Annotated in this window: 47 protein-coding genes (2 of these 47 running past the window's edge); 24 read left to right on the plus strand and 23 right to left on the minus strand. The window is 41.4% G+C overall.

All coding sequences use genetic code 11. From position 1 onward, the window contains the following. The 4 genes from J3P37_RS09230 to pepT all read right to left on the minus strand — a co-directional run. Positions 1 to 2,365, minus strand: partial view of an outer membrane beta-barrel protein gene (locus tag J3P37_RS09230; RefSeq protein ID WP_256010819.1) — the 5' portion only. Its footprint begins 479 nt before the window's first position; only the first 2,365 of its 2,844 coding nucleotides appear in the window; its start codon is at positions 2,363 to 2,365; its stop codon lies beyond the left edge, outside the window. A gap of 129 nt (positions 2,366 to 2,494) precedes the next feature. Beyond that, positions 2,495 to 3,205, minus strand: a complete 711-nt coding sequence (locus J3P37_RS09235; RefSeq protein WP_256010820.1) for a LytR/AlgR family response regulator transcription factor — start codon at positions 3,203 to 3,205, stop codon at positions 2,495 to 2,497. After that, positions 3,202 to 4,299, minus strand: a complete 1,098-nt coding sequence (locus J3P37_RS09240) for a sensor histidine kinase (protein WP_256010821.1) — start codon at positions 4,297 to 4,299, stop codon at positions 3,202 to 3,204. Before J3P37_RS09240 ends, J3P37_RS09235 begins: the two co-directional genes overlap by 4 nt. A 143-nt stretch (positions 4,300 to 4,442) precedes the next feature. After that, on the minus strand, positions 4,443 to 5,696 hold the full coding sequence (pepT, locus tag J3P37_RS09245) for a peptidase T (protein ID WP_256010822.1): 1,254 nt from the start codon (positions 5,694 to 5,696) through the stop codon (positions 4,443 to 4,445). Positions 5,697 to 5,789: 93 nt separating this feature from the next. Here pepT and J3P37_RS09250 point away from each other — a divergent pair, with 93 nt between their 5' ends. Both J3P37_RS09250 and J3P37_RS09255 read left to right on the plus strand, forming a co-directional pair. After that, on the plus strand, positions 5,790 to 6,476 hold the full coding sequence (locus tag J3P37_RS09250) for a hypothetical protein (protein ID WP_256010823.1): 687 nt from the start codon (positions 5,790 to 5,792) through the stop codon (positions 6,474 to 6,476). Positions 6,477 to 6,593: 117 nt separating this feature from the next. Continuing rightward, entirely contained in the window at positions 6,594 to 7,202 is a 609-nt protein-coding gene (locus J3P37_RS09255; RefSeq protein WP_256010824.1) for a rhomboid family intramembrane serine protease, read from the plus strand. A 325-nt stretch (positions 7,203 to 7,527) separates the two neighbouring features. Here the strand turns inward: J3P37_RS09255 and J3P37_RS09260 are convergent, their stop codons facing one another. Then, complete coding sequence (locus tag J3P37_RS09260; RefSeq protein ID WP_256010825.1) at positions 7,528 to 8,544, minus strand: LacI family DNA-binding transcriptional regulator; 1,017 nt, start codon at positions 8,542 to 8,544, stop codon at positions 7,528 to 7,530. 322 nt (positions 8,545 to 8,866) lie between these two features. Between J3P37_RS09260 and J3P37_RS09265 the strand changes: the two genes are divergently transcribed. Continuing rightward, a complete protein-coding gene (locus J3P37_RS09265) occupies positions 8,867 to 10,003 on the plus strand; it encodes a hypothetical protein (RefSeq protein ID WP_256010826.1) in 1,137 nt (378 codons plus the stop codon). Between the two features lie 48 nt (positions 10,004 to 10,051). On the opposite strand, the gene radA is transcribed toward J3P37_RS09265, so the two are convergent. Continuing rightward, positions 10,052 to 11,434 carry a DNA repair protein RadA gene (gene radA / locus J3P37_RS09270; RefSeq protein ID WP_256010827.1) on the minus strand — a complete coding sequence of 461 codons (1,383 nt, stop codon included), beginning with the start codon at positions 11,432 to 11,434 and terminating at the stop codon, positions 10,052 to 10,054. Between the two features lie 40 nt (positions 11,435 to 11,474). Next, a complete protein-coding gene (locus tag J3P37_RS09275) occupies positions 11,475 to 12,443 on the minus strand; it encodes a hypothetical protein (RefSeq protein WP_256010828.1) in 969 nt (322 codons plus the stop codon). Between the two features lie 96 nt (positions 12,444 to 12,539). Here J3P37_RS09275 and J3P37_RS09280 point away from each other — a divergent pair, with 96 nt between their 5' ends. Continuing rightward, positions 12,540 to 13,559: a dipeptide epimerase gene (locus J3P37_RS09280; protein ID WP_256010829.1), complete on the plus strand. Its 1,020-nt coding sequence runs from the start codon at positions 12,540 to 12,542 to the stop codon at positions 13,557 to 13,559. Positions 13,560 to 13,577: 18 nt separating this feature from the next. Then, positions 13,578 to 16,847: a UvrD-helicase domain-containing protein gene (locus J3P37_RS09285; protein ID WP_256010830.1), complete on the plus strand. Its 3,270-nt coding sequence runs from the start codon at positions 13,578 to 13,580 to the stop codon at positions 16,845 to 16,847. 33 nt (positions 16,848 to 16,880) lie between these two features. Here J3P37_RS09285 and J3P37_RS09290 read toward each other — a convergent pair whose 3' ends face one another. The 12 genes from J3P37_RS09290 to J3P37_RS09345 form a co-directional block, all read right to left on the minus strand. Continuing rightward, positions 16,881 to 18,095: a lytic transglycosylase domain-containing protein gene (locus tag J3P37_RS09290; protein ID WP_256010831.1), complete on the minus strand. Its 1,215-nt coding sequence runs from the start codon at positions 18,093 to 18,095 to the stop codon at positions 16,881 to 16,883. Positions 18,096 to 18,155: 60 nt separating this feature from the next. Then, positions 18,156 to 19,589: an Asp-tRNA(Asn)/Glu-tRNA(Gln) amidotransferase subunit GatA gene (gene gatA, locus J3P37_RS09295; RefSeq protein ID WP_256010832.1), complete on the minus strand. Its 1,434-nt coding sequence runs from the start codon at positions 19,587 to 19,589 to the stop codon at positions 18,156 to 18,158. Between the two features lie 176 nt (positions 19,590 to 19,765). Then, positions 19,766 to 19,954 (minus strand): Sec-independent protein translocase subunit TatA/TatB, encoded by a 189-nt coding sequence (locus tag J3P37_RS09300; protein ID WP_256010833.1) that lies wholly within the window; start codon positions 19,952 to 19,954, stop codon positions 19,766 to 19,768. Between the two features lie 2 nt (positions 19,955 to 19,956). Next, positions 19,957 to 20,226, minus strand: coding sequence for a twin-arginine translocase TatA/TatE family subunit (gene tatA, locus J3P37_RS09305; RefSeq protein WP_256010834.1), 270 nt, complete (start codon positions 20,224 to 20,226; stop codon positions 19,957 to 19,959). A 48-nt stretch (positions 20,227 to 20,274) separates the two neighbouring features. Then, complete coding sequence (locus tag J3P37_RS09310) at positions 20,275 to 21,546, minus strand: murein hydrolase activator EnvC family protein (RefSeq protein WP_256010835.1); 1,272 nt, start codon at positions 21,544 to 21,546, stop codon at positions 20,275 to 20,277. 17 nt (positions 21,547 to 21,563) lie between these two features. Then, a complete protein-coding gene (gene lolB1 / locus J3P37_RS09315) occupies positions 21,564 to 22,361 on the minus strand; it encodes a lipoprotein insertase outer membrane protein LolB1 (RefSeq protein WP_256010836.1) in 798 nt (265 codons plus the stop codon). Beyond that, a complete protein-coding gene (locus tag J3P37_RS09320) occupies positions 22,339 to 24,057 on the minus strand; it encodes a tetratricopeptide repeat protein (protein WP_256010837.1) in 1,719 nt (572 codons plus the stop codon). The genes lolB1 and J3P37_RS09320 overlap by 23 nt, the downstream gene beginning before the upstream one ends. Before the next feature lie 2 nt (positions 24,058 to 24,059). After that, the gene (dut, locus tag J3P37_RS09325) at positions 24,060 to 24,494 is read right to left on the minus strand and encodes a dUTP diphosphatase (protein WP_256010838.1); all 435 of its coding nucleotides are present in this window, start codon (positions 24,492 to 24,494) and stop codon (positions 24,060 to 24,062) included. Beyond that, positions 24,491 to 25,981 carry an oligosaccharide flippase family protein gene (locus tag J3P37_RS09330; RefSeq protein WP_256010839.1) on the minus strand — a complete coding sequence of 497 codons (1,491 nt, stop codon included), beginning with the start codon at positions 25,979 to 25,981 and terminating at the stop codon, positions 24,491 to 24,493. The genes dut and J3P37_RS09330 overlap by 4 nt, the downstream gene beginning before the upstream one ends. Positions 25,982 to 26,007: 26 nt before the next feature. Next, a complete protein-coding gene (locus J3P37_RS09335) occupies positions 26,008 to 26,289 on the minus strand; it encodes an acylphosphatase (protein WP_256010840.1) in 282 nt (93 codons plus the stop codon). Between the two features lie 26 nt (positions 26,290 to 26,315). Further along, the gene (locus J3P37_RS09340) at positions 26,316 to 27,260 is read right to left on the minus strand and encodes an NAD(P)H-dependent flavin oxidoreductase (RefSeq protein WP_256010841.1); all 945 of its coding nucleotides are present in this window, start codon (positions 27,258 to 27,260) and stop codon (positions 26,316 to 26,318) included. Positions 27,261 to 27,298: 38 nt separating this feature from the next. Next, entirely contained in the window at positions 27,299 to 28,474 is a 1,176-nt protein-coding gene (locus J3P37_RS09345) for an amidohydrolase family protein (RefSeq protein WP_256010842.1), read from the minus strand. Positions 28,475 to 28,602: 128 nt separating this feature from the next. Here J3P37_RS09345 and rlmN point away from each other — a divergent pair, with 128 nt between their 5' ends. From rlmN to trpC, 11 genes are all read left to right on the plus strand, one after another. Continuing rightward, positions 28,603 to 29,652, plus strand: a complete 1,050-nt coding sequence (gene rlmN, locus J3P37_RS09350; protein WP_256010843.1) for a dual-specificity RNA methyltransferase RlmN — start codon at positions 28,603 to 28,605, stop codon at positions 29,650 to 29,652. 35 nt (positions 29,653 to 29,687) lie between these two features. Then, the gene (locus tag J3P37_RS09355; RefSeq protein ID WP_256010844.1) at positions 29,688 to 30,386 is read left to right on the plus strand and encodes a ComF family protein; all 699 of its coding nucleotides are present in this window, start codon (positions 29,688 to 29,690) and stop codon (positions 30,384 to 30,386) included. Between the two features lie 3 nt (positions 30,387 to 30,389). Continuing rightward, complete coding sequence (locus J3P37_RS09360) at positions 30,390 to 31,763, plus strand: hypothetical protein (protein WP_256010845.1); 1,374 nt, start codon at positions 30,390 to 30,392, stop codon at positions 31,761 to 31,763. Positions 31,764 to 32,868: 1,105 nt separating this feature from the next. Continuing rightward, positions 32,869 to 38,568 carry a HAMP domain-containing protein gene (locus J3P37_RS09365; protein ID WP_256010846.1) on the plus strand — a complete coding sequence of 1,900 codons (5,700 nt, stop codon included), beginning with the start codon at positions 32,869 to 32,871 and terminating at the stop codon, positions 38,566 to 38,568. A gap of 78 nt (positions 38,569 to 38,646) precedes the next feature. Next, complete coding sequence (locus J3P37_RS09370) at positions 38,647 to 39,861, plus strand: response regulator (RefSeq protein WP_256010847.1); 1,215 nt, start codon at positions 38,647 to 38,649, stop codon at positions 39,859 to 39,861. A 23-nt stretch (positions 39,862 to 39,884) separates the two neighbouring features. Continuing rightward, the gene (locus tag J3P37_RS09375) at positions 39,885 to 41,348 is read left to right on the plus strand and encodes a sensor histidine kinase (protein WP_256010848.1); all 1,464 of its coding nucleotides are present in this window, start codon (positions 39,885 to 39,887) and stop codon (positions 41,346 to 41,348) included. 12 nt (positions 41,349 to 41,360) lie between these two features. Continuing rightward, the gene (locus J3P37_RS09380; RefSeq protein ID WP_256010849.1) at positions 41,361 to 41,789 is read left to right on the plus strand and encodes a response regulator; all 429 of its coding nucleotides are present in this window, start codon (positions 41,361 to 41,363) and stop codon (positions 41,787 to 41,789) included. A gap of 48 nt (positions 41,790 to 41,837) precedes the next feature. After that, the gene (locus J3P37_RS09385) at positions 41,838 to 42,284 is read left to right on the plus strand and encodes a cytochrome B (protein WP_256010850.1); all 447 of its coding nucleotides are present in this window, start codon (positions 41,838 to 41,840) and stop codon (positions 42,282 to 42,284) included. 197 nt (positions 42,285 to 42,481) lie between these two features. After that, the gene (locus J3P37_RS09390; RefSeq protein ID WP_256010851.1) at positions 42,482 to 43,906 is read left to right on the plus strand and encodes an anthranilate synthase component I family protein; all 1,425 of its coding nucleotides are present in this window, start codon (positions 42,482 to 42,484) and stop codon (positions 43,904 to 43,906) included. Position 43,907: 1 nt separating this feature from the next. Next, complete coding sequence (locus J3P37_RS09395) at positions 43,908 to 44,492, plus strand: anthranilate synthase component II (protein ID WP_256010852.1); 585 nt, start codon at positions 43,908 to 43,910, stop codon at positions 44,490 to 44,492. 9 nt (positions 44,493 to 44,501) lie between these two features. Then, positions 44,502 to 45,323: an indole-3-glycerol phosphate synthase TrpC gene (gene trpC / locus J3P37_RS09400; protein ID WP_256010853.1), complete on the plus strand. Its 822-nt coding sequence runs from the start codon at positions 44,502 to 44,504 to the stop codon at positions 45,321 to 45,323. Between the two features lie 56 nt (positions 45,324 to 45,379). On the opposite strand, the gene J3P37_RS09405 is transcribed toward trpC, so the two are convergent. The 3 genes from J3P37_RS09405 to upp form a co-directional block, all read right to left on the minus strand. Next, positions 45,380 to 45,922: a DinB family protein gene (locus J3P37_RS09405; protein WP_256010854.1), complete on the minus strand. Its 543-nt coding sequence runs from the start codon at positions 45,920 to 45,922 to the stop codon at positions 45,380 to 45,382. Then, positions 45,919 to 46,611, minus strand: coding sequence for a YjjG family noncanonical pyrimidine nucleotidase (locus tag J3P37_RS09410; RefSeq protein WP_256011276.1), 693 nt, complete (start codon positions 46,609 to 46,611; stop codon positions 45,919 to 45,921). Before J3P37_RS09410 ends, J3P37_RS09405 begins: the two co-directional genes overlap by 4 nt. Positions 46,612 to 46,681: 70 nt before the next feature. Continuing rightward, on the minus strand, positions 46,682 to 47,338 hold the full coding sequence (gene upp, locus J3P37_RS09415) for a uracil phosphoribosyltransferase (RefSeq protein ID WP_256010855.1): 657 nt from the start codon (positions 47,336 to 47,338) through the stop codon (positions 46,682 to 46,684). Positions 47,339 to 47,500: 162 nt separating this feature from the next. On the opposite strand from upp, the gene uvrB reads away from it, so the two are divergent. The 8 genes from uvrB to aat all read left to right on the plus strand — a co-directional run bounded on the left by uvrB (position 47,501) and on the right by aat (position 55,858). Then, on the plus strand, positions 47,501 to 49,543 hold the full coding sequence (uvrB, locus tag J3P37_RS09420; protein ID WP_256010856.1) for an excinuclease ABC subunit UvrB: 2,043 nt from the start codon (positions 47,501 to 47,503) through the stop codon (positions 49,541 to 49,543). A gap of 13 nt (positions 49,544 to 49,556) precedes the next feature. Next, entirely contained in the window at positions 49,557 to 49,757 is a 201-nt protein-coding gene (locus J3P37_RS09425; RefSeq protein WP_256010857.1) for a YwbE family protein, read from the plus strand. 96 nt (positions 49,758 to 49,853) lie between these two features. After that, positions 49,854 to 50,117: a DUF4834 family protein gene (locus tag J3P37_RS09430; RefSeq protein ID WP_256010858.1), complete on the plus strand. Its 264-nt coding sequence runs from the start codon at positions 49,854 to 49,856 to the stop codon at positions 50,115 to 50,117. Positions 50,118 to 50,250: 133 nt separating this feature from the next. Beyond that, positions 50,251 to 52,725 carry a YfhO family protein gene (locus J3P37_RS09435; RefSeq protein ID WP_256010859.1) on the plus strand — a complete coding sequence of 825 codons (2,475 nt, stop codon included), beginning with the start codon at positions 50,251 to 50,253 and terminating at the stop codon, positions 52,723 to 52,725. Between the two features lie 113 nt (positions 52,726 to 52,838). Then, positions 52,839 to 54,047, plus strand: a complete 1,209-nt coding sequence (gene hflX / locus J3P37_RS09440; protein ID WP_256010860.1) for a GTPase HflX — start codon at positions 52,839 to 52,841, stop codon at positions 54,045 to 54,047. A gap of 27 nt (positions 54,048 to 54,074) precedes the next feature. After that, a complete protein-coding gene (gene rbfA, locus J3P37_RS09445; protein WP_256010861.1) occupies positions 54,075 to 54,452 on the plus strand; it encodes a 30S ribosome-binding factor RbfA in 378 nt (125 codons plus the stop codon). Between the two features lie 38 nt (positions 54,453 to 54,490). After that, positions 54,491 to 55,165, plus strand: coding sequence for an energy transducer TonB family protein (locus J3P37_RS09450; protein ID WP_256010862.1), 675 nt, complete (start codon positions 54,491 to 54,493; stop codon positions 55,163 to 55,165). 42 nt (positions 55,166 to 55,207) lie between these two features. Beyond that, positions 55,208 to 55,858 (plus strand): leucyl/phenylalanyl-tRNA--protein transferase, encoded by a 651-nt coding sequence (gene aat, locus J3P37_RS09455; protein WP_256010863.1) that lies wholly within the window; start codon positions 55,208 to 55,210, stop codon positions 55,856 to 55,858. Positions 55,859 to 55,869: 11 nt separating this feature from the next. On the opposite strand, the gene J3P37_RS09460 is transcribed toward aat, so the two are convergent. Next, on the minus strand, positions 55,870 to 57,671 hold the 3' portion of the coding sequence (locus tag J3P37_RS09460; protein WP_256010864.1) for a DEAD/DEAH box helicase. 1,099 nt of this gene lie beyond the right edge of the window; only the last 1,802 of its 2,901 coding nucleotides appear in the window; its start codon lies beyond the right edge, outside the window — the gene reads right to left on this strand; the stop codon is at positions 55,870 to 55,872.

Raw genomic sequence — 57,671 nt, forward strand, 5'->3', positions numbered from 1 at the left:
CAATATTTTGATTCGGATTTATCGTCCACCTCAGGCTTTGCGATAGAGACCAGTTTTTACCGGTATTCTTTTCCCCATCTACGAAAGAAACATCGTTTGTATTGCTTACACCCCCACCTAAACGAAGCGTATATTTACGATCAGCAAAAGGTTTAGACCATGAATAGTAAGCATTAGTGTTGTTGTAGCCATCCGCATTTAGATAACCTGTCTCCTGAATAGTATTATATCTTTCGGGATCACCGGGATTTTCCGGTTCTATCCTAACCTGGTAAGTCCTGATGTTCCTGACTATCTGGTCGGAAGTAATAGTACTGAAAAGACCTGCGTTAAAATAAGTTCCGCTCTGAGAATTCGAATTGTTATAGCTAACGTTAATAGATTGGTTAAAAGCCGACTTTAAGCCGGGATTCCCTACAATTGGCCTTTGCGGATCTGTTTCATCCCTAACAGGCTGGATCTGCGAAAAAGAAGGCTCAGCGCTCCGTCCATTGTAATTAATGGTCAGCGACTTAGACCTTGCGAAGTTATAAGAAAACCTTGCGGTTGGAAATAGATTAAATCCGGATTTATTTGTTTCAGGAGCTCCGCTTGTTTGCGACCGACCTTTTAACAGCGTGGGTTGTGCAGTCAACCCAATGTTGAAATTATACAATTTCTGCTTGTCAAAACGATAATTCAGATTGAAACGGTTGGTAGCAAACGAATAATCATATATATTACTTAGTCTGTCATTTTGCACTGGCGTTTCACCTTCATACAACTTAGTGATACGGCTATTATCATAAGAAGAAAGAGAATATGTATACCCAATATCCACACGGCCCAATTTTCCTACGGGCTCTGAATACGTAATATTGGCATTAGTGTAATGACTTTCGTTATTAGTATTGATTAAACGATGCGAGGTCGAATCGGTTGGACTTGCTGAACCGTCAGCGTAAAATAGAAAGTCGTCATTCCGGTCCTGCTCGTTTTCGTTATCCGACTGATTATATGAAGCAGCCACAGACAAATTTCTCCCTGGCCGATTGAAACGGTGATTAAAGATAATATTTCCACCGATATCTGGTGACGTTGATTCCGCATATGAATTTGCGATCTGGCTGTTAAGTGATTGATCTGTTCTCTGAAGCGAATTTGAAAATACCTGTGCTTCGCTACCTGCATAACTAAAGGAGGGAGATATTCTCAAATAATTCAAGGTGTCAATTTTATACTCCAGATTAAAGTTGAAACGATGATTGGAGTTGTCTGTTTCTGAATCGGTGTTTGAAGTGGTTTCCAGGTTACCGAGATCCTCGACATTAGTATTAGCAAGACTATAATTATTGCTAAGCAGATCTGTATTTCTAACACGCATGCTGTAGCTTCCAAATATGCTTATTTTCTTACTTAAATCGTCCCGGTAGTTCAATCCAATACTGGATGCGTTTGTGATGCCATTATTATTGTTTCCACCAAAATTTCCTCCGCCTCCTCCCGGAGTAAAGCCGCCGCGGCCTCCGCCGAAGCCTCTCCGGCCGCCACCGTCAAAATTAAAAATGGAGGCGTTTGTATTATTCAGATTCAACAGAACCGAAGTTTGCTGATCATTATTCATAAACTGACCCATTCCCGATACCTGATATCTACCCTGATTACCTCCGCCAGCAACTCCATTAACAATCATTCCTTTATTTTTATCAGGACGGATAGTAATATTTATGATCTTTTCCGGATCACCTTCTCTGATGCCACTTATGTTTGCCTGGTCACCATAATCGTCAACAATCTGAATTCTTTCAATCACTTCTGCCGGCAGTTGCTGAGTGGCTGTCTTTAAGTCGCCATTAAAAAAATCTTTGCCGTTAACTTTTACACGGGTAATACTTTTACCCTGGCTGCTTACATTACCGTCCTTATCTACTTCTACTCCTGGTAACTTTTTAAGCACGTCTTCCACCACAGAGTTTTCACGCACCGGATAATCACTAGCTCTGAACTCAACAGTATCCTGCTTCACCGTAACACCCTTTGAACCGGAAACGACCACTTCATTCAACAGATTGCTTTGGATCTGCACAATTATCGGATCCAACACCAGCGGGCTGGTATCTTCCTTATAGAGATACCTCCGGTTTAAAGTTTGATAGCCAAGGCTCATTACTGTTATTAGAAATTGAGATGACTGAACATTACTGAATACAAATTTTCCGTTCAGGTCCGATCTGGCTAATAAGGTATCACTGGCGGATGTTAGTTTCACCGAAGCTGCAATAAGGGGAGTGCCGGTAGAATCTTTTAATACGCCAGAGACTTGCCGCTGGGCAAACAGGCTCGTTGTAATAAACACAAAAGCTAATATTACTAAACTTTGTTTCATTGTTAATTGGGCGCTGATTTTACTGTGTATGGGTCTTTGATCGCAAGTTTACAAGAGCGTTTAATAGAAAGATGCTGAAAGATACTTATAGGCTAATAAAAGCGACGAATCGACTATTTTTGTCTATTTCTACGACTGGCCCATAAAAAGAAGGAGGCTCTCACGATAGTTATCACTTACAGGAACTTCGGTCGATTGTATCACCACGCGGTTCTTTTTAAATGCCACTAACTTCTCCAATGAGATTATGTAGGATTTATGTACTCTCATAAACCGCCCTGCAGGTAACTTCTCTTCCATGAAACGCATACTGAGTCGGGTTATTACCGGCTTATCACTATCAGCTAAGTAAATCTTTATATAATCTTTTAGACCCTCAATATAAAGTATGTGGCTAATATTGATCCTTACCAGTGAGTAGTCTGCATTCACAAACAAAAAGTCACTAGATCCGGAGCCCGCAGATACCTGATGAGGGTTCTTAAGGTTAAACAATTCAAGGGCCTTATTACAAGCTTTAATAAAACGCTCAAAGGAAAAGGGTTTCACCAGATAGTCCAACACATCGAGATTGAAGCCGTCGAGCGCATATTTTTCATAAGCGGTTACTAAGACTACCATTGGCGGATTACTTAAGCTCTTCAAAAATTGCAAACCGGAAAGCCCGGGCATCTGAACATCCAGAAAAATAAGATCTATCTGTTTCCCACTTAAAACAGTAAGAGCTTCCATAGCATTCCGGCAGGTACCGGCCAGCTCCAGAAAAGATACCTGCCTGATGTTGTCTTCCATTAATTCAACGGCAAACCTCTCATCGTCAACTACTAAACAGCGAATCATTTCAATAAAAGTTTCAGTCGTGATACAAATGTATCATCATTCTGTACAGTTTCAAGTTTATAACTGCCGTTGTATAAAAGATCAAGCCTCCGCCTCATATTAGCCAGTCCGATGCCCGAGCTTTTATCTCTTGTTCCCCCGGAAAAATCCATCGAATTTTGCACTTCAAACTCCAGCCAGTTTTTGGAATGGTCTATTTCGAGCATAATTTTTATAAAAGGATTAGGCACCATACCTATACCGTGCTTAAAGGCATTCTCTACAAATGATATAAGGAGCATGGGTTCAATTTCGTATCCCTCCAGGTCTTGCCCAATATTTACCTGGATGTCAAGATCATCTCCAAAACGCAATAATTGTAAGTCGATATAACTTCGCAGATACTCAACCTCCTTTTCCAGACTAATCCGCTCATCGTTGCTTTCATAGAGCATATATCGCATCAAATGAGAAAGCTGAATTAAGGACGGTTCCATCATATCTGACTTTTTTCTTGCCAGAGAGACCAGGGTATTAAGCACATTGAACATAAAGTGCGGGCTTACCTGGGATCGGAGAAAACTCAACTCAGTTTTCAAGTGTTCATTTTCTTGCTCTTTTCTTGCCTTTTCTTGTCGGGACGAGTCCCGTATGATACGGTAACTTATGCTGATACCAATTATAAACACATAGGGAAATAGGGAGAAATACGGAACGTTCGTCCTTTTAAACCGCTTTGGCGGCAGCTGGTCTTGTTTTGAGCTTTGAAACTTCTCAGCATTCCTTTCAAAATCAGCTTTCCGTTTCATTGGAAAAAAACGGTGCTCTACATAGGATGTGCACTGAATAAAAAGCAAGACCGCTGCAAAAAGACTAAGAATATAAAGCGCCCATCCTCTCTTTTTATAAACCCTGGGATAAATAAGATAGGCATTCAGATAAAAGAACGCAATCAAAACCAGGTTGCTTAAAAATATTCTGTTTTGCATGGTCTCCGATAGTCGGGAGCCTGTACTTGCCAACCTGACAATATAAGGTAAAAAGAAAAGCAGCATCCAGAAGAGAACATGGAGCAACGGTTTCAGAAATTTTAGTTGCTGATTGGAAATAGCCATTTTACAAAAATAAGCCTGGAATCCTTTTCCTCCACAAAATGAGCTCAAACCTTCTGAATACTAGACGAACAGCTATTTAAGCGCGACTTTGAATGGTATTGACAATCACTTCAAAGCCGCGCAAGAAGTAAAGCTGAGGAGCATTAAGCCCTTTCTTCCCAGATCACTGCAAGATTCACAATTGTTTCAACAGCTTTTTGCATATCCTGAACCGAAACCCATTCATGTTTACTATGAAAGGCATGTTCGCCGGCAAAAATATTAGGGCATGGTAAGCCCATAAAAGACAAGCGGGACCCATCAGTTCCGCCCCGTATACTTTGGAGTGAAGGCTCCATGCCTGCCCTTTTAACCGCTTCCCTGGCATATTCGATAACATGCGGATAAGTGTCTAATACCGTTTTCATGTTTCTATACTGAGCATCCACCTTAATAGAAAAAGATGAATTAGGATAGCCCTCCAATATCTCAGTCGCAATCGCCGAAAGGATTTGCTCCAGCCTGTTAAGTTCATCCTCGTCAAAGTCGCGCAAAATAAACTCCACAGTCGCCTCTTCAACACTCCCCCTGATAGAGACTGGGTGCATAAAGCCCTCCTTTCCTGCAGTACTTTCCGGAGAGTACCTGTCTTTAGGTAAAGCGGCTACTATTTCTGCAGCAATCTTGATTGCACTTTCCATTGTCCCCTTAGCAAATCCCGGGTGAGCACTTACACCCTTTATTTTCAAGGTGGCATGGTCAGCAGAAAAAGTCTCATTCTCTATTGATCCTCTTGCTTCTCCATCTACCGTATAAGCAAAGTCGGCGCCGAGCTTTCGCAAATCTACTTTATCAACACCTCTGCCGATTTCTTCGTCGGGAGTGAATAATAATCGGATCTTACCATGTTTGATTTCAGGATGATTCACTAAAAAATTTGCTGCATCCATAATTTCGGCCAATCCTGCTTTATTATCAGCTCCTAGCAGCGTTGTTCCACTCGCTGTAATTATATCATTACCCAGTTGATTATTAAGCTTTGGATGGTCTTTTCTCCTGATTACCTGGCTATTGTCATCAGGTAATATTAAGTCTTGCCCCTGGTAATTCTTATGGATGACAGGCTTGACGGATTCACCGCTGCAATCCGGAGAGGTGTCCATGTGAGAGCAAAAGCAAATCACCGGAACCTCTTTCCCGCTCGTTGCAGGAATAGATGCGTAAACGTAGCCATAGTCATCCAGTTCAGCATCTTTAATACCCATCGCCAGCAGCTCTTCAACTAATATTTTCCCAAGATTCTTTTGTTTTTCCGTCGAAGGGTAGGTACCGGAATATGGATCTGACTGTGTATCAATTGTTACATATTGTAAAAAGCGGTCGACGCATGTAAAATGATATTTTTTTAAACTTTCCATTAAATTTACTTTTTGAGTAACGATTTAACAATTATTTATTTGAAATTTTATCTTTTTTAACTTAATTTACTCCGAATTTTAAATTTCACAGCTTTGAGAAAGTATTTACTCATTATTATCGGTTGTTTATTTGTATTAAACGTTTCCGGCCAATATAACTATTATCGCCTTAGCGCAGGTGTTGGTTTGGGTATAAACACAGCTTTTGCCGATCTGGAAAAGACCCGTTCGAACCAAACTATTATCGGCAATCTCGACTATCATTTAACGCCCTTTACGTCTATTGGATTTGAGCTGCAAAAAGGAACCCTTAGTGGAGGAGACAGTATCAATGACCCCCATTTGCGATTTTTTAAAAACAGCTATATGGCCTTCACGGTGAATGGTAAAGCACAGCTTGGCCAGTTTGTCGACTTTGAAAGCAGTAATTTACTGTATGCTATCCGCGGTTTGTATGTTGGTACAGGTGTCGGTATCATTAAAAATAAGATGACTGAAAATGTAAGGATCAGGTCGACAGACAATCATGTCTTTGCTGGCGATGATGTTAGTAGTAATATCGTGGTTCCCATCAACACAGGTATCAATTTTAATATTTTAGACCGCTGGGGCTATACACGTTATATCCTGAACTTAAACTATCAGATGAATGTTACTATGGGCGAAGGACTTGACGGATATAATGACTCTGCAGCTAAATTCAAGAATCAATATCCTGATTTTTACAGTGTGTTTTCTGCCGGGATAAAAATCTGTTTTGGACCAGAAGGCTTGTATTAAAAATATTTTCAGTAATGGCGTAATAATTGTACCTTACCCTTACAAAATAAAGCTATCAATATACTAATCTTAGTATGTTGATAGCTTTATACGTTTTAAAACATTGTCACAGATTTGATGGAGCACTTTTTAAGAGAGACACCGGTTGCCAGTATAATTTTCTTATTTACTATAATTACCAGCTTATATGCATTTTCCAACCCTCAAATTTATGGAAAGTTCATGCTCCACCCGTACAGCGTAAGCAGGGGAGAAAGGGTTTATTCAATCTTCACCAGCGGCTTGATTCATAAGGATTGGGGTCATCTCTTTATGAACATGCTCTCTTATTACTTTTTTGCATTTACGCTTGAAAAGCAGATTGGATCGGTGCAATTTGGCATCCTCTACCTGGTAAGCCTTGCATTAAGCGATTTGAGCACTATCCTGAAACATAAAGACCATTTCTGGTACAATAGCCTTGGGGCCTCTGGCGCTGTTTCAGCCGTTGTATTTAGTTACATACTATTTTTCCCGGATGCTGAATTCTACTTGTTCTTAATTCCTATTCCGATAAACGCAGTGATTTTCGGAGTTTTATACCTGGTGTACAGCGCCTATGCTTCCAAGCAGTCAAGTAATATAAATCACGACGCACATTTTTTTGGAGCAATCGCAGGAATAATAGTGACCATTATTTTTGACCCCTGGGTTATCAGCCATTTTTTTACCCAGCTAACATCCTGATCAAAAAACAGACCTTAATACTACTCTGAATTCCGGAAGCTTGAAACAAGCAGCTGCGTCAGTCCTGACAGTTTCTCTCGAATCCGCATTGAGTGTCAGCAAGCAGGTCATAAACAGTATTGGAATCAATAATACAATAAAAGGAGATATAGCGTTATCAGAACTTTTCATGATCATTTGTTTATAAAACCAAATGAACAACTTATTTAGATTCTCCTAAAAAACTTTAGACTAACTATGCAAACTTGTAGATAAACATCGGGATAGGACAAATAAAATGCGGATAGGTTTTTGACGTCTGGATTTGCCCGTTTGTCGATTTTATTTAATGTTTGATGATCAGTTCAGTGTCCAGCATCCTGGTTTCAAATTCCGTTACCGGGTATTTACTTTCGATCAGTTTTATCAGCAATTGTGTGGCCACCTGCCCCATTTCGAAAGCAGGCTGCCTCACTGCAGTTATTGGAGGACTAAACAGATCCACCACCCCCGAATTTGTGAAACCTGCAATTTTGATTTTCGATGCAAACTCTGGATCGTGGTTTTTAAAAGCCATCAGACATCCTGTACTTAATTTATCCTGTGCTGCGAAAATTGCCAGGGGCCTCTCCTCCAGGTTAAGCAGTTCGCCTACGGCGTTGTCTAACTCCTCTTGAATCATTCCACCATGCTGGCAATACTTCACATACCTTTCGTCGAACGGAATGTTATATTTATTTAAAGCAGTACGGTAACCATCTAACCTCTCGCTGGTAATAGACAGGTGCTCCGGATTTGTAAAATGAGCAATTTTTGTATGTCCCAACTTTATTAAATACTCCGTTGCTTCAAATGAGCCTTTAAAATTATTTGCTATTACCTTATGAGTCTCAATTTCTTTGGCAACCCGGTCAAAGAACACAATCGGAAGACCTTTATCATGAAGGTTTTTTATATAGGAATTATCTGCGCTTTCAGAAGATAAAGAAATGAGTAAACCATCCACGGAACGGGATGCTAAATGTTGAACATTGCTGATCTCTCTTTCGTAGGATTCATTGCTTTGTGTAATAATAACATGATAGCCGGCTCCGTATGCTATAGATTCAATGCCATTTATAGCTTGTGAAAAGAAATTATTTGCTATTTCGCACACAACTACACCGATCGAATAGCTCCGGCGCTCCTTTAAACTCAAGGCAATAGGATTAGGCCTGTAATTTATCTTCTCCGCGTACTCTAAAACTATCCTTTTGGTCTCATCACTTATCTCATAACCACCCCGTAAGGCTCTTGAAACGGTAGATGTAGATAGCCCTAACGCTTTCGCAATGTCTTTTATGGTTATTGTTTCAAACTTCATTAGCTAGCTTAACATCTCGAAAGTAACAAAAAAAACCTATTTAATAATCATACCATCGCTTCTGCTGCATCAACTTCTAGTTCCAATGTCCTTAATGACCACCACCTTGAAATCTTGTACACGACTCCGAGCTGATGTGGTTATAATTCACGATCAATTCACAGGCTTCTCAAGTCGTATTACTAATATTAAGTATAGAGAAATGAATAACAAGTTGATTACTTGAAAATTGTAAATTTTCGTTAACCTAAATGAAACAAAACTGTAAATCGAGTTGTGATATATTTTATGTTGATTTGTGTAAAACATTAAATACTTATCTATGAAAAAAATTCTACTTCTGATCGCCTGCTTTACAGCGGTCAATGTACAGGCCCAGCACTACTGGAACTTCGAAACCGCTACGGTAACATCCTCAAATGGTGAAAGCCCCAATATTACAGTTAGTCCCATAACATTGCACAATAATAATGGATCGACGGAGCTGCTTGTTGACGGAAGCTCTTCCGGATACGACGGAGCATCCGGCGGAAAGGCAGCAGCGGCATCTGCAAAAGAAGGCGGCTTTGACAAAAATAACAGCACTTATTTCGAGATTTCGCTCACTCCCGCACCGGGAAATTCAATTGTGCTCGCTGGTATATCCTTTGCAGCAAAAAGCAGCGGACTAGGCCCTACAAACTGGAGCGTTCGAACCAGCAATGTCAGTTCATCATTAGGACCATATGGCGAAGATTTTGGGGCGGGAGGCTTAAATACAGACGAATGGGAGCTCGAAAGCTCAGCATTCTCATTGGTTGGGGCAGCAAATGAAGTGATCACCCTGAGGTTATATGGCTTTAACTTCACCGCACCACCAACAGCCGGTGAAGTTAATTGGATGATAGATGATCTGAAGATTCACACGGATATTCAAACAATGCCAATTAAATTGAAAACATTTGAAGCTCAGTCATTGATAGCAAGTATCCAGCTGAAGTGGACTACTTCTTTGGAAGAGAACACAAAAGATTTCGAGATTCTCAGGTCTTCTGACGGTAAAACCTTTACTACGATTGGCAAAGTAGACGCTGCGGGTAATTCCACTACAGAGAAGTCATACTCTTTTACCGACTACTCTCCATCCGGGGGGATCAACTATTATCAGTTGCTTCAGAGAGACCACGACGGCAAATACGCAAAGTCGAAAATAGTTACAGCCAGTTCAGCAGCAAGGCCTACCGATATTAGATTATCATCCGTCAATGGCGGAGTGCAATTGGTTATTTTTTCAAACACAGCCACAAAAGGGCAGCTTATCCTCAGCAATCTTTCGGGTCAAACAATTGAGAACAAGGAGGTGAAACTCGACAAAGGCAAAAATACAATCATTCTGAAGGGCGAGTATCCCTCTTCGGTACTGATCGCCTCGTTAAAGACATCATCAGAGTCAATATCCAAAAAATTCTTAGTCAGGTAGATCCTTTACAACTTATAACCTGTGAGATCGTAAAAATCTCACAGGTTATTATCCAAACAAATTTTCAAACACTTCCTCAATCTTCGCTACGCTCTTAATTTCTATAGAGTAGCGGCTCAGATCGAGTCCTTTTTGATTATATTTAGATATATAGATGGCTTCGAAACCGAGTTTTTGAGCTTCTGCAATCCTCTGTTCCACCCGATTGACAGCTCTTATTTCTCCCGACAGCCCCACTTCAGCTGCGAAGCAGGCATGCTGCGATATAGCTATATCTTCATGAGAAGAGATGATTGCTGCAACAATACCAAGATCTACGGCAGGATCTTCAACGCGCAGGCCCCCGGCGATATTTAAGAACACATCCTGAGCACTCAAACGGAAGCCGCAACGTTTCTCAAGAACAGCCAGCAGCATATTCATCCTTCGGGTATCAAAACCAGTGGCCGAGCGTTGTGGGGTTCCATAAGCCGACGGACTTACCAATGCCTGTGTCTCGATCAGCATAGGGCGCAGCCCCTCCAACATCGCAGAAATAGTAATACCACTTAATTGTTCTTCTCTTTGAGAAAGTAAAATTTCTGAAGGATTTGAAACCTCACGTAAACCAGTTCCCTGCATCTCATAAATACCGAGCTCAGAGGCTGAACCAAACCTGTTCTTTACAGACCGTAAGATACGGTAAACATGGTGCCGGTCGCCTTCAAATTGCAAAACGGTATCCACCATATGCTCTAATATCTTCGGTCCGGCAATTGTCCCATCCTTTGTAATATGGCCGATAAGAAACACCGGCGTGGATGTTTCTTTAGCAAAGCGAAGAAGCTCTGCTGTACATTCCCGCACTTGTGAAACGCTTCCCGGCGTTGATTCTATAAATGATGAGTGAAGAGTTTGAATGGAATCTATCACTACAACTTCGGGCTCCATCTGCTCTATCTGTTTAAAGATGTTTTGTGTAGATGTTTCCGTAAGTATATATGTTTCTGGTCTGCCACCAGAGGGTACAATACGTTCCGCCCGCATTTTGATCTGGTGTTCACTCTCTTCTCCGGAGACATACAAAACTTTGAGTCCAGGCAGATTTAATGCAACCTGCAGCATCAGCGTCGACTTTCCAATTCCGGGTTCACCACCTATCAATACAAGCGAACCAGGCACAACGCCTCCGCCCAAAACCCGGTTTAACTCCTTATCAGGAGTGATTAGTCTGTTCTCCTCAGAATATACAATTTCATGGATTGCAGCTGGCCTGGCAACCCGGGCGTTCAGTTTACCTGTTGGTTTCCAATCCGGAACATTTGGCGCGGGCTTCTGTATCAGTTCCTCAACAAAAGAATTCCATTGATTGCAGGCTGGACATTTACCCAGCCATTTTGCCGATTCATAACCACAACTTTGACAAAAATATGCCGATTTGGATTTAGCCATTCAGTAAAGATAATTCTAATTTGTAAAAATGGTTCAGCTATTACAGGGGCAGGTCCACAGATTCGTTAAAGTCCTTCCCTTCTTTTAGCAGGAAGCTCATAGGATGATCGGGGTTTTTAATAATCTCAAACAATGTAAAGCCCCATGCCTTCCAAAAATTCTCCAGCACTTGCCCATAAGTTTTGCCTTGCCAGGTATCATAAACCGGCCTGCTGCTGATCCTCAAGGGCATAGCATCTATATATGTTGTCCCATTTGCAGATAATACCGTATATTCTGGCAAGCGATTGAATAGGTACGCAGAATAAAAAAATCTTGCGCAGATCTCCTCAAATTGTATAGGATGAAGAATGTGATTGCCAATCTTATCAAGCACAGGCTTATGATAAATAAGGCTCTCGCCATTATCCTGCAAACAGGCCACAATTCCAAAGTCGTTCATCTTTAATGAGAAAACCAATGTATTTATCTCGTCCCGGTAACTGAAAGTTTCCGGTGCGCTTTTAAGGGGGAAAACTTTGATACTCCATGGTAAAACGCCCTCAAACTCCGTGTTTTGCACCAGCGACTGCAACATAATATGCAGATTGCTAAACTTATGCGCTATTGACTGAGAAAAATTAAATTCTTCGCCGACGGCTCTTTGCTGCCGCATTCCAGCCCGAACTTCCCAATGGATTATACCATACACCTGTTTGGCCATCCATTGAAACAGTTTCAATTCATCCAGCTGCGTCACTGCCTCATACCCGCAATTAAATGCATTCCGGATTTCTATTTCCAGCAATTCGAGTTTAGCTATAGCTATTTCTGAAGCCGGCACAGTAATGTCACGGTAAGTAAGGATCCGTTCATCCAGCATTTTGAAGGGCTTATCTTCAAGCTTGTACTGCTTTATCAACCATTCCGGAAAAACAGTGATTTTTGAAACTGCGGGATTTCCCGTCAAATAACAGACACTTTCACTAAAATTATATCTGTCGAAGGGTCGAAAAAGAGGACTACTCATCGCCTGCAAAGGTACAAAGCGAAGTCGGATCTCCTTTATTGTCAAAAACAAATTAACACTGACGTGATATGGGCTATATTTATAGCAGCGTTTATTATGAGAATCTCTTATCAACCCTATCAGCTGGAACTTAAATATCCGTTCAGGATATCCGGGTTCTCCCGGACTTATACTCCTTTAATACTGTTAAAAGTTCTTCACGGGGGGCATATAGGACTGGGAGAGGCCTCTATGGTACCCTACATGGGTGAGAATTTTGAAACAGCTTCGCAGTTTCTTAAACAAGTAGATTTGAGCTGGATGAGACCTCCTTTTAATTATACCGAACTCAGTATCTATTTAGATGGACTTTCTGATGGCAATCCGGCGATAAAGGCAGCAATCGATATTGCCTTACATGACCTGGAGGGAAAGCTCACCGGTATTCCCTGCTTTAAATTTTTCGGTTCAGAACCGGATCACATGCCTGTCACTTCCGTGACTATTGGTATCGATTCCCCCCAAATCATTGTAAAAAAAATAAAAGAGGCAGAATTTGCACGGGTTTTGAAAATTAAGCTGGGTTCAGATGACGATAAAATGCTGGTTGAAACCATCCGGACAGTGAGCCACAAACCTTTGTATGCCGATGCCAATCAGGGCTGGGCCAATAAAGAAGAGGCGCTGGATTTTATATTCTGGCTTAAAGACAAAGGGGTAGAAATTCTGGAGCAACCGATGGATAAAAACAATCTTGACGGAAATGCCTGGATAACAGAAAGAAGCCCCATCCCCATCTTGGCAGATGAGGCAATACAACGTCTGCGGGGTCTCGACAAAATCAAAGGAGCCTATCATGGAATCAACATCAAGTTAATGAAGAGTGCAGGCATGAATGAAGCCTTTGAAATGATAAAAAAGGCGCGTGAATACGATATGAAAGTTTTAATTGGCTGCATGAGCGAGACCAGTGTAGCCACTTCTGCGGGAATTGCTTTGGCTCCCCTCTGCGACTGGGCTGATCTTGATGGTCCTTTTCTAACGAATAACAATCCTTTCGACAGTCCAGCCTTTAAAGACGGTAAATGGCTCCTTAATAACCACCCGGGATTGGGTATCCCTGACAATAATTTTTAATTTTGGCGTTTCCTTGCTATGCAGCACAAACCTCTTAAAATCCTTCAGGCCTCGGCTGGTTCCGGAAAAACTTTCAGTCTTACTGCACATTACCTGACCCTGTTGTTTACTACCGAAACGAAGTATCGGGAAATCCTGGCTGTAACCTTTACAAATAAGGCAACCGAAGAGATGAAGTCAAGGATCCTCGAAGTGCTCCGAAACCTTGCCTTAGGAGGGGGAAACGTTGAAACATTCCGGAACATTATACTGCAAGCACATCCCGATTTAAATTCAGAGACGCTAAAGATTAAGGCTTATGCAATTTATCGCCGCATTCTCCATGACTACAGTCGCTTTGCCGTAAATACCATCGATGGTTTTGTGCAAAGAGTAATCCGTAGTTTCTCCTTTGAACTAGGCCTCGATGCCGGGTATAAGCTTGAGATGAACCTCGACAAGGTCAAGAAAGAACTAGCGGTAAAGCTAAATGAACAGCTTGAGCGTAAGCCCGAATTACTGCAATGGATAATCAACCTGGCGCTTGAACGGGTGCGCGACAATAAAAGCTGGAATTACCGTGATACACTTCTCGGCTTAGCAGGTGAGATCTTTAAAGAGCGTTATCAGCCCTTTGAAAATGCGATGAAGTCGCACGAACCTGAGCGCTTATTTAAAGATCTCCAGGAAGTAACAAAAGGCATGCTTGATTTCTTTGAAGATTCGGTAACACAGCAAGCACGCCAGGCGGTAAAAATCTTCCAGGAATCAGGAGTACTGCCTGATCAGCTAAAGGGCAAATCCCGCAATCCCCTCAACAATCTGATCAAGATAGCCGACGGAGATTATGCCAAAATCACGGGGCTTCAAAAGATGATCAATGAACCGGAGGAGTGGCAGAAGGGAGGCTTAAGCGCAGATGCAGCTTCTCTCTTTGAACTGTTGAACCCAGTAATAGCAGACCTTTCCAACTTTTACCTTGAGCAACTGCCCCAATACCAAATGGCAAAAGCCCTGGATGCGAACCTCTACTATCTTCGCTTAATGCAGGAAATGGCGGCCCTGATGAAAGAATACAGGGAGGAAAATGCCACTTTACTAATAAGTGACGCGCAGAACCTATTAAAGGGCATTACGGTAGAACAAGGTGATAACCCCTCATTCATATGGGAGAAGATGGGTAATCGCTACAAACATTTTTTGTTCGATGAATTTCAGGATACATCTTCTTTTCAATGGGACAATTTCCTTCCGCTTCTCAGAAACGCTATGGCAGAAGCAAATGGGAAACTTATTGACCACCTGATCGTAGGAGATGTTAAACAATCTATTTACCGGTGGAGGAATGGCGACTGGCGTATATTACATAGCCATGCCAAAAAGCATCTGGGCGACATAAGGGTTATGGACGATAGCCTGCAGGAGAACTATCGCAGTGCCTCTAACATCATCGACTTTAATAACTTCCTGTTTAAATACTCTCCGCAATATTTACAAAATCATATAAACGCAAAAGTAAATGAGGACGGAGGGGCAGATTTCTTCCAAAATTGGTGGTCAGCTCAAGGCTACGATGAAATTATCCGGAATGCTTACAGTCAAAGCCATCAGAATAAAGCGGAATCTACGCCCTCCGGAGGAACAATTGAAGTTGAATTCATTGAAGCGAAAGACAACCGGACCAGAGCTTCTGAAACCCGCGAAGGTGCTTTAAGATCGGTCAAAGACAAATTAATCACCTGGCTCGATAAAGCCGAACCAAGATATGCTCCCAGCGACATCTGCATTTTAGTCCGGAGTAACAGAGAGGCCCGGGAAACGGTCGAATACCTGATAGCAAATCATATCCCGGTTATTTCAGGGGAAGCTTTATTAATAGCCAACAACTCTGCTATACGTTTGATTGTCAACACCCTTTATGCAATGAGTGCGAAAAGGGATGAGAGCTCCTTATTCAAGGCCAATTGCATTTATCTTTATCATCATATACACGACAGGGTTATTGACTCTGCGATCTGGTTAAAAATTAACTCCACAGAAGTAAGAGAACTCCATGAGGCTTTGCCGCACAGCTTATGTGAAAACTGGTCAACCTGGCAACAGTTTCCGCTTTTTGTAATTGTTGAGCAACTCATTTCAGCATACCAGTTGAATAATCTGAGTATGCATTTGCCTTATCTTTTTGCTTTCCGAGACATGGTCAGCTCATTTGTAAAACAAGGCGAGCGCGGAATCACTTCTTTCCTGAACTGGTGGGAAGAAGAAGGCGAGCGTAAAGCCCTGCCTTCCAGCGAACAGACCGACGCTGTTCAGGTAATGACTATCCACAAATCAAAGGGACTTGCATTTAATGTCGTTATGCTACCTTTTTGCAGTTGGAGTTTAGACGGTATGGCGAACAATATTTTTTGGGTTGAAACAGACCAAACGCCTTTTGCAATGCTTCAAAGCGTTCCGGTACATTACAAAAAAAGCCTCGGACAATCAGCTTTTGCAAAAGCATACTTTGAAGAGTTGTTATTCAACTATATGGACGCCCTTAATATGCTTTATGTGGCCACCACCAGGACCAAAAACCACCTTTACATATCAGCCCCCGGACAGGTGGCGGGCAAGGATGACCAATTTAACCTTGCAGGTGATTTGATCTTCCATACGCTAAAGTATTATGCATCAGATCTGAACACAGAGTTTGACGAGTCGACATTTATAATCGATCAGCCTATACTAAAGCAGGTTTCAGGGAATAAATCAGCATTGCATGATACACGCTTTTCAGAAACGACATGGAGTTTTGAATCGTACCCCTTATCAAACCGGCTTGGTGATGCTCTGACAGATAAAAAAGTCTATGAGCAACTTGATATCCTTAGCGGAGATACACAGCGACGACGGGGAATTATCTTACACGATCTTCTTTCGCGGGTGACCAGTGTCACTGAGCTTCCTGCCGTACTGACTAAAATGTATCAGGAAGGTTTGTTTAGAAAGACAGAAGAAAGTGAGATTTTGAAATTAGCAGAAAGTGTTTTGCATCATCCCGAATTGAAAGCCCTTCTCGACAAACCTTACGAGAGCCTGAATGAACAAACCATTATCAGTGGCCTCGGAGAAAGCTATCGTCCAGACAAAGTTCTGATAGGAGAGGATGAGGTTGTCATTATTGATTTTAAATTTACGGGCGAACCTAAAGCACAACATTATACTCAAGTCAATGAATATCGTAGTTTGCTGGCTGAAATAGGGTATCAGAATGTCAGCGCCTATTTATACTATGGCTATCTGGAAGAACTAAAGGCCGTGAATTAGTCACGGCCTTCTCTGAATATGTTTGCAGCTAATTTATCCCTGAATGATAGTCAAGACCATTCCAGGTTTTACTGATGCCTGCTTCAGGCGATTTAAAACTTTTACTTCGGCCTCTGTAGAGTTGAATTGCTCAACAATAGAGCTCAGGGTATCTCCTTCTTTAACTTTGTACTTTACGTAGGTATCAACAGCCTTATAATTTGAATTATTTGAGCCGGGGCTTGTCTTTTTTGACACTACGGAAGCTACCTTAGTTTCCACAGGGACAGTGTATACCAGACGCAATTCATCTTCAAGCTTCCCTGGCTTTGTTAGCACGTCACATAAGGCATTATGTAAATAATCTTTTATGACCGGAATAACCAGTTTCCCTGGTTTTTCGACGCTTCCATTTACAATTTGATTCTTATATGCAGCATTTAAAACTATCAGATCTGAAGCTTCAACACCCACAGCCTTGGCAACACTATATAATGAAACTGGTCTGTTAACGAAAATTTCCCTGGTTGAGATATTGAAATCAGGCTTTACAGGATAGATCCCATGTCTTTTACTATTGTTCATCAAGTATACGGTAGCGATAAACGCAGGCACATAACTTTGCGTTTCGGCAGGCAAATATTGGCGTATTTCCCAATACGTAGTTGCCGATGGAGCCTTTTCCATTGCCCAGCGTATATTGTTGCGTCCACAGTTGTATGAAGCAATGGCTAGCAACCAGTCTTTATACATCTCATAAGAATCTAAGAGATAACTAGCAGCAGCATTACAAGCTAAAACCGGGTCGCGGCGCTCATCTATAGTTTCATTAATCTGCAAACCGTATATTTTCCCAACGGGCTCTAAAAACTGCCACAAACCTCCGGCCTGTGCTGATGACAAGGCAAATGGATTTAAAGCAGATTCAACAATAGACAGGTATTTAATTTCTTCAGGTACACCCCTTTCCTTAAATACCTTTTCATAAATCGGGAAATAATATTCAGACAGTCCAAGAACTTTGGAAAATTTAGCTTTGTGAGATGACGCGTAGTAATTGATCATCCTCTTAACCGGCTCATTATAGGTTAAAGGAACTGTTTTCGTCAAGTCATCCAAAGTACGGCGGTACTCGGAAGGATCGATCAAAGCAGACGCTTTCACCGGATTTTTAACATTGACATCAACATTCGCTTTAGTGGTCACCGGTGTACCTGCTAAAGCAAGCCCTAAAATAGTCAGGGCGAATACTCTTTTCCTTCTCATCATTTTTCAATATGGCTAAACAGCCTCTGGTAATTGTTGGTAATTGTCTCCCTTTCTACCAAATTAACGGCTTTTAGTTACATTTAAAATATATTTAGAAAAAGCTAATAATTCCGACTCACCAAACCGTTTCCCTATCAGCTGTATTCCTAAGGGTAAATTAGTCTTCGTTTCACCTAAAGGTAAGGAAATTGCTGGAATTCCTGCCAACGAAGCCTGAACGGTAAATATATCTGCAAGATACATAGTAACCGGATCATCTGTCTTCTCTCCGATTCCAAAGGCCGGACCAGGGGTAGTAGGCAAAAGAATGAAATCATGATCCTGCAGGATCTCATCGGTTTTCTCGCGAATTACGCGGCGAACTCTCTGAGCCTTTCCATAAAAAGCATCGTAATGACCAGCACTTAGCACGAATGATCCCAGCAAGATACGGCGTTTCACCTCTGCTCCAAATCCTTCAGAGCGTGATTTTTTGTAGGTCGATTCAAGGTCGGTAGCATTAGGACTTCTGTATCCGTAATGCACCCCGTCATATCTTGCCAGATTCGACGAAGCCTCAGCCATCGTTAATATATAATAGGTTGGCACTACAAAATCAAGATAAGGAAAAGATATCGGTTCTACAGCGTGGCCGGCCTCCTGCAATTCTTTAATCGTTTTTTCGGTAAGAGCCTTCACTTCAGGATCTAGTCCTTCCGAGGTTAAAGTTTCGGGCAGATAAGCAATTCTCTTTTTCCCGGAAAAGTCGAGCTGCTGAGTATAGGCAGGAACAGGGAGGGTTGAGGAAGTACTGTCATATTCGTCGTGACCGGCAATTACTTCCAGTAGCAAAGCTGCGTCCTCTACAGAATTTGTTATCGGGCCAACCTGGTCAAAGGACGACGCATAGGCGATAACCCCATGTCTCGAAACCCTGCCATAAGTAGGTTTTAAACCAACCACGCCACAAAAAGCCGCAGGTTGTCTCACAGATCCACCAGTATCCGTCCCTAATGAAGCCATGCATAAGCCCGCCTGAACGGCAACCGCTGAACCTCCTGAAGATCCACCTGGTACACGGCTATTGTCTGCGTTATTTTTCACGGGACCGTGAAATGAATTTTCGTTAGAGCCACCCATGGCAAACTCATCACAATTTTGACGGCCTATGATCACCGCATCTTCTGCCAAAAGGCGCTCTACAACGGTCGATGAAAAAACAGATCTATAATTATCAAGAATCTTTGAACCTGCAGATACGATATGGTTTTGATAACATATCAAATCTTTGATGCCGATAACCATACCGGCCAGTTTGCCGGCAGTACCATCAAGCAACCTGGAATTTACAATTTCAGCCTGGCTTCTTGCTTCTTCAGCAAACACTTCAACGAAAGCATTTAAATGCTTGTTTTCTTCTATGCGCTGCAAGTAAGCTTCCACTAATTGGCGTAAATGCAGCTTGCTATCTTTTATATCCTGTTGTACGCTGCTTAACGTAGTGTACTTTTCCATGCCGTGAAGGTACATATTTCTATGAAATGAAACCATTATGAACAATAATACCTGAAATTAATGCGGTAAATTTTCCAAAATCGGTCATACATTTGAGGTCTTGTTCCTGAAAAACAAAAAACCTCATATCTTGCTGTAAGCAAAACATGAGGTGATATTACATATTTTATAAAAGCCTAATATTCTCTGCGCTCCTTGGTTTCCGCTGGGTCACCATCTTTCGCGTCCTTAAACTCTTTTACGCCTTTACCCAATCCGCGCATCAGTTCAGGGATTTTTTTACCCCCGAATAATAGTAGCAACGCAACTACAATAAGAATAATTTCAGGAGCTCCTAGCGCCGCCAATAAAATTGAATTAACCATGATTATGAATTTGTTTGCGCCTGGTCGGCTTGTTTATTTTTGTTAGTATTACTATCTAAATCTACGTTGAGGTCATCATTAACAGCATTGATGTTCCTGTGAATCTCACGCTTAACACCGTCTGAAGCATCTTTGAACTCGCGGATGCCTTTTCCCAGACCACGAGCCAGTTCAGGCATCTTCTTCCCTCCAAACAATAATAATATTGCTCCTACTATCAACAACATTTCCGGGGTTCCTATATTCAGGAACAGTAAAGCAGCGTTTAACATCCTATTAAGATTTATACAAATATAAGTAAATATTATACTAATCGTTTTCTAATTTGCCAGCCAACTTTCAGGATTTAAAGGAGTTGACCCTTTCCAAATTTTAAACTGCATCTCTGTTGTTCCATCCTCCGAGTCGGTTGAAACAACCCCGATGGTTTGTTTCACTGAAACTTTCTGGCCCCTTGAGACACTTACTGATTTTAATCCGGAATAAACTGAGAAATACTCTCCATGACGAACCAGTATATATTGAACATTACTTGCAGGAATAGTCCCTACCTGGGCAACGGTCCCCTCAAAAACTGCCCTGATTGCCGCTCCCTGATTCGTCCGGATAGTAACTCCATCATTATCAACGACCACACCTGCCCCTACAGTATGCCTGCCAAATCTTTCAGTGATCGACCCGTTTGCTACCGGCCATGGTAAACCACCGCGATTTCCCAGGAAATCTGATGAAAGCTTTGCTGCCTCAGGCGTTGAAGCAAGAACGCTGGATCCTCTTGACGCAGGCTTGGCCGGTGCAACCTCCCGATTTTCAGCTTTTGCTTTGGCTGCAGCAGCACGGGCCGCTTCTTCTTCCCTTCTTCTGGCCTCCGCAATTTCTCTGGCAATGGCGTTATTGATGGCCCTGTTTAAACTGGCAGCTTCGCGCTGCTTTTTAGACAATTCCTGCCGCAACTTCTTTTCTTGCTTTGAAAGCTTACTAAACTGCTGCGCTTTAGTATTCTTTTCTTTTCCGAGAGTGATCTTTTCATCCTCCTGATCGTGTAACAAATCGTTCTTTGACCTTTTATTCCGGTCCAGCTGAACAATTTTAATCCCCAGCTCCTTAGAAGTCTGTTCGATGTATTTAGCCTGCTTCTTACGGTAATCTCCAAACTGCTGCAGATATTTTAAGCGTTTATAAGCCTGGTTGAAATCTTTAGAAGCGAAAACGAACATCAATTTGCTGTATGCGCTTTGATTTCTGAACGCAAAAAGCACCATAGCAGCATATTCTTTTTTTAGCTTATTTAACTGGGATTGCAGCGAACGTACAGTACTTGTGTTTTCAGAGATCTCGTTATCCAGTAGCCTTACTTCCGAGTTGATCGTCTTAATCTTCTCCTCACGAAGTCTTATTTGTGCATTCAGGGCATTTATCTGTTTTAAAGATAGCCTCTTATTGCTTGCCACTTCGTTCTGAGAGCGCCTGAGCATTTCAATTTCGCGGGTTAATGCATCCTTACGGCGTTTCAGCTCAGCACTGCTTTGACCATAAGTATTGCCTACCACTAATATTAACGCGAGAAAAAGAAACAGCCTTATAAAACTCATGCCGCAAATCTATCTAATTAATTTTTTACCGTAAACCTTTTAGGCACATTGAATGGAAAATCTACCGCCTCGTTTACTATGATACTATTATAGTGAAGATCGATTTTCACACTTCTATTCTGAGCGTCCGAACGGATACTAACATCCTGAGGGAACTCTTTTCCTGAAATATTCACAAAGTTGGCGTAGTTAACAAGAAGGTTTTTTCCGCTGCTACGGTCGGTCAGATTGCTCTGAACCAGATTATACCGGCTGTTAAACAGGAGCTTGTACAATAAACCTGATACATTGCCGCTAAGTACGGTCTGCGAATTCTCTTCTCCGACTGTTACCTCAGAGCCCGTAATGCCCTGCATCATAGTAGCTGTAAATAAAGATTGTACCGTATTAAAACTTACCTGCTTATTAGTGAACTGGTGTATATAATTGAAAGGTTTGGCCAGATATTCACTTTGTAAACGATTTAACACCTTTATACTGTCCGGTGTTATCAAAGCCCTGGCAACTTCAATTCCCGCGATGGCCGTGACTGACACCCAAATGGCTTCTCCATTCCTCATACGAATATTCATGCTGACATCTTGGGTATTATTATTTATATTCAAGTCGGCTTTGGCTTTTACAGAAAGCGTAGTATAGGTTGGCTGCTTATCCTGGACATTTTTCATGACGCTGCCTGAAGACAACCGTTCTTTCTCAAGGGGAGCAGGGGAAGCCGGCAAAGTAGCTTTCTTCGTTTTACAGGCAGAAGCTGCAAACAAGGTCAAACCCGTCAGGACTACACACAGAACCTTATTCAGAATATTTTTTCTCATTTATTTTCTTATTTAAAACGTCTGAACTAGCGCCTTTTTCCCTGGCTGACTTCCACTGCTGCAGTGCCAGATCCTTTTCGCCAAGATGGTAAAGGATATCACCATAATGTTCAGCCAGGACTCCGCTGTTCTTGTTATTACTGATAGCTTTTTCAATCCAAATGCGGGCATCCGCATATTTTTTTTGCTTAAATAGTACCCACGCGTAGGTATCTTCAAATGATGAGTTTCCAGGCTGCAGTTTATTTGACCGTGCAGACATTTCCTCCGCTTTCCGAAGATTATTTCCCCGTAGGGATAGGTAGTAAGCATAATTGTTTAGTACATACGTATTATCGGGATTCAGAACGAGAGCTTTATTATAAGAGTCATCAGACTCGGAATATTTTTTTAGGGCATTATATGAATCGCCTAAAGAGGAATAGATCTGCGTCTGGAAATTCTTATCCTCAGGCTCAAAGTCGATCGCGGTGTTAAAATAGCTGATGGCTTTCGGGTGCTTGCCGCTCTGTGCATATGCAATAGCTGTATAAAAATACAGAGGCGCCTGGTTGGGAAATAAGCTTAAAGCTTCTTCTCCATCGGTAATAGCCGAAGCATAGTCCCTGGCACTGATATTTATTTTAATAAGTTGTTCCCAAACCTGATAAATCTGGCTATTGAGTTCAAGTGATTTTTTATAGGCTTGTTTTGCATCGTTCAACTTTTGCACCTGGAACAATACATCTCCGTAAAGAGAAAAGGCCTTCGCTTCTGCCGGGTGACTTTCTGTAACAAGCTTTGACAGTTTCAATGCCTGCTCTCTTACAGCAGCATCCTCAAACTTTTGAAACAAGGATAGTATGATCCCTATCTTAGCATTTACATGTAATTCAGGCGAAGCAAAAGCTGTTTCTAGTTCGGCCGTTGCCTCTTCATTCTTTCCCCAATCCTTATAGATATCAGCGATACCCAAACTAATGAAGGGATTACGAATACCTTTGGATTTTGCTTTAAGAAGTATTTCTAATGCTTTGTCCCGCCTGCCTGATTTTATGTACAGATCACTTTGATTTAGATAATTAGTTGCTTCGCCAGGATTCGCCCCTATAAGTTTATCTATTTCGAGAACAGCTTTTTCAGAATCTCCCCCTTGCTGGTAAGCACGCTGCCTTGCATTACTTAACTCTGTTGAACCGCCAAATTTTTCTTCTATGGAGCTGTAGATCATTTCTGCCTCTTTTGTCTTATTAGCTAAAACAAGAGAGCTCGCTTTATCGAAGTAATAATTATCATTATCCGGCTCCAGTCTTATCAGATCAGTATAAATTAAGCTGAGCTGATCGTAATTGCGATGCTTTTTATAAATATCAGCCAAAAGAAGCCAGTACCATTTATTACCCGAATTTACTGTGACGGCGTCGCGGGCATATTTCTCAGCCACAGCATCTTCGTCCTGTGAATGATATAAAGTGGCTAACTCGTATAAAGCTGCATGATTAGCAGGATCAGTTTGGACAATCTGTTTGAAATAGCCCTCCGATTCAGAAATTCGGTTTGATGTTTTTGCCTTTAACCCGCTGAAAAAATTTTCTCTGATAAGAACACTGTCTTCTTCATTGAGTACGCGTCCTACAACTACCACAGCAGCGTTTTTCTGCTGCGCAATACACACCCCACAAGTAATACTCAAGAAAAAGGCAAACGTTCTAAACATATTTAAATTCCTGTGTGGCCATATCCTCCGGCTCCTCTAACTGTATCTGTTAGAATTTCAACTTCACCCCAATCAATCTGTTCATACTTTGAAATAACCATTTGCGCCACCCTGTCTCCGTTTCTGACAACAAAATCTGTATCAGAAAGATTGATCAGCAGAATTTTAATTTCTCCCCTGTAATCGGCATCAATGGTACCAGGAGAATTCAACACTGTGATACCGTATTTATATGCAAGGCCACTTCGGGGCCTTACCTGAGCTTCGAACCCCTTAGGCAATTCCATATATAGTCCCGTTGGAATGAGCACGCGCTGCAAAGGTTTAATTATAATCTCATTCTCCCGAATAAAAGCCCGTAAATCCATGCCGGCGGAAAGCTCCGTTTCATAAGCCGGAAGTGCATTGTCTGATTTATTTATTATGTTAACGATCATCTTCGAAGAATTAAGCGAATATTTTTCCTTTCAAAATATAGTGTAACCAAAACGAAGGCAAGTACTAAAGTATTGCCTGCAAATAAACTTCGGTTAAACACATTGAAAGATAAGAATACTATTATGACAGAGGCAATTAAATAGGTCACTATTTTTTTCACATTATAGGGTATCGGATAATTTCTCTGCCCGAGAATATACGAAAGCACCATCATCGTGGAATAGGCTGTCAGTGAAATCCATGCAGATGCCATGTAGCTGTACCTGGGAATGAAAATTATATTCAACACAATGGTTAACAGCGCCCCAATCCCCGAGATATACAAACCATATTTAGTTTGATCAGACAGTTTATACCAAATAGATAAATTCATATAAATGCCCAGACTTACATACCCGAACAACAGCACAGGCACTACCTTTAATCCCGACCAAAAAACCTCCTTTTCGGCGTCACTTCCCTTGACAAAATATTTTAAGATTTCAATGTTAGCTACAAGGCTCACAAATATCAGGCAGATTGCTATCACGAAATAATTCATTATGCTGGCATAGGTCTCACCTGAATTTTTGCTCTTGGCGTGGCTGAAAAAAAATGGCTCGGCCCCTAAACGAAAAGCCTGAATAAAAATACTCAGGAAAATGGCTATTTTACCAACAGCGCCATAGATTCCCACCTCCTCCGCTCCAAAATCACCATCCAAAAGTTTTTCAAGAAAGATCTTATCTGAGTTTTCGTTTACGATGAAAGAAAGGTTCGCAATCAGTACGGGAAAACTGTAGTTAATCATCTCCTTCAACAGCCCTCTATCTAGCTTATGACCCAATTTTAAAAGTTCCGGAAACAGCAGTATAAGTGTAAGAACACTTGCCATAAGGTTAGATACAAAAACATATCCTACCCAACCAGGTCTATACCAACCAAATTCACTTCCGTTTTTAATAAGCCAGGGGATCACAAACAAAAAGATAAGATTCAGGGAAACGAAGCTGATTACATTAACAAGCTTAATAAGGGCATATCTGCCAGGATGTCCTTCTGCTCGTATCTTCGCAAACGGAATTACTGAAATTGCATCTATCACCAGTATCCATATAAATAACCGGATAAATAACTTATAGTCCTCAACACTAGTCACACTCCCATCATGCATCCAGATAGCTACTTTGCCTGCAAAGAATGAGCTGACTAATAAAAAGCTCAGCGCTATACACAGCACAAAAAAGAAAGTAGTAGTGTATACCTTTCTTTTTTCCTCCAACCCTTCATACTTATTCAGGTATCTGAAAAAAGTTGTTTCCATTCCGAACGCCAGTACCGCATTCAGCATGGAAGCCCAAGCATACATAGTAGTGAAAATTCCATATACCCGGGCAGGGTAAATACTTACATAAATAGGGGTCAGTATAAAGTTAAGCAACCTGGAAATGATAGTGCTTAATCCATAGACCACTGTCTGACCGGCAAACTTTTTTAGTGTTGACAATATTCGAGTGTTATTTTAACCCCCGCTCAGGGTGAGTTCTTTCTTACGACCTCAAAATTACGATAGTTTTTTATTTCGCCCTCTACATATTCTACACGCTCAACTTTTGCATGCTGAGGGCCTTCATTACACCATTCTAAAAACGACTCCAAAGAAAAATCATCTCCTTCTACCTCGGCATACACAGAGCCATCATCCTTATTTTTTATGAAGCCTCTTACTCCGAGCTGATCTGCAACTGCCTTAGTAGCGGCCCGAAAAAAAACGCCCTGGACTTTACCGAAAACAGTAATATTTAAATGTTTCATACATCTCTTAAATTAAGCACTCCAGATTAAAGCTCCAGGTCGGCTAAGCGTTTTTTCTCTGTTAAAAAATCGTTCCAGATATCATTTAATATCCTGGCTGCAGGCCTTATCCCATTCAACATAGCAGAAACCTGACCTATCTCCAATTCTCCCTCAAGCAGATCGCCTTCGAACATGCCTTTTCTTGAGCGCCCGCGACCCAGCAATTCTTCAAGCGCTTGTCTGTCGGCTCCCTTCATCTCTGCCTTTTCTACTTTATTAAAAAATTCATTTTTCAGCAACCTTACAGGAATCAACGTTTTGAGGCTTAGCTTGGTATCCCCTTCTTTTGCTTGCAAAACTGCCTCCTTAAAGTTGACATTCGCGGATGATTCCTCTGCAACGGCAAACGCTGAACCAATTTGAACGCCTTCCGCTCCCAGTGCCATAGCGGCCAGCATAGCCTTGCCATTGCCTATCCCTCCGGCTGCGATTACTGGTATAGAAACCGCTTCACATACCATCGGAATCAAGCACATGGTAGTTGTTTCCTCTCTTCCATTGTGTCCTCCGGCCTCAAAGCCTTCGGCTACGACAGCATCAACACCACTATCCTCTGCTTTCTTTGCGAACTTAGTATTCGCAACGACATGAACAACGGTTACGCCCGCATCTTTTAATTTCGTCGTCCAGGTTGCTGGGTTACCGGCAGAAGTAAACACTACTTTAACACCTTCTTCCAGAATTATATTGATATGTTCTTCAACAGCGGGATAAATCAAAGGAATATTAACACCAAAAGGCAATGAAGTGGCGGCCTGACATTTTTTTATATGGGATCGTAATATGTCGGGATACATTGAACCGGAGCCAATGAGACCCAAACCACCGCTATTGCTGACCGCGGAGGCCAGTTCCCAACCACTGCACCAAATCATGCCAGCTTGAATTATCGGGTAGTTAATACCTAATAAGCTTTTAATTCTGTTCATCGATGCAATTTGGCATTTATAGCAATAATGCCAAAAGATTAAATAAGTTTTTTTACTTCAGAATTAGCGGTTAGGCTTAAACCATTAACATTTGTGATGAGGTTTAGTCCTGGTTTTTTGCCAGGCTCCAGGCTCCCGAATTTTTCATCGATACCTAAATATTTTGCACCATTTAAGGTAGCCCAAGCGATTGTGTCTTTTAATGCAAGCTCGGGGAAGTTCTTATGCAGGGTTTTCAGCTCAGAGAGTATGCATAACTTTTGATTCGACGCCAGGCTATCTGTCCCTAGCGTAATATTCAGATCATCGAAAAGAAACATCTCAATCTTCGGCATCCTGTTCTCAATATACAAGTTTGCATTCGGGCAGAAGCAAATACTGATGTCCCTGTTGGTCCGTCGTATGAAATAAACATCCTTCATACTCGTGTAAGTATTGTGAACCAGCAGTATTTTCGCCTTTTTAGACATCAACGGAATACAACTTTGAAGGGAATTTCGAGCCTGAGGCTTAAAAAACTCTATATCAATGTTTAGATTTTTATAAAATTCTAAAAACCCGCCTAATTTATACCGGTATAATTTATTTTCTTCTTCGGTTTCCTGATTGTGTATCGAGAGCAATTCACCTGATTTGCCGCAAAACTTGTTAAGGTACCTGAAAAGCTCCTTACACACGGTATAGGGGGCATGGGGAACCAGAGAACTATTTAATGGGTCGAAATCTGTTAAGAGCTCTCCACCTGCCCTAAATACATCTTTCGCCTTTTCCGGATCGAAACAAATCAATTCAATGAATGAGTGATAGTAGATCGAGCTAGCCAGTTTTGTTGGTTTCGTTGCCAGTGTATTACAAACATCACCTACTGCAACAACACCATTCTCATACATCTCTTTATCTGCGCTAATAATAGCATCGTCTATTTCCTGCTGATTTGAATGGCGATTTTTTATTACGTTTTCAATGAATGGAATAAGGCCAGTGTCTTGTGGAATTTTTTTATGAAGATGAGATAGTTCCAGATGACAATGGCTGTTAACAAAGCCGGGCACAAGGATACCATCTAGTTTTTCTATGTTTTTTTTATCGATTTCAGGACTGCCGTCTTCGTATACATTAACTATCTCTCCCGATACGCCAACCGCAACAATCCCTCTTTTAACCGGTAAAGTGGAAACAGGGAGAACATAATCTGCGGAATAATATTTAATCATAAAACTTTATACTAACCCACCGCACAATCCATTCACACTTTTGCTGTTACAACAACAATAATAGGAAAAATTTTCATCATCGCTTTTTTTTCAAGATAAATATCTGAAATAATAAGTAAATTTGCGCTGTGAATGAGGCTGTTGTAAAAAGAGATATTCGTAACATATCATCTGCTGATTTAAAAGTATTTTTAACGCAAGCTGGCGAGCCGGCTTTCCGTGCTAAGCAAATTTCTGACTGGCTGTGGGTTAAGTCTGCAAGGAATTTTGATGAGATGAGCAATCTTTCAAAGTCTCTTAGGGAAAAGCTTAAGGAAAAATTTGCTATAAACGTCGCCTCCATTCACCAATCTCAGTTCAGTTCCGACCGTACCATCAAAAATACCTTTAAGCTATTCGATGAAAATATCATTGAAGGAGTTTTGATACCAACTTCAGATCGTATGACGGCCTGCGTCAGCTCTCAGGTTGGCTGCAGCCTCACTTGTAAGTTCTGCGCAACAGGTTACATGGACCGTAAGCGCAATCTAGATGCTGGCGAAATCTATGACCAGGTTGTTTTAATTGACAAGCAGGCCAGGGAAAACTACAATATTCCTTTATCGAACATTGTTTATATGGGCATGGGAGAACCCCTGTTAAACTATGCCAATGTTCTTAAATCAATTGATCGTCTAACTTCGGAAGACGGTTTAAATATGGCCGCAAAACGAATTACCGTTTCAACTGCTGGCATTGCCAAAATGATTAAAAAATTGGGTGATGATCAGGTTAAGTTCAATCTTGCTCTTTCTTTGCATGCGGCCAACGATAAAAAGCGTAATGAAATTATGCCGATTAACGAGCAAAACTCTCTAAAAGCGCTAGCAGAAGCCCTAAAGTATTATTTCTTAAAGACCAAAAATCCGGTTACCTACGAGTATATCATCTTCAATGACTTTAACGATAGTATCGAAGACGCCATGGAACTTGCCAAATTTTGCAAGCACCTTCCCTGCAAAGTTAATATCATTGAGTACAATCCTATCTCATTTGCTTCATTCCTTAATGCAGAGGAAGATAAAACCGAGGCTTTTGCGAATTACTTAAAGAAACAAGGGATTACTACAAACATTCGTCGCAGTAGGGGCAAAGACATCGATGCTGCCTGTGGCCAGCTTGCCGTTAAAGAACAATAATTTTGTGTGAAATGCTTTTTTTGTAAATTGTAGCGATGAATGCGGTTTACAGGCATCTTAGCGACTTTGTCTCTTTATTTTTCCCTGAAGTCTGTGCAGGCTGCGGTGCAAGTCTGGTCAGTCAGGAATCGGTATTATGCTCCGGATGTATTTTCCATTTACCTTACACAAACTTTCATCTTGATAAAAGCAACCGGGTAGCAAGGCAATTCTGGGGACGGGTCACTTTCAGGCAGTGCAGTGCGTACCTTTATTTCTCAAAGGGCTCAAAGGTTCAAAACCTCATGCATCAGCTCAAGTATAATAATCGTCCTGAGGTAGGTTTTAAACTCGGTGACATGTATGGCAAGGATCTGAAAGAGGCTTCGGGGTTTGAAAAACCAGATCTGATCATTCCTGTTCCGCTGCATCCGGCGCGTCAGCGAAAGCGTGGTTATAACCAAAGTGACTACTTTGCTGAGGGGCTTTCTAAACAGTTAGCTTGCCCTTTTAACAACCGCTCATTAAAACGCGGCCATTTTACAGAGTCGCAGACCAGAAAGTCCCGTTTTGTTCGATATGAAAACATGAAAGACGTCTTCATGGTAAATGAACCAGAGCTGCTTAAAGACAAACATATATTATTGGTAGACGATATCATTACTACAGGCGCAACTATTGAAAGTTGTGCAAATGCCCTTCTAACTATTTCTAACACAAAAATCAGCATAGCCTCCATTGCCTTTACCGAATAAAATATGAGATCACTTTTTTTTTCTATCTTCATTATAGTATTATCCTGTTTGGGATGCCGTAAAGAAGATGATTATTACGTAGACCCACGGAATCCTCTTGAATTTTCAGAAGACAGTATTTCATTTGACACCGTGTTTACAACAACGGGATCTACGTACAGACGGGTAAAAGTGTTTAACCGCAGCAATAAAAAGATAAAGATATCAGAGATCAAACTTATGGGCGGAGAGTCTTCGTCCTACCAGATTAATATAAATGGACAGGCGTCTAGCCTGCTGACAGATTTTGAATTACGGGGACGCGATTCTATAAATATGTTCATTAAAGTCACTATAAATCCTAATGCTGAAAATCAACCTTTTATTGTAACCGATTCTGTGCAGTTTATAACTGAAGGAAACATACAGCAATTACATCTACGTGCTTTTGGACAGAATGCGCACTTTGTTAAAGACCTCGTAATAGACGAAAACACGGTCTGGGATAACTCTTTGCCTTACGTTGTCTACAACTTTGTTAAAGTAAATGAAGGAAAAACCTTGATAATTCCGAAAGGGAGCCGGATCTATTTCCATAAAGGTGGAAAACTTGAGGTTGCCGGAACCTTGCGTATAGAAGGAGAAGCAGATGATTCAGTTACCATTGCCAGCGACAGACTTGAACGGCTACCTTATGCCGAAGAAAAGGGCCAATGGGATGGTATACGATTTTTGGAGAGCAGCAGGGATAATTTTATAAATCATGCAACTATAAAAAACGCACTTATAGGTTTACAAACGGGCACAAGTTCTGCCACATCAAGCGTAAACCTATTTATCGCAAATTCCATAGTCAAAAACATGGAAATTGCAGGCATTACAGGATATAAATCCTCCATCACTGCCTTTAATAATCTTTTTGCGAATTGTGGCCGCTACCTGATATATTGTCCGAATGGCGGCAACTTCAACTTCAAACAAAATACCTTTGTTAACCTGTCTTCAAGGACTACGCCCTCACTGTATTTTAGTGATATCCTGTCTGAGAGCACAACCGGGCCTCTGCAGGTTACCCTAATCAATAATATCATTTGGGGTGCCCTGCAAGATGAACTTATAGTTGAAAAAAAGGGTAACGATTTTTCCCAGACCATCCGGAGCAATTTGATCAAATCAACGGACAGGAACATTGCCAGCTTCGGAAATATTGTTAATGAGAACCCTTCGTTTGTTGCAAACAGCATTACTTATTATCTAATGCCTGGCAGTACGGCCGAAAATAAAGGTGAAGACTTATCCTCTGATCCAAATTTCCTTTTGTGGCTATCGTCCGACAAAAACAACAAGACAAGAATATTCCCCTCTGAATTAGGTTGTTATGAAATAATCCAAAATTAAAGGTAACCTTTACAGTATCCTACGGTATAATACCCCGAGAGCGTTAATTTAGAATGAAAAAGCTGGAAGCCATCAGGCAACCAGCTTTTTCTATTTTATACTAATGTGTTGCTTAGCCGGCTGAAATGAAAAGGTCTTCAAACGGGGAGAATGAAGACCTTTTACTAACCAATTATAAACCGGTTCAAAAGTAGTTCTTTTATACTTTGGCAAACTGTTTTTAACATTTTTTAACAAGTCGCCAATGTGCCCGGTCCAGTTTTATCACATTCTGGTCCGCTTCAACACCCTCCTTATTCATATAATGTTCAATTTGAACGAATGTCAATAAGCATATTTTATAGACCGTGACTAAACCGTGATTAAGCCGTGACAAGACGGTAAAAACGACAGTCTTGGTACTGCGGAAACACCTTCATGGATCAAGCTTGTACAGAAGCCGTTAAAAGCACATTAGGAACCGTATGCTGGCGCACGCGTACCGTGTGTGCCAAGAAATCCGATACAGGAAGAAGAACTTTTTTTTACGTCGTCCCCACAACTTTCACGCTTGATTCGCTAAAGGCTTAATCCGCATCAAGGGGGAAGAATGACCTTTAATTAAAAAGCCCGCATCGGATGATGCAGGCTTAAAGACTATATTTGGTTAGTTGAGTCCCCAAATATAACTACAATTATGATACTCGCAAATCTATATTCAAAAAATATTAAAAAATTATGAATTTAATAGTCATTCCATTTGATATTCACGTTTCATTTAATTTTTCGGTCGGTAATATCCATTTCTTCCACAACAATAAATAACATGTTTAAAACATTTTTAATAAAAACAAGTTATTGACTTTTGGTGTCGCGGAGGAGTGTTACTCTTCAGTGATCAGACCAAATAATCAAAGAGAGAACAAATTTAGAAAAGCGTATGAATGAAATTTACTCTGTTAAAAAACCAGTTTTTTCCATTGTACTCTGTGCTTAACATCTTTACTTAAGTTTATACTCAATTACCGGCTCAGTTCCATTTTGGGGTAATATATACGGAACTGCTGATCGTAAAATCTTCTACCTTGAAGTTCGTTACTATATTGACTTATAGATTCATTTATATATGGAACAGGTTATACTGGAGAGGGATGTAAAAAAAGCCCCTAAACCTACGACTACGGACGATTCTCTTGACTTAAAGGAATTGTTAAACGTACTGTCACAAGTAAAAAATGGAAAGCTGGATGCACGTATGCCCGTGACACAAGCTGGTATTAATGGCAAGATCTGCGAGGTGCTGAACGAGATCATCGATATGAACGAGCAGTTTGTAAACGAGATCTGCACTGCAGAAAAAATAATAGGAAAAAAGGGGAATTTATCAAAGAGGGTAGAGCTCCCGGATGCCAGGGGTGGCTGGGCCATTGGCATAAAGTCATTGAACAATCTAATCACAGATTTAACTTTCCCTACGCTGGAAATTGCCGGGATGATTAATTCTGTTGCCAATGGTAACTTATCACGGCAAATACCCTTGGAAATAAACGGTCAACCATTAAAGGGCGAATTCTTACGCATAGCAAAAGAATCAAATCAAATGGTTGCTCAGTTAAGGCTTTTTACCATGGAGGTAACCCGCGTTGCCAGACAGGTGGGTTCGGAAGGAAAACTGGGAGAGCAGGCTAAAATTAAAGGCGTTGCTGGTGTTTGGGAAGAACTTACCGATTCGGTAAACCAGATGGCTGGTAACCTTACAGCCCAGGTACGAAATATTGCAACTGTAACTACTGCGGTGGCCAAGGGCGATCTTTCCCGGAAAATCACGGTTGAAGCCAAAGGAGAGATCCTTGAATTAAAAAACACCATTAATACCATGGTGGATCAGCTTAACTCGTTCTCTTCGGAGGTAACCCGGGTGGCGCTTGAAGTAGGTACCGAGGGTAAACTTGGTGGACAAGCGAAGGTAACGGGGGTTGCCGGAACCTGGAAAGATCTAACTGACTCAGTAAACCGCATGGCAGGTAACTTAACCTCGCAGGTGCGGAACATTGCCGGTGTAACTACTGCCGTGGCCAATGGAGACCTTTCAAAGAAAATCACGGTTGACGTAAAAGGGGAAATGCTTGAATTGAAGAAGACCATCAACACCATGGTGGATCAGCTGAATTCATTTGCATCTGAGGTAACCAGGGTGGCGCTTGAAGTAGGTACCGAGGGTAAACTTGGAGGACAGGCAAAGGTTAAGGGAGTCGGCGGGGTGTGGAAGGATCTGACCGATTCGGTAAACCAGATGGGAAGTAATCTGACCGATCAGGTACGAAATATTGCCGACGTAACCACCGCTGTAGCAAAAGGCGATCTTTCACGAAAAATCACGGCAGATGCCAAGGGAGAACTCTTGCAGCTAAAAAACACCATCAACACCATGGTGGATCAGCTGAACTCATTCTCATCTGAGGTAACCCGGGTGGCCAGGGAAGTAGGTTCTGAAGGTCAGTTGGGGGGACAGGCAAATGTACCTGGTGTAGGCGGTACCTGGAAGGATTTGACAGACTCTGTAAATCAAATGGCGGGAAACCTGACAGGCCAGGTGCGAAATATTGCTGAAGTGACGACAGCCGTGGCTAAGGGTGACCTTTCCAAAAAGATCACGGTTGACGTAAAAGGGGAAATGCTGGAACTTAAGGTGACTATCAATACGATGGTGGATCAGCTGAACTCTTTTGGTTCAGAGGTAACGCGGGTGGCCCGGGAGGTAGGATCTGAAGGGCAGCTGGGTGGTCAGGCAAACGTGCCTGGCGTAGGTGGTACCTGGAAGGATTTAACCGATTCAGTAAATAAAATGGCCGACAACCTTACCTCTCAGGTACGGAATATAGCAGAGGTAACTACTGCAGTTGCAAAAGGTGACCTTTCCCGGAAAATTACAGTAAATGCCAAAGGAGAGCTTTTGGAGCTGAAGGATACGATCAATACGATGGTGGATCAGCTTAGAGGATTTGCTTCGGAGGTAACCAGGGTGGCCAGGGAAGTAGGATCTGAAGGACAGTTAGGCGGCCAGGCAAATGTTCCGGGGGTTGATGGAACCTGGAAAGACTTAACAGATAGTGTAAACAAAATGGCCGGTAATCTTACCGCCCAGTTGAGAAATATAGCAGATGTATCCATAGCGGTGGCTAATGGTGACTTATCTAAAAAGATCACTGTAGACGTTCGGGGAGAGATCCTTCAGCTTAAAGAAACTATTAATACGATGGTGGATCAGCTGAGGGGATTTGCTTCGGAAGTAACCCGGGTAGCTCGTGAGGTAGGTACCGACGGTAACTTAGGAGGACAAGCCTTTGTACCGGGCGTTGCCGGCACATGGAAGGACTTAACGGATTCAGTAAACCAGATGTCGTCAAACCTTACATCGCAGGTACGTAACATCGCAGAGGTAACGAAAGCGGTGGCAAGTGGTGACCTTTCGAAGACTGTGGTAATCGACGTAAAAGGGGAAATGATGGACCTGAAGAATACCATCAACACGATGGTGGATCAGTTAAACTCATTTGCGTCTGAAGTAACACGTGTAGCCAGGGAGGTTGGTACTGAAGGTAAACTAGGGGGACAAGCACACGTAAAAGGTGTAGGCGGTACATGGAAGGATTTAACGGATTCGGTAAATCAGATGGCGTCCAACCTGACTGGTCAGATCCGGGGGATTTCGAAAGTAGCAACCGGAATTGCAAAGGGAAACCTGAAGCAGCGCTTATCGATCAATGCTCTTGGCGAGGTTGCGCAGCTAACGGATACAATTAATGAAATGATCGACACGCTGGCCGTGTTTGCAGACCAGGTAACGACGGTGGCCCGGGAGGTAGGTGTTCAGGGCCGCTTAGGCGGTCAGGCAAGTGTACCTGGTGCATCCGGAACCTGGAAAGACTTAACAGAAAACGTAAATCAGCTGGCTCAGAACTTGACGGTTCAGGTACGGTCAATTTCTGAAGTAGCATCGGCGGTAACCAAAGGGGATTTAACCCGGACCATACGGGTGGATGCCAAAGGAGAACTTGAGGCTTTGAAGGACACCATCAACCAGATGATTGCCAATCTTAAAGGTACTACCTTGAGGAACCATGAACAGGATTGGCTGAAATCCAACCTTGCGAAGTTTGCTCAAATGCTTCAGGGACAACGAGACAGGAACGCGGTTGCTAATAAGGTACTTTCAGAACTTGCGGAGCTTGTGAATGCACGTTACGGAGCCTTTTATATCCTGGAGCAGCCCGATGACGTTACAGAGGAGCCGAAATTGAAACTATTTGCCGGCTATGCGCAGAGCAGGCACAAGGTGATAAATTCTGAATTTACACTTAGCGAAGGTCTGGTTGGGCAGTGCGCTATTGATAAAGAGCGTATTTTGATAACCAATATTCCAGGGAATTATCTCCAGATCAACTCTGGAATCGGGGCAGCAACACCATCTGCACTGGTTATTCTGCCAGTACTATTCGAGAATAATACTAAGGCGGTAATTGAACTTGCCTCGTTTGATACATTCAGTCCTACACACCTCGACTTTTTAGATCAGCTGACAGAAAGTATTGGTATCGTATTAAATAACATTGAAACAAATACCAGAACAGAGGAGCTTCTATCACAGTCGCAATCACTAGCCGGAGAATTAAAGGCTCAACAGGAAGAGTTGCGAAGAGCTAATGATGAGCTTCATGATAAGGCACAGCTGCTTGAAAAACAGAAAGAAGAAGTGGAGCAGATCAATAAAGAGGTCGAAGAAGCACGTCGATCTTTGGAAGAAAAGGCAGAACAGCTAACCCTTACCTCAAAATACAAATCGGAGTTCCTTGCAAACATGTCGCATGAGCTGCGTACTCCATTAAACAGCTTGCTTATCCTGGCTCAACAACTGTTTGAAAACCACGATGGAAACCTAAGCGAAAAACAGATAAGGTATGCAAGAACCATTCATTCATGTGGGTATGATCTTATCCAGTTGATTAATGACATCCTGGATCTTTCTAAGATTGAATCTGGAGTTATTTCTGCAGACATTATGCCTGTGAGCTTCAGAGAAATAGCTTCTTTCGTCGAAACCACGTTTAAACCAATATCCGAGGCTAAAAACCTTAATTTCGAAATCAACATCGAAGAAGAATTGCCTGAAATAATGGAAACGGACATTCAGCGTTTGAATCAGATCTTGAAAAACCTTCTTTCCAATGCATTTAAATTCACTGAAAAAGGAAGCGTAAAACTCAGCATCAAGCGTCCGAACGGGGCACTTCGAAATCCTCTCAGCGGCTCTGATCATGTAATAGCCTTTTCGATTGAGGATACAGGTATAGGGATATCAAAGAAAACGCAGGGCATAATATTCGAGGCCTTCCAACAGGCAGAAGGATCAACCAGCAGAAAATACGGGGGTACAGGTTTAGGGCTTTCTATCAGTAAGGGTTTTGCCGAACTTCTCGGAGGAACAATTATTGTGGAAAGCGAACTCGGGAAAGGCAGTTCCTTCACTCTCTTCCTCCCGCTGAAGTATAAAGAAGGGACGAAACAAATAGGAGAATACTCTAGCGCCTACCCTGTAGCAAAACCTGCACCTGAAGTTAAGGAGTCAATAATTGAAGATGACAAGCACAACATTCACCCGGGCGATAAAGTTATCCTGGTGATTGAGGACGACGTGCGCTTTACAAAAATCATGATTGACAAAGCACATGACTTTGGACTTAAAGCGGTTGTGGCTGTAAATTACATTGAAATTTTTGATGTGATTCAAAGTTACAACCCGATAGCGATTACGCTTGATGTAAACCTGCCTGAATCAAATGGCTGGAAAATTCTGAAATTGTTGAAAAACGATTATTCCTTGAGGCATATTCCGGTACATTTAATTTCAGGTGAAGATAACCGGGCACTGGCGCTTAAATACGGCGCCAAGAGCTTTCATTTAAAACCTCTTTCCAACAAATCTTTAGACGAACTAATATCCAGCGTTATCAATTACAATGATCGAAAGCTTAAAAAAGTGTTGATTGTTGAGGAAAACAAGAAGGACGCAGAAAACTTGATTTCGCTGTTGCAAACAGAAAGTATTCAAACCGCTATAGTCAATAATGCCAAGAAAGCCCTCTCCTTATTAAAAGAGGATGTTTTTGACTGTATTGTCTTGGATTTCAGCAAACCTGAAGCCGAACTCATTGCCAACTATCTTAACGTAAATAAACAGTTCCAAACGTCAGTAATTATTTACTCTAAGGAAGAATTCAACCCGGATCAGCTGATCCATTTAAAACGACTGGATCATAAGTCTATTTCCAAAGCTGAGGAGTCGGAAATACTTGTCCTGAATGAAGTTTTAAGGATGTTACATATTGATTTAAAAGAACTTCCAGAAGTTAATGCAAAAGAAATCAATAAACTAAAAGACGGCACAGACATCCTGGATAATAAAAAAGTACTTGTTGTTGATGACGATGTGAGAAACCTTTTTGCACTAACTGCCGCATTTGAACGTTCTAACTTGGAAGTGATCACAGCAGAGAGCGGAAGGGAAGCACTGGAATTACTTAATGAAAACAAGGATATCGATATCGTATTAATGGATATTATGATGCCTGAAATGGACGGTTATGAGACTATTCAATGGATTAGAAAAGAACCCAAAAATAAGCAACTGCCTATTATTGCGGTAACAGCAAAAGCAATGATTGGAGACAGGCAAAAATGTATCGCTTCGGGAGCTTCGGATTATATAACAAAACCGGTAAAAACCGATCAGCTTTTATCGCTGATGCGGGTTTGGCTATATCAATAACCTTCTAATATTGTATATCAAAGCAAAATATATAGCTTTGGTATACAATATTCATATTCACGCTAAATAAGAGAGATAGTGATTTCTGACACAATAAAAATTTTATTGGTTGACGACCGCGAAGACAACTTAATGTCAATGGAGGTGGTACTTGAAAAGGAAGGTTATTCCTTTTCGAAAGCAACTTCGGGCAAGGATGCTTTGAAGATTCTTCTTAAAGAAGAAGATTTCTCCTTAATTCTATTAGACGTTAAGATGCCGATCATGGACGGATATGAGACAGCGGAACTTATTTATCAGCGGGAGAAGCTTCAGAACATTCCGATAATCTTCATTACAGGACAAGACTATGAAGAGAAAGCTGTGTTTAAAGGATACCAGGCGGGAGCAGTTGACTACATCCGAAAGCCTTTTAATCCTCAGATATTAAGATCAAAAGTTGCCGTCTTCGCGGAATTGTACAAGAAAAATCAGCTTTTAAAAACAGCTGAAGAAGAACTTCGCCAAAAAAACGATGACCTGATTAAATTGAATCAGCAACTCGAAAGCAGGGTTAAAGAACGCACACTTGAGTTGGAAAAATTAAACGATGAGCTTCAGGAACTAAATCTTTCCAAAGACAAAATACTGTCGGTAATATCTCACGACCTTCGCAATCCATTTACTGCTCTATTGGCCTCTTCTGAAAAGTTGAACAGAGACTGTTCGAAACTGAGCACCTCAGAAGTTGCAAGTTTTTCGCAGATCATATACCGTACTTCAAAAAAAATCCTGGGTCAACTAAACGAACTTGTCGATTGGGCCAAGAACCAACGTGAAAAAAATAGTTTTAACCCTACCAAGTTTCAATTGGTGAAAGGGATGAAAGAATCTTTTGAGCTGTTGAAGAACAATGCTGCTCATAAAGATATCCTTTTAAAGAGCAAAGTCAGGGACAATATTTTTGTCAATGCAGACGCTCTTATGCTGAGGTCCATACTCCAGAATCTGATAACAAATGCCATTAAATTTACTCCGCATGGGGGCTCAGTGGTGGTTAGTGCAGAACCCAATGAAAAAATGATTGAAGTTTGTGTTCAGGATACTGGGATTGGAATGGATAAGGACATGAAGGAGAAAATTTTTATTGAAGCAGCTCATTCTATTTCAGGAACTAACAATGAGCCTGGCTCAGGACTTGGCCTTCTGCTAGTAAGAGATTTCGTGATGCAGCACGGCGGAACCATCCAGATTGAAAGCGAAATTGGAAAAGGCACCTGCTTTAAATTTACGGTTCCTGCAGTTCAAAATTAATTTTCATCCCGGCAAGGAAATAAATGAAGTTATCAACGCTCATATTTTTAGGATTTTCAGTAGTTATCGGCTTATCCCTTTTAGACTCTTATGTAAACAACCTACTATCTAACAAAGTAAATCAGAATACCCTGTTCCTTACGAATTCAGAAGCAGTGATACGAAATTCCAGCAAACTTCATAAGGGAATTATCGAGATGCAAAGTGCATTCAGAGGGTTTTTGCTTACCGACGAAAGAAACTTTCTCAGCGAATATTATGTAGGACTAAAAGCTATCCCTGCGTTAATTCGCGAACAACATGGACTTATCCGAGGTTCTGAAATACAAAAGACGAGACTGGATTCAATTTCTGAACTTCATGCACAATGGATCAATTACGCAGATTCGCTGATAATTGCCAAGCAGAATGCTCTTACAAATAAAAACACGACCGCGCGGTACAACTACCTCTTTGAAAACAAACTAAGGAAGCAGGTAGGAAAAAGGTTAAACGACAAGATCTCCGAAATTTTCCGGGCATTCGACCGCTCAGAATATAAGGTTAGGGCGGTACGTCGCGCCTTATTGTCTGCATCTATACAAAAGACAAAAACTTATTCACTGATCTTTATAATCCTCACTGTTGGTGTCGGATTGGTATCCAGCGTCTATATTGTTAAGCTCATCTCGAGAAGAATCACTTCGATGGTTAACCTGGCCCAGAGCATCTCAAAAGGACACTTTACCGTTTTAAACGACAATAAGAATGATGAGCTGACCAGCCTTTCTACCTCGCTTAATATCATGTCTACCACGCTGAGCACTAATTTTAGGCAGCTCGAAAAAAGGAACAGCGAACTTAATCAGTTTGCCTATGTCGTTTCACACGACTTAAAGGCTCCTATCAGAGGCATTTACAATGTGATTCAGTGGATTGAAGAAGACCTGGAGAACGAAATGTCTCCGCAGATGCGAAAATATCTTAGTATCATCCCGCAGAGGATAAACCGTATGGAGGATTTGATTCATGGATTGCTGGATTACGCACGAATAAGCAGAGACAAACCATTGAAGGAAACCGTCGATGTGGGTATACTTCTGAAAGATGTAACAGAATTACTGGTGCCAAAAAACTTCAAAGTAACCATTGGAAAGATGCCTGTCTTACACACAGAAAAGATAAGGCTGGAGCAAGTATTCAGCAACCTGATAAGTAATGCTGTTAAATATACCAAACACCCCGACGGTGAGATTTCTGTTAACTGCAGGGATATCGGCGAAGTCTATGAGTTTGCTGTAAGCGATAATGGAATTGGTATCGATCCAAAATACAACAGCAAAATATTTGAAATTTTTCAAACTTTGCGTGAAAAGCACGACAAAGAAAGTACAGGGATTGGCTTAGCTATAGTGAAAAGAATTATTGACGACCAGCATGGTACTATAAAGGTGCTGTCTGCACCCGGCAAAGGCGCAGCATTTTTATTCACGTGGGCTAAGACATAATATAATAATTTAATGAACAATAAACACATTTTATTAGTAGAAGACGACGAACTGGATGTAATCAGTGTACAGCGATCATTAAGAAAAATAGATCAGCAATATGAGTTATTTACGGCTTATAACGGAATTGAAGCTTTGGAAATGTTGCACAATGCTTTAGAAAAGGAAACTCCCCTGCCTGATGTGATTCTTCTTGACTTAAATATGCCAAAAATGAATGGTGTTGAATTCCTGAAGGCTCTAAGAAAAGACGATGCGTTGAAACATATTAAGGTCTTTGTAATGACCACTTCGGGAGATGAGTCTGACCGGAAGACGACCGAGCAGCTGGGGGTTTCGGGGTATCTGATCAAACCTTTGAATTTCAACAATAATGATAAACGGACTGACTCAATGGATGGCTTTTTCCAATTCCACCTGAGAAAGATCTTTATTAGCTAGTAATCCACTTTACATTAATTTTTTTGTTACTTTGAAGAAAAACTGTTTATGTACCCGATCTTGTTAGACATTCACTCCATCGTTCGTTTCGTAATCCTTCTTGCGATTGTTGTTTCCATTTTACTGGCATTTACAGGTTGGTTTGGCAAAAAGGAATATACCAAGGGCAACAAAGCCATAAATTTAATTACCCTGATATCTGCACATACTCAACTTGTTTTAGGTTTAATACTTTATTTTGTGAGTCCTTTTGCTTCCACTGGTAATATGGGCGCAGCTATGAAAGATCCCATTTTGCGCTACTGGACAGTTGAACACAGTGCAATGATGATTGTTGCCATTGTCTTTATAACGATTGGGTATTCTAAATCTAAGAAGGCTCTGAGTTCCACTGAAAAACATCGTTTAATTGCTGTTTTTTATACCATTGCTGCATTAATCGTAGTAGTTGCCATCAGTATGAGCGGACGTCCTCTCCTGGAGATGAGCAGATAAAATTTAAAAAATTTGCGATTGTAAAATTCTTTGCATTTTTTTGTACCAATGTTAAAAGTGATACATACTAAAAACTGGTGGTGGCAAGCAATAGCTTGTGCCGGGTAAAGTATGTTTAGTATTAAAATCGTAATCCGATCTAAATAGATATAACCCGACGCACTCCGTCGGGTTTTTTTATGTCAAAAAGAAATATAATGAAGAAATTTAACTTACACTCCTCTTATAAAAAATTACTTGCAGATACCACTACGCCGGTGAGTATTTATCTCCGCTTAAGGGATGTTTTCCCCAACAGCTTATTGCTTGAAAGCTCTGATTATCACAGCCGGGAAAACAGTATAAGTTATGTTTGCTGCGACCCTATTGCAGGAATAGTATTAGAGAACGACACATTCAGCACGTTCTATCCTGATGGATCAAAAGCGATTTCAAGCTCATCTGATATGCACCAGCAGGTGACCGACTTTCGTAACAGCTTTCAATCCTCCCTTGAAGACAAGTTTAAATTTATCTCCAATGGACTGTTTGGTTATTTCGCCTATGAAACGATCGAACTCTTTGAAGATATCAAATTACAAACGGAACGGAATGGCGAACGGAACATTCCTTTATTACAATATCATGTTTACAGATACGTAATAGCCATCGACCACTTCAAAAACGAACTTTACATTTTTGAACACAGGCCCAGCGAAGAAGAAACTTCCGGCCTTGAACGTATACAGTTCCTTATTCAAAATAAAAACTTTCCGGAATATCCATTTGAAACCACCGGAGAAGAAACATCTAACTTTACCGACGAAGAGTTTATAGATGTTGTCGAAAAATTGAAGCTCCATATTTACCGGGGGGATGTTTTCCAGATAGTTCCTTCGAGGGCTTTTTCGAAACCATTTTTAGGTGATGAATTTAACGTATACAGGGCTCTGCGATCGATCAACCCCTCTCCGTACCTGTTCTATTTCGATTATGGCAACTTCAAGATATTCGGATCGTCGCCCGAAGCGCAGCTAACCATAAAAAATGGTGAAGCGACCATATATCCAATTGCCGGTACATTCAGAAGGACAGGTAACGATGTTCTGGATGCTGAACTGGCAGCCAAACTAGAAAATGACCCAAAAGAAAGTGCCGAACATGTTATGCTGGTTGACCTGGCTCGCAACGACCTAAGCAGGCATTGTGATGAAGTGCAGGTAAAAGCTTTCAAAGAGGTGCAATACTATTCTCATCTCATACACCTCGTTTCAAAGGTGACGGGTAAGCTGCAGAAAAATGCCCATCCGTTTTATGTGGTTGGTGATACATTTCCTGCAGGAACACTTAGCGGAGCTCCTAAATACATGGCTATGACCCTTATTGATAAATATGAAAAAGGTCAGAGAGGATTCTATAGCGGAGCAATTGGCTACATGGGATTTAACGGCGATTTCAATCATGCCATTATGATCCGCTCTTTTATGAGCCGCAATAACGTATTACACTACCAGGCGGGTGCCGGCATAGTGGCCGATTCCGATCCTCAAAGTGAATTAAACGAAGTTAATAATAAAATCGCTGCATTACGGAATGCCCTTGAGATGGCAGGCAGCATTGTCCCACAAGTTGAAAAGATATAAGATGAAGATATTAGTTGTTGATAATTACGATTCGTTTACATTTAACCTTGTTCACCTTTTACATGAATGCGGGTTCGAACCTACGGTTTGGAGGAATGATAAATTCGAGATCTCAGATGTTGAGCAGTTTGATAAGATCCTTTTATCGCCTGGACCAGGTATCCCCTCTGAAGCAGGTTTATTATTAGATGTGATTAAGACTTACGCTCCTTCAAAAAGTATTTTGGGGGTTTGTTTAGGCATGCAGGCAATGGCCGAGGTTTTTGGGGGCAATCTTTATAATCTTTCATATCCGGTACATGGCAGAGCCACAGCGATGCAGGTCCTGGACGATTCTGAAAAGCTATTTAATATGCTGCCACAAACATTTAATGTTGGCCGTTATCATTCCTGGGCAGTAAGCCGGGAAGGCTTGCCTGATGATGTTAAAATTACCGCTAAAGACACCGAAGGAGTGATCATGGCGCTTCGCCACCTGCACTACGATGTTAGGGGCGTTCAATTTCATCCGGAATCAGTTCTTACAGAACACGGAAAACAAATGATAAAAAACTGGCTGACAGCACCCGCCTCGGAAGAGGCATAAAGGATAAAAATGACACAGAAACGCAGTGTAATTAAAGGAGAAGGATCTACTATTCTGGACAAGATAGTGATCCGGAAACGAAAAGAAGTTGAACTTGCACGCTCCAGAACATCTATTATACAATTGGAAGAGGGAGAGCTGTTCCACAGGGAGTGCTACTCGATGCGTGATTTTATTCTTTCTCCGGACAGAACAGGGATCATAGCCGAATTCAAACGGGCATCCCCATCGAAGGGTATAATTAACGATAAGGTCTTTGTACAGGATATTACACAAGCCTACGGAAACGCAGGAGCATCTGCACTTTCGATACTTACTGATCCATCTTTTTTTGGAGGCAGTGTAAACGATGTACTGCAGGCCCGCCAGGTGAATCAAATTCCGATTTTGAGGAAAGAGTTTATTCTCGATGAATACCAGATTATTGAAGCCAAGGCAATTGGTGCAGATATCATTCTTCTAATTGCCGCCATTTTAACAGCCGAACAGATCCGGACCTTTGCAAAACTTGCAAAAGACCTGGGATTAAGTGTATTGATGGAAGTACATGACCAGCGCGAACTTGAAGATTGTTTATGCACTGAATTAGATGCAGTTGGCGTGAACAACCGCAACCTGGCAGATTTTTCTGTTTCTCTACAGCATTCCTACGATCTGGCCGATCAAATTCCTGATCAGTTTCTAAAGATTTCAGAGAGCGGAATTAGTAGTCCGGCTACTATCAAAGACTTGAAACTTGCGGGATTCAATGGGTTTTTGATAGGTGAAAACTTCATGAAGGAAGAAGATCCAGGAAAAGCCATAAAGGAGTTTACGGACCAGCTAAGATAATGATAAGAACACACTCGGCAAACGTGCGCTAGCATAAGCAAGTATGTACTAGCCTGCTAGCGCACGCGTGCCGAGGGCTCTACTTTTCGGGCACTACGAATCCGGTTCAGCTGTTTTATATGATGTTTGGTGTGAATGATCATAAAACGCAACCATTCAGACCTATTCAGCATCCCTAACCTGGGATGCTTGACCTGGCTCCTGGATGTTGATTTGGCAATCTTCGGCAAGGCTTCTGTCAATCTTTGAATAAACTTTATCAGATCATTTCGGGCTTCCTCTCTACTCATCTTCTTAACAATAGATCCGATATTAGCTGGAGATTTATGCCTTCCCGGAGGTAGCTTCCCAAAAAAAAGGATCAATCGTGTTACAAAGGAAGGTGAAGTAAGTGTTGAGGTTTCCTTACCATGCATACATTTCTCAATGGCAAGCAATGACCGGGTATTCACCTGGATGATATGACAGTAAACTTCAGAAAGCGACCAGCTGCCATCTTCAGGCGACCAAACAAATTCATCTTCCGATAGACCTTTGAGTAAATCCTGGTAATACCCGAGATGCATTAAAAGTTCTTTTCCGGATTCGTTGTCACTCATAACATATGCCGTAATTCGCTTAATCGTGAGATTTGCTTCCTGATATCTTCGGGCGTCTCCTTTCCGCAAGGATTGAAGTATATAGCATCCATTCCGAAATTTAACGCACCCCGAATGTCAGCCTCAAGGCTATCTCCAATCATTATACTCTCTTGTTTTACAGCAGCAGCACCATTCAAGGCAAACTCAAAGATGGCTTTGTCCGGTTTATTAATGCCCACTATATCAGAAATCACAATAGTGGTAAAATACTTTTTCAAGCCGGTCAGCTCAATCTTCATCTCCGTCGATTCTTTAAAGCCGTTAGAAATGAGGTGTAAAGAATATTTACCGCTTAGATATTCAAGTGTTTCATGGGCATCCGGAAACAGATTAGTCTTGGTTGGGCAAATGCGTACATAATCGTCTTCAAATTGCAAAGGGACAGCATCCACAACAACTCCCAGATCCAGAAACGTCTTTCTAAAGCGGGTTTGTCTCAATTCTTCTTTGCTGATACAACCAGAATGATATGATGCCCAGAGCTCATGATTATTTTGAGTATAAGTTTCGATAAAATTGTATGGGCAGGAAACACCTATTTGTTCCAGCTGATAGGTCTTATATAGTTCATGCAGAGTTTCCTCAGCATTTCTGTCGAAATCCCAGATGGTATGATCAAGATCGAAAAAAATATGACGGTAGGACATTCCTGATATGTTCGTTATCAATTTTAATAAAAGTGCAATACTTATAACGTGTAAGCCAAAATTTTAATATTTAAATCTGGACATTATCCTCTTTCGCTCCAAAAGCTAGATCTCCTGCATCCCCCAGACCAGGGACAATGTATGCTTTCGTAGTCATTTCTTCGTCTATATCCCCGATCCAAAGCTTTGCTCTTGGCAGGTTCGCTTTAACATGTTCAACGCCTTCAACGCTTGCAATTATGGAAACAACATGTATTTGCTTTATATCGTATTGTTCGAGTAATTCGCGGCAACTTAATACCATACTTTTACCTGTGGCCAGCATAGGATCGGAAACAATCACAATCTTACCATTGAGATCCGGACTCGATACATATTCCTTTTGAATCGTAAATCCTCCTCCTTTGGTAGTTTGACGGTACGCAGCTATAAATGCGGAGTCGGATTTATCAAAGAAGTTTAACAGACCCTGATGTAAAGGCAAACCGGCCCTTAGGATTGTTGCAAGTACCGGATGTTGCTGTATAACCGGAATAATTGCCGTACCCAATGGGGTTTCAAATTCCATGTCTGTATAACTAAGAGTTTTACTAATTTCGTAAGCGAATATTTCACCCAAACGTTCCAGGTTTCTGCGAAAGCGCATGCTGTCGGTTTGAATTTGCGCATCGCGCAGCTCAGCTAAAAAATTGTTAGCGATGGAAGATGTTTGGCTTAGTATGAACATGTTAGTATAAAATTAATGATTAATCTTATTTAATCATTTAAAAAACAAACTTATTATTAGATCAGACCGTTCAATATAGGGAAATAAGGGATACGCCGGGGTTACATGTTTCACACTGAACTAACCAAAATTAAAGAATCAATATTTCTATCTTTGATCTGAATGGATTTTAAATTATCATCAGAATATGAACCTGCGGGAGATCAGCCGGAGGCAATCAGACAATTGGTTGAGGGAGTAAATGCTAATGAGCATTACCAAACCCTTTTAGGTGTAACCGGATCTGGAAAAACCTATTCGATAGCAAATGTTATTCAGCAAACAAATAAGCCTACCTTAGTTTTAAGCCATAATAAAACCCTGGCAGCTCAGCTTTACGGTGAATTTAAGCAATTTTTTCCGGAAAATTCTGTCAATTATTTTGTGTCTTATTACGATTACTATCAGCCGGAAGCTTATATAGCAACCACTAATACTTATATCGAAAAGGACCTTCAGATAAATGAAGAAATAGAAAAGTTGCGACTTCGCACAACATCTTCACTGATGTCAGGGAGGAGGGATATTATTGTTGTTTCGTCCATTTCCTGTATTTACGGTATGGGAAACCCGGAAGACTTCTCAAATTCTGTATTTAAGTTTGCCGTAGGGACGCGAATAAGCCGGAATGCGTTTCTGCATCGCCTGGTTGAAATATTATATTCAAGAACTACCGCTGATTTCAGAAGGGGAACGTTCAGGGTTAAAGGCGATACCGTGGATATTTACCCGGCTTATATGGATTACGCATACCGCGTTTCATTTTTTGGAGATGATATAGAAGAATTAAGTACTATTGATCCATCTACAGGAAAAACCATCGAAAAAACAACTCACATGGCGGTTTATCCGGCGAACCTCTTTGTTACTCCAAAGGAACGTTTTACCCAGTCGGTTTGGGCGATACAAGAGGAACTTGAAGTCAGAAAACAGCAGTTTATAAAAGAACAGCGCTTTTTGGAGGCCAAGCGGCTGGAAGAGCGGGTGAACTATGATCTTGAAATGATGCGTGAATTAGGTTACTGTAGCGGCATTGAAAATTATTCAAGGTTTTTCGATGGAAGGCTGCCTGGTATGCGCCCTTTTTGCTTACTTGATTATTTTCCTGATGATTATCTGATGGTTATTGACGAGAGTCACGTTACCGTTCCACAGATCCGGGCAATGTATGGGGGCGACCGATCCAGGAAATTATCCCTGGTAGATTACGGATTCAGATTGCCTGCCGCCCTGGATAACCGCCCGCTTAACTTCGAAGAATTTGAGCGATTGGCACCGCAGACAATCTATGTAAGTGCAACTCCCGGCGATTATGAACTAGAAAAGACCGGAGGCGTTTTCGTTGAACAGGTCATACGTCCAACGGGATTATTAGATCCGCCTATAGAAGTACGACCGGTCACTAATCAGGTGGATGACCTTTTGGACGAAGTTGAAAAAACCGTTAAACAAGGTGACCGGGTACTGGTTACAACGCTTACCAAGCGCATGTCGGAAGAACTTACGAAGTATATGGATCGTTTAGGCATCCGCGTACGCTATATTCACTCTGAGGTTAAAACCCTTGAACGGGTTGAAATACTTCGGGGATTACGACTGGGAGAATTTGATGTTTTAGTTGGCATTAACTTACTGAGAGAGGGTTTAGATTTACCCGAAGTGTCTCTTGTAGCTATTCTTGACGCTGATAAGGAAGGCTTCCTTCGCTCTGAACGTTCTTTGATCCAAACCATCGGACGGGCTGCGCGAAATGACCGCGGACGGGTGATCATGTATGCAGACAAGATTACAGACAGTATGCGTATCACCATCGACGAAACGAACCGCCGCAGGGAAAAGCAAATGCGCTATAACGAGGAACATGGAATTATACCACGTACAGTGGGTAAATCTAAAGAGGCTATTATGGAGCAGACTTCTGTAGTTGACTTTAAAGGAGGCGTACAAAAGGTCTATACCGGAGGGGAGGAAACGGCTCAATCTATTGCGGCTGATCCTATTGTTCAATATATGAGCAAGCCCGAGCTTCAAAAATCCATTGATAAAACGAAAAAAGAAATGCTGGCAGCTGCAAAAGATATGGACTTCCTGCAGGCTGCGAAACTTAGGGACGAAATGTTTGCCCTCGAAAAAATGATGGAAGACAGATTTGGAGGCAAGAAATAAAACGGATATAATAATGAACGGACAAAATAGAAAAGACGTCTACCCTGGCCTCGAAGTCGACATAATTCTAAAAAAGGATCAGCGTAGCGGCAAATTGACCCGCGGAATAGTAAAAAATCTCTTGACGAGCGCATCTTTTCATTCGAGGGGCATAAAAGTGCGATTAGAGGATGGCCAGATTGGAAGGGTAGCAAATATTATCGAGGAAGGTTAACTTTGAATTTTAATTAATTATCATTAAAATGTAACGATAATATTGACCCTGAAACAGTCGGACAATTTTATCGTCATATTTGCATTAATTATACTAATGACATTACTTAAATTTCTTTTTATTACGATACTGGTTCTCTATTTATTGAAGATGATAGCCAGATTGCTTCTACCCCTTTTATTTCAAAAGGTGGTTAACAAAGCGCAGCAAAACTTTAATAATCAGTACCGGGGACAGCAGCAACACCAGCAGCAACGTCCGGCGGGAAAACTTAATGTTGATTATATTCCTCCTAAAGAGAAGGAAGCGCGTGCGGCTGATAAAGCCGGCGACTTTATCGACTTTGAAGAAATAAAATAGGCCTTTTAGTGTCAGATGCTGCAGGTTTACCGGTCTAATCGATAAACCTGCAACACATTGCTTTGCTTCTCCTGAAAATATCTCCTTGTACATCTCTCCTTTTTTCTATTTTTGGTTTCCAACAATTTAAATAATGACGAACTGGTTTAAGAGAAACGGTATCCACTTTGCTATAGCTGCACTGTTTATTGTGATATGTTTTATTTATTTCAGCCCAGCCATCCAGGGCAAGGTACTTTATCAGCAGGATGTGCTACAGGCAAAGGCAATGCAAAAGGAAATAATGGAGTACAAGGCTAAAGATGGCACTGCGCCACTTTGGACTAATCAGATGTTCGGAGGCATGCCTGCTTATCAGATCTGGGCTCAGTTTCCTAAAAACCTTACCACTTATATCGTTTCTGCATTAAACCTGGTGTTTCCAAATCCAATAGGCACTGTCTTCCTATACCTTTTAGGAGCTTACTTTCTTTTTTGTGTACTAAAAATTAAACCCTGGCTGGCAGCAGCCGGAGCCATTGCATTTGCATTTTCTTCTTATAACTTCATTATAATTGAGGCAGGACACAGTAATAAAGCTGTTGCGATAGCTTATTTTGCACCTATTATAGCAGGCATACTTTTAACCTTTAGAGGAAAATATCTTCTTGGCGCGGCTTTAACGGCCCTGTTTCTTGCTCTGGAAATAAGGTCGAATCATATTCAGATGACCTACTATTTGTTCTTGACACTACTTATACTTGCAGGAATAGAATTATACCACGCAATAAAGAACAAAACAATCAGAGACTTTTTTAAAGCAGCCGGTGCTTTAGGTGTCGCTATTATTTTGGCGGCAGCAGTTAACACAAGCATGTTATGGACTACTTACGAATATGGCAAAGAGACCATTCGTGGAAAATCTAACCTTAAAACTGAAGGCACCGGAAAACCTTCCAATGGCTTGGACAAAGAATACGCTTACCAGTGGAGCCAGGGAGTAGCTGAGAACATCACCTTCCTGGTGCCTAATGCCTATGGAGGTTCGTCCGGCTCAGGCGCTTTGGGTGAAGATTCAGAAGTGGCTAAAATTGTGTCTCAAAAAGGAGTGCCTACAGACCAGGCTGTAGGCTTTGCCAAACAGATGCCTACTTATTGGGGTGAAAAGCCTTTTACTTCCGGCCCTTACTACTTCGGAGCAATTACTTGCTTCCTTTTTATTTTCGGCTTATTTGTAGTGAAAAACCGGATTAAGTGGTGGATTGTAGGCGCAACTATCCTGACCCTCTTTTTATCCTTTGGTAAAAACTTCCCTTTAATTTCGGATTTGTTTTTCGATTACTTTCCCTTATACAATAAATTCCGGGCGGTTGAATCTGTTCTGGCTGTCACTGGCTTATTGTTTCCAATTTTGGCAATACTGGCTGTGCAAGAAGTTACTTCGGGAAAGCATGATGAGAAGCAGATATTAAAGAAGCTGCAATATTCTTTATACATTATAGGTGGGCTGTTGCTGATCATTATAATTGTTCCAACCCTCCTGTTTAGCTTCAGATCGGCCACACATCAGGATTTCATCGGCCAATTGAGCCAGGCCATTGGCGGAGATCAAAACTTCGCTAACTCTATTGCAAATGCCCTCGTTGAAGACAGGGCAAATTTAGCACGTATAGACGCTCTGCGCTCCCTGATATTTGTCTTGATAGGTGCAGCACTGACCTGGGCTTTGATTAAAAAGAAAATGAAGGCCGAACTGACCTTTATATTATTCGCTGGAGCTATCTTAATTGATATGTGGGCTATTGACCGCCGGTATTTAAATAATGAAAAGTTTGTTGAGCAGAACCAGGTAGATCAAACTTTTCAACCGCGCCAGGTTGATGAACTAATTATGCGTGACCCAAGCCTGAATTACCGCGTATTGGATCTGACATCGCCTCAAACTTTTTCAAGTGCAACTGCGTCATACTTCCATAAAACCATAGGTGGATACCATGCTGCGAAGCTGAAACGCTACCAGGAAGTTATTGAAAAACAGTTTAGTGCGTCTATAAATGAGGATGTTCTCGACATGCTTAATACCAAGTATGTGATCACTGCAGGGGAGGGGGAATCGCAGCGAATTCAAAACCGCGAAACCGCCTGCGGCAATGCCTGGTTTGTTACCAACGTCTTGTACGTAAAAAATGCAGACGAAGAAATGACGGCTATCAATAGCTTTGATCCGAAAAAAGAAGCTATAGTTAGCGAGGAGTTTAAATCACTTATTGACGAAAAGAAATTAGGAACGACTACTAACGCTGACATAAAACTGAGTAATTACCATCCGGATCATTTAACATATGAGTATTCGGCACCAAATGACGTTATCGCAGTATTCGCAGAGATTTGGTATGATAAAGGTTGGAATGCTTATGTGGATGGCGTTAAAATCCCTTATTTCAGGGCCAACTATATATTAAGAGCAGCGCAATTACCTGGGGGAAACCACAAACTTGAATTCAAGTTTGAACCTGCTTCTTATTACGTTGGTGAAAAAATATCACTCACCGCATCTATTTTACTAATTGCAGGCCTGGGTCTTGTAGGTTTTAGAGAGGCTAGAAGGAAAAAGGAAGCGAAAGCTTAGAATATAAAGGACAATTTTTCTAAAGCCCGGAAACCATCCGGGCTTTTTAATTGGCAGCATATTTGTCAAAAAATACGTTATAAATAAATACTTTTACAAATTGTTATAAGTACATGGCAAGACAAAAATTTCATGATACCGCAATTAAGCCTGAGCGGGCTGTTCTTGTGGGGGTAATAACTCCGGACGAAAGTGAGGAAAAGGAACGCGAGTATCTTGAAGAACTTGAGTTTCTAGTGGACACTGCCGGAGGTATTACTGAAAAAACGTTTACTCAAAAATTAAGCAGGGCTGACAGGGCAACCTTTGTGGGTACTGGAAAGCTTGAAGAAATAAGCGCTTATGTAAAATCTGAGGAGATTGACATCGTGGTATTTGACGATGAACTTTCACCGTCACAACTAAGGAATATAGAACGGGAGCTTCAGGTAAAAATTCTGGACAGAAGTAACCTGATTCTCGACATCTTTGCCCGGCGAGCTCAAACTGCACAGGCTAAAACCCAGGTTGAACTTGCCCAGCTGCAGTATCTTCTCCCCCGTTTAACTCGCCTTTGGACTCACCTCGAAAGACAGAAAGGAGGGATAGGAATGCGCGGTCCAGGGGAAAGTCAAATAGAAACTGACCGCCGTATTATCCAGGACAAAATTGCCCTGCTTAAAGAGAGGCTTAAAATTATCGATAAACAAAACGCTACTCAACGCAAAAACCGGGGACAGCTTGTGAGAACGGCGCTTGTTGGATATACCAATGTCGGGAAATCCACTATCATGAACATGATCTCTAAATCAGACGTATTTGCGGAGAACAAGCTTTTTGCTACGCTGGATACTACTGTCAGGAAAGTGGTGGTAGAAAACTTGCCTTTCCTCCTTTCAGACACTGTTGGATTTATACGTAAACTTCCGCATCACCTTGTTGAATGCTTTAAATCAACCCTGGATGAGGTTCGTGAAGCGGATATCCTGATCCATGTGGTCGATATTTCACATCCAACCTTCGAAGACCATATCAAGACTGTTAACGACACCTTGAAAGATCTGGGCGCTATTGATAAGGAGGTGATTACTGTATTTAATAAGATCGATGCTTATAAGCCGGAGGGCGACCATGATGGCAGAACAGTAACACTCGAAGAGTTTAAGAACACCTGGATGAGTAAACACATAAGTCCTGCGGTATTCATTTCAGCACTTGAGAAAGATAATGTAGATGAGTTCAGGCAACTGCTGTACGATAAAGTAAAAGCGATACATCAAGAGCGTTACCCATATGATGCCTTGTTATATCCGGACATTGAGGAATATCCGGATGAATCATAATACCTAAATATTTAAAAATTCTGTATCATGGAATCAAAACGTCAGCAAAAATTCGCTGGAGTAATCCAAAAGGATCTTGCAGCTATCTTTCAGCGCGAAGGGATGCACTACTTGCCTAACACTTTGGTCACTATAACAAAAGTTAGGGTTACGCCAGATTTGGCGATCGCTCGTATTTTTTTAAGTTTTTTCAACAACCAGAATACTACTCTGGCATTAAATACTATCAAATCTCACGCAAACGAGATAAGATATAAGTTAGGCAGCCGGATTAAAGACCAGGCCCGTATAGTACCTCAGCTCGAATTCTTTGTGGATGACACCAATGAATACGTAGAGCGAATGGACAAAATCTTTGATAAAATTAGTAAAGAACCGCGGCAACCTGAAACTGACGAGGATTAAATTTGCTTTTGCAGAGACTTAAGACTTAATATTTCGATATGCTTTTAAACTATCTAACCTTTATTTTTAGTCTTTTCCTTAGCTACGTTAACCTACAGGATAGGCCGGCATTCAAAGGAGGGAAATCCAGGTTAGATAGTTTTATCGCCAACACGATCATTTATCCTGAATATTCAAAATTCAACTGTTTGCAAGGGTCTGTGCTTATCAGTTTCCAGCTGGACCATACAGGCAGGATATTCAATTCAGGAGTAGAAAAAGGATTTGGCCTTGATTTGGACGATGAAGCTTTAAGAGTTATCAGACTTACCTCAGGAAAGTGGATTGTCCCGGCAAGCTTTGATACTACACAATTTTTGTCAATCCCCATTAATTTTTCATTGCGTGAATACGATTGTGAATCGCGCAGCAAAGAAGAAATTAAGGAAGCTATTAATGCATATAAAGCACGTGAAGAGCTCTCAAACGCCGTCATCAATTTTTACAGCCAGAAAGATACCTCAAAAACCCGGGAAGGGGAGCTGCGGATACTTGAACTTAAAGAACAACTAGGTTATAATGATACCTTTATAGAGCGGGTAATACGTCAGGCAAACCAGAAATTAAAACAGGGAGACAAGGAAAGCGCATGTGAAGACTTCCTTTTCATCAGACGGATTGGAAGCGACAAGGCAGACAAGCTGCTGGCATTGCACTGTCAGATCAGAAAATGACAAGTTCCACAAGGAACATTTATATTTATAATAATTTTAACCGTGATTTTTCGCCTGCATCCCGACTCCTGTGAATTTCCACCCGCCGAACTTGCCGAAGAAGATGGACTGCTAGCAATTGAAGGAGATCTGTCAACCCAAAGATTATTAAGAGCGTATAGCCAGGGAATTTTCCCCTGGTACTCAGAAGACACTCCTATATTGTGGTACTCCCCACATGAACGGTTCGTTCTCTTCCCGGATGAAATAAAAATCAGCAAAAGTATGCGCCAGGTTATTAGATCCGGAAAATTTTCTGTTACCGAGGATAAAGCTTTTGAACGTGTAATTAAGGCTTGCGCAAGCGCTGCAAGAAAAAATCAGCCCGGCACCTGGATACTTGATGAGATACAGGAAGCATATATAAATCTTCATGAACTCGGACACGCTCATTCTATTGAGGTATGGTTTGACAATGAATTAGCAGGAGGCCTCTATGGGGTAAAACATAATAATGTGTTTTGCGGCGAAAGTATGTTCAGTACTATTAGCAACGCTTCAAAGACCGCTCTTGCCTGGCTTTGTTTAAACAAAGGATACCAGCTCATCGACTGCCAGGTGCATACTGAACATTTGGAAAGCATGGGAGCCCGGTTTATTTCAAGAGCGGAATATATGCAGCATCTTAATAAATTACCTGAATTGCTTTCTTGATTGCCTGCGATCTAACCCAGTATTTCCCTTATATCTTCTGCTGTCAAAGATTTGACGAAGCTCTCTTCGGTGGTTATTAAAGACTCTGCCACAGATCTTTTCCTGTTTTGCAATGCAAGGATTTTCTCCTCTACAGAATCTTTAGTGATAAACTTATAAATAAACACATTTTTTGTCTGCCCGATGCGATGCGTACGGTCAACGGCCTGCTGTTCAACTGCAGGATTCCACCATGGATCAAGCAGGAACACATAATCGGCTTCAGTAAGGTTCAAACCCACCCCTCCGGCCTTTAGGGAGATGAGAAAAATTTTAATGGTTTTTTCATTCTGAAACTCCTTCACTACATCGCCTCTATTTTGGGTGGCTCCGTCTAAATACGAATACGCAATCCCTTCTTTGTCCAGATATGCCCTGTAAATTTCAAGTTGTTTAACAAACTGCGAGAAGATCAGCACTTTGTGGTCTTCTGCTAACACATTTTTTAAAGTGTGGATTACGTTTTCGAACTTTCCGGATTCCCCTTCATAATCTCTGTCGATCATTTCCGGATGATTTGCTATTTGGCGCAGCTTAGTCAGCCCCTGAAGCACTTGAACCTGTGACTTAACAAAAGTGCCGTCTTCCAGCGCTTTTAACAAATCATTTCTGTATTCAGATTTTACTTGTTCGTAATATTCTGCCTGCTCATCACTCATCTTGCAATAAAACAACTGTTCTGTTTTTGGCGGCAATTCAGTTGCTACCTGATCCTTAGTGCGCCGGAGGATAAAAGGTTTTATCAGTGCCTGCAGCTTTTTTGCCTTCTCTTCATCCTTCTTCTTTTCAATAGGAGTAACAAAGTCGTTCTGAAAAAAACTTTGACTTCCAAGTAGCCCAGGATTTATAAAAGACATCTGAGCCCACAGGTCATTCACTGTATTTTCCACCGGAGTTCCGCTCAATATCAGCTTGTACCGCGACTTAAGCTGCTTTATTGCCTTATAGGCTTTAGATGAAGGATTTTTGATATTCTGACTTTCATCAAGGATAACATAATGAAAGTGTAACGTGTTCAACAAATCAATGTCTACACGGGTAATGCCATATGTGGTAAATACAACATCATACTGCATAAAACGATCTACATTCTTATTTCTTAAACTTCCTGTATGCACATGAATGTTAAGGCAGGGGGCAAACTTGGCGGCTTCATTCAGCCAGTTATAGATCAAAGACGTAGGCATTATGATCAGGGAGGTGGATGGGGTCCTGTTTTCCTCGCATTCCTCCTTTATTTTTTGAAGCAATGCCAGGGTCTGCACCGTTTTCCCTAAACCCATATCATCAGCCAGGCATCCCCCAAAATTGTATTTCCTCAAAAAATGAAACCAGTTGTATCCTGCCTTCTGATACTCCCGAAGAGTTCCATTGAAATGTACAGGCGATAACTCATCATCGATTTCCTCAAAACTGGTCAACTTTTGAAGCTTTCTGTCTAATGTAATACTTGCAAGCTCACTGTTAGCAAAATCTGAAATAAGACCTATATGATGTTTTTTAAGTTTTAAGCATGAATCGCCTTTTTCGGTGAAGCTTAAAAGACCCCCATATTGAGAAAACCATTTCTCAGGAATGACCGCAATTTCACCGGAAGGTAAGGTATACTCGCGAATACGGTGCAAAATGTGATGTCTCAGATCTATAAATGGCACCTGGTATGGCCCAAAGTAAACAATGGCATTCAGATCAAACCAATCATTGTTCTCAACTATTTCGAGGTTAATCTTATTACTTCCGAACAAGAATCGCCTGTTACCATCGGGCTGTTCTA

The organism is Desertivirga xinjiangensis (genome assembly GCF_024436435.1).
Taxonomy (GTDB): domain Bacteria; phylum Bacteroidota; class Bacteroidia; order Sphingobacteriales; family Sphingobacteriaceae; genus Desertivirga; species Desertivirga xinjiangensis.

Excerpts from the sequence above, each read along its gene's own strand:
- upp (WP_256010855.1), bottom strand. The coding sequence starts at position 47,338 with ATGTTCATACTAAGCCAAACATCTTCCATCGCTAACAATTTTTTAGCT.
- J3P37_RS09435 (WP_256010859.1), top strand. The coding sequence starts at position 50,251 with ATGACGAACTGGTTTAAGAGAAACGGTATCCACTTTGCTATAGCTGCA.
- J3P37_RS09360 (WP_256010845.1), top strand. The coding sequence starts at position 30,390 with ATGAGATCACTTTTTTTTTCTATCTTCATTATAGTATTATCCTGTTTG.
- J3P37_RS09365 (WP_256010846.1), top strand. The coding sequence starts at position 32,869 with ATGGAACAGGTTATACTGGAGAGGGATGTAAAAAAAGCCCCTAAACCT.
- J3P37_RS09265 (WP_256010826.1), top strand. The coding sequence starts at position 8,867 with ATGAAAAAAATTCTACTTCTGATCGCCTGCTTTACAGCGGTCAATGTA.
- lolB1 (WP_256010836.1), bottom strand. The coding sequence starts at position 22,361 with ATGAGAAAAAATATTCTGAATAAGGTTCTGTGTGTAGTCCTGACGGGT.
- J3P37_RS09275 (WP_256010828.1), bottom strand. The coding sequence starts at position 12,443 with ATGAGTAGTCCTCTTTTTCGACCCTTCGACAGATATAATTTTAGTGAA.
- uvrB (WP_256010856.1), top strand. The coding sequence starts at position 47,501 with ATGGATTTTAAATTATCATCAGAATATGAACCTGCGGGAGATCAGCCG.
- J3P37_RS09345 (WP_256010842.1), bottom strand. The coding sequence starts at position 28,474 with ATGATTAAATATTATTCCGCAGATTATGTTCTCCCTGTTTCCACTTTA.
- J3P37_RS09235 (WP_256010820.1), bottom strand. The coding sequence starts at position 3,205 with ATGATTCGCTGTTTAGTAGTTGACGATGAGAGGTTTGCCGTTGAATTA.
- J3P37_RS09375 (WP_256010848.1), top strand. The coding sequence starts at position 39,885 with ATGAAGTTATCAACGCTCATATTTTTAGGATTTTCAGTAGTTATCGGC.
- J3P37_RS09410 (WP_256011276.1), bottom strand. The coding sequence starts at position 46,611 with ATGTCCTACCGTCATATTTTTTTCGATCTTGATCATACCATCTGGGAT.
- J3P37_RS09335 (WP_256010840.1), bottom strand. The coding sequence starts at position 26,289 with ATGAAACATTTAAATATTACTGTTTTCGGTAAAGTCCAGGGCGTTTTT.
- J3P37_RS09395 (WP_256010852.1), top strand. The coding sequence starts at position 43,908 with ATGAAGATATTAGTTGTTGATAATTACGATTCGTTTACATTTAACCTT.
- J3P37_RS09380 (WP_256010849.1), top strand. The coding sequence starts at position 41,361 with ATGAACAATAAACACATTTTATTAGTAGAAGACGACGAACTGGATGTA.
- J3P37_RS09390 (WP_256010851.1), top strand. The coding sequence starts at position 42,482 with ATGAAGAAATTTAACTTACACTCCTCTTATAAAAAATTACTTGCAGAT.
- tatA (WP_256010834.1), bottom strand. The coding sequence starts at position 20,226 with ATGTTAAACGCTGCTTTACTGTTCCTGAATATAGGAACCCCGGAAATG.
- J3P37_RS09430 (WP_256010858.1), top strand. The coding sequence starts at position 49,854 with ATGACATTACTTAAATTTCTTTTTATTACGATACTGGTTCTCTATTTA.
- J3P37_RS09240 (WP_256010821.1), bottom strand. The coding sequence starts at position 4,299 with ATGGCTATTTCCAATCAGCAACTAAAATTTCTGAAACCGTTGCTCCAT.
- J3P37_RS09355 (WP_256010844.1), top strand. The coding sequence starts at position 29,688 with ATGAATGCGGTTTACAGGCATCTTAGCGACTTTGTCTCTTTATTTTTC.
- J3P37_RS09450 (WP_256010862.1), top strand. The coding sequence starts at position 54,491 with ATGCTTTTAAACTATCTAACCTTTATTTTTAGTCTTTTCCTTAGCTAC.
- dut (WP_256010838.1), bottom strand. The coding sequence starts at position 24,494 with ATGATCGTTAACATAATAAATAAATCAGACAATGCACTTCCGGCTTAT.
- gatA (WP_256010832.1), bottom strand. The coding sequence starts at position 19,589 with ATGGAAAAGTACACTACGTTAAGCAGCGTACAACAGGATATAAAAGAT.
- trpC (WP_256010853.1), top strand. The coding sequence starts at position 44,502 with ATGACACAGAAACGCAGTGTAATTAAAGGAGAAGGATCTACTATTCTG.
- J3P37_RS09320 (WP_256010837.1), bottom strand. The coding sequence starts at position 24,057 with ATGTTTAGAACGTTTGCCTTTTTCTTGAGTATTACTTGTGGGGTGTGT.
- J3P37_RS09425 (WP_256010857.1), top strand. The coding sequence starts at position 49,557 with ATGAACGGACAAAATAGAAAAGACGTCTACCCTGGCCTCGAAGTCGAC.
- rbfA (WP_256010861.1), top strand. The coding sequence starts at position 54,075 with ATGGAATCAAAACGTCAGCAAAAATTCGCTGGAGTAATCCAAAAGGAT.
- J3P37_RS09285 (WP_256010830.1), top strand. The coding sequence starts at position 13,578 with ATGCAGCACAAACCTCTTAAAATCCTTCAGGCCTCGGCTGGTTCCGGA.
- J3P37_RS09255 (WP_256010824.1), top strand. The coding sequence starts at position 6,594 with ATGGAGCACTTTTTAAGAGAGACACCGGTTGCCAGTATAATTTTCTTA.
- J3P37_RS09385 (WP_256010850.1), top strand. The coding sequence starts at position 41,838 with ATGTACCCGATCTTGTTAGACATTCACTCCATCGTTCGTTTCGTAATC.
- J3P37_RS09300 (WP_256010833.1), bottom strand. The coding sequence starts at position 19,954 with ATGGTTAATTCAATTTTATTGGCGGCGCTAGGAGCTCCTGAAATTATT.
- pepT (WP_256010822.1), bottom strand. The coding sequence starts at position 5,696 with ATGGAAAGTTTAAAAAAATATCATTTTACATGCGTCGACCGCTTTTTA.
- hflX (WP_256010860.1), top strand. The coding sequence starts at position 52,839 with ATGGCAAGACAAAAATTTCATGATACCGCAATTAAGCCTGAGCGGGCT.
- radA (WP_256010827.1), bottom strand. The coding sequence starts at position 11,434 with ATGGCTAAATCCAAATCGGCATATTTTTGTCAAAGTTGTGGTTATGAA.
- J3P37_RS09310 (WP_256010835.1), bottom strand. The coding sequence starts at position 21,546 with ATGAGTTTTATAAGGCTGTTTCTTTTTCTCGCGTTAATATTAGTGGTA.
- J3P37_RS09260 (WP_256010825.1), bottom strand. The coding sequence starts at position 8,544 with ATGAAGTTTGAAACAATAACCATAAAAGACATTGCGAAAGCGTTAGGG.
- J3P37_RS09280 (WP_256010829.1), top strand. The coding sequence starts at position 12,540 with ATGAGAATCTCTTATCAACCCTATCAGCTGGAACTTAAATATCCGTTC.
- J3P37_RS09290 (WP_256010831.1), bottom strand. The coding sequence starts at position 18,095 with ATGATGAGAAGGAAAAGAGTATTCGCCCTGACTATTTTAGGGCTTGCT.
- J3P37_RS09405 (WP_256010854.1), bottom strand. The coding sequence starts at position 45,922 with ATGAGTGACAACGAATCCGGAAAAGAACTTTTAATGCATCTCGGGTAT.
- J3P37_RS09340 (WP_256010841.1), bottom strand. The coding sequence starts at position 27,260 with ATGAACAGAATTAAAAGCTTATTAGGTATTAACTACCCGATAATTCAA.